Source organism: Natronospira bacteriovora (genome assembly GCF_030848495.1).
In the GTDB taxonomy this organism is placed as follows: domain Bacteria; phylum Pseudomonadota; class Gammaproteobacteria; order Natronospirales; family Natronospiraceae; genus Natronospira; species Natronospira bacteriovora.
The window spans coordinates 285,808-342,746 of sequence record NZ_JAVDDT010000003.1 but is presented as its reverse complement, the minus strand read 5'-3'; the positions used below and the strand labels follow the sequence as shown (position 1 = coordinate 342,746).

General features: G+C 62.5%; 48 protein-coding genes and 1 riboswitch (2 of these 49 only partly in view). Of the genes, 34 read left to right on the top strand and 14 right to left on the bottom strand.

Annotated features, from left to right (window positions below):
- Window positions 1-1,634, bottom strand: partial view of a serine hydrolase domain-containing protein gene (locus tag RBH19_RS07095; protein WP_306728130.1) — the 5' portion only. Its footprint begins 85 nt before the window's first position; only the first 1,634 of its 1,719 coding nucleotides appear in the window; its start codon is at window positions 1,632-1,634; its stop codon lies beyond the left edge, outside the window.
- A gap of 27 nt (window positions 1,635-1,661) precedes the next feature.
- On the opposite strand from RBH19_RS07095, the gene ttcA reads away from it, so the two are divergent.
- From ttcA to RBH19_RS07060, 7 genes are all read left to right on the top strand, one after another.
- Entirely contained in the window at window positions 1,662-2,471 is an 810-nt protein-coding gene (ttcA, locus tag RBH19_RS07090; protein WP_306728129.1) for a tRNA 2-thiocytidine(32) synthetase TtcA, read from the top strand.
- 286 nt (window positions 2,472-2,757) lie between these two features.
- Entirely contained in the window at window positions 2,758-3,048 is a 291-nt protein-coding gene (gene groES, locus RBH19_RS07085; protein ID WP_306728128.1) for a co-chaperone GroES, read from the top strand.
- Window positions 3,049-3,113: 65 nt separating this feature from the next.
- Window positions 3,114-4,766 (top strand): chaperonin GroEL, encoded by a 1,653-nt coding sequence (gene groL, locus RBH19_RS07080; RefSeq protein WP_306728127.1) that lies wholly within the window; start codon window positions 3,114-3,116, stop codon window positions 4,764-4,766.
- A gap of 260 nt (window positions 4,767-5,026) precedes the next feature.
- Window positions 5,027-6,436 (top strand): hypothetical protein, encoded by a 1,410-nt coding sequence (locus RBH19_RS07075; RefSeq protein ID WP_306728126.1) that lies wholly within the window; start codon window positions 5,027-5,029, stop codon window positions 6,434-6,436.
- A 241-nt stretch (window positions 6,437-6,677) separates the two neighbouring features.
- The gene (locus tag RBH19_RS07070; RefSeq protein ID WP_306728125.1) at window positions 6,678-7,856 is read left to right on the top strand and encodes a hypothetical protein; all 1,179 of its coding nucleotides are present in this window, start codon (window positions 6,678-6,680) and stop codon (window positions 7,854-7,856) included.
- Between the two features lie 253 nt (window positions 7,857-8,109).
- Window positions 8,110-9,396, top strand: a complete 1,287-nt coding sequence (locus tag RBH19_RS07065) for a hypothetical protein (protein ID WP_306728124.1) — start codon at window positions 8,110-8,112, stop codon at window positions 9,394-9,396.
- 362 nt (window positions 9,397-9,758) lie between these two features.
- A complete protein-coding gene (locus RBH19_RS07060; protein WP_306728123.1) occupies window positions 9,759-11,570 on the top strand; it encodes a GGDEF domain-containing protein in 1,812 nt (603 codons plus the stop codon).
- A 93-nt stretch (window positions 11,571-11,663) separates the two neighbouring features.
- Here the strand turns inward: RBH19_RS07060 and rlmKL are convergent, their stop codons facing one another.
- Entirely contained in the window at window positions 11,664-13,742 is a 2,079-nt protein-coding gene (gene rlmKL, locus RBH19_RS07055; protein WP_306728122.1) for a bifunctional 23S rRNA (guanine(2069)-N(7))-methyltransferase RlmK/23S rRNA (guanine(2445)-N(2))-methyltransferase RlmL, read from the bottom strand.
- A gap of 225 nt (window positions 13,743-13,967) precedes the next feature.
- Between rlmKL and RBH19_RS07050 the strand changes: the two genes are divergently transcribed.
- The 5 genes from RBH19_RS07050 to RBH19_RS07030 all read left to right on the top strand — a co-directional run bounded on the left by RBH19_RS07050 (window position 13,968) and on the right by RBH19_RS07030 (window position 19,433).
- Complete coding sequence (locus tag RBH19_RS07050; RefSeq protein WP_306728121.1) at window positions 13,968-14,546, top strand: hypothetical protein; 579 nt, start codon at window positions 13,968-13,970, stop codon at window positions 14,544-14,546.
- A 157-nt stretch (window positions 14,547-14,703) separates the two neighbouring features.
- The gene (locus RBH19_RS07045) at window positions 14,704-15,273 is read left to right on the top strand and encodes a hypothetical protein (protein ID WP_306728120.1); all 570 of its coding nucleotides are present in this window, start codon (window positions 14,704-14,706) and stop codon (window positions 15,271-15,273) included.
- Window positions 15,273-18,065, top strand: a complete 2,793-nt coding sequence (glnE, locus tag RBH19_RS07040) for a bifunctional [glutamate--ammonia ligase]-adenylyl-L-tyrosine phosphorylase/[glutamate--ammonia-ligase] adenylyltransferase (protein WP_306728119.1) — start codon at window positions 15,273-15,275, stop codon at window positions 18,063-18,065. Before RBH19_RS07045 ends, glnE begins: the two co-directional genes overlap by 1 nt.
- Window positions 18,066-18,188: 123 nt before the next feature.
- Complete coding sequence (locus RBH19_RS07035; protein WP_306728167.1) at window positions 18,189-18,344, top strand: zinc-finger domain-containing protein; 156 nt, start codon at window positions 18,189-18,191, stop codon at window positions 18,342-18,344.
- A gap of 6 nt (window positions 18,345-18,350) precedes the next feature.
- Entirely contained in the window at window positions 18,351-19,433 is a 1,083-nt protein-coding gene (locus RBH19_RS07030; RefSeq protein WP_306728118.1) for a hypothetical protein, read from the top strand.
- Between the two features lie 115 nt (window positions 19,434-19,548).
- Here the strand turns inward: RBH19_RS07030 and RBH19_RS07025 are convergent, their stop codons facing one another.
- Complete coding sequence (locus RBH19_RS07025; protein WP_306728117.1) at window positions 19,549-20,148, bottom strand: carboxymuconolactone decarboxylase family protein; 600 nt, start codon at window positions 20,146-20,148, stop codon at window positions 19,549-19,551.
- Window positions 20,149-20,359: 211 nt separating this feature from the next.
- A complete protein-coding gene (locus RBH19_RS07020) occupies window positions 20,360-21,430 on the bottom strand; it encodes a glycosyltransferase family 9 protein (RefSeq protein WP_306728116.1) in 1,071 nt (356 codons plus the stop codon).
- Between RBH19_RS07020 and RBH19_RS07015 the strand changes: the two genes are divergently transcribed.
- Together RBH19_RS07015 and yihG are read left to right on the top strand one after the other, a co-directional pair.
- Entirely contained in the window at window positions 21,429-22,172 is a 744-nt protein-coding gene (locus tag RBH19_RS07015; protein ID WP_306728115.1) for a 3-deoxy-D-manno-octulosonic acid kinase, read from the top strand. The genes RBH19_RS07020 and RBH19_RS07015 overlap by 2 nt on opposite strands.
- Before the next feature lie 26 nt (window positions 22,173-22,198).
- Window positions 22,199-23,077, top strand: a complete 879-nt coding sequence (yihG, locus tag RBH19_RS07010; RefSeq protein WP_306728114.1) for a 1-acylglycerol-3-phosphate O-acyltransferase, YihG family — start codon at window positions 22,199-22,201, stop codon at window positions 23,075-23,077.
- 377 nt (window positions 23,078-23,454) lie between these two features.
- On the opposite strand, the gene lpxL is transcribed toward yihG, so the two are convergent.
- Both lpxL and RBH19_RS07000 read right to left on the bottom strand, forming a co-directional pair.
- The gene (lpxL, locus tag RBH19_RS07005) at window positions 23,455-24,384 is read right to left on the bottom strand and encodes an LpxL/LpxP family Kdo(2)-lipid IV(A) lauroyl/palmitoleoyl acyltransferase (protein ID WP_306728113.1); all 930 of its coding nucleotides are present in this window, start codon (window positions 24,382-24,384) and stop codon (window positions 23,455-23,457) included.
- A 199-nt stretch (window positions 24,385-24,583) separates the two neighbouring features.
- Window positions 24,584-25,525, bottom strand: a complete 942-nt coding sequence (locus RBH19_RS07000) for a lysophospholipid acyltransferase family protein (protein ID WP_306728112.1) — start codon at window positions 25,523-25,525, stop codon at window positions 24,584-24,586.
- Between the two features lie 543 nt (window positions 25,526-26,068).
- On the opposite strand from RBH19_RS07000, the gene hldE reads away from it, so the two are divergent.
- Both hldE and waaA read left to right on the top strand, forming a co-directional pair.
- Window positions 26,069-27,490 (top strand): bifunctional D-glycero-beta-D-manno-heptose-7-phosphate kinase/D-glycero-beta-D-manno-heptose 1-phosphate adenylyltransferase HldE, encoded by a 1,422-nt coding sequence (gene hldE / locus RBH19_RS06995; RefSeq protein WP_306728111.1) that lies wholly within the window; start codon window positions 26,069-26,071, stop codon window positions 27,488-27,490.
- 24 nt (window positions 27,491-27,514) lie between these two features.
- Window positions 27,515-28,807 carry a lipid IV(A) 3-deoxy-D-manno-octulosonic acid transferase gene (gene waaA, locus RBH19_RS06990; RefSeq protein ID WP_306728110.1) on the top strand — a complete coding sequence of 431 codons (1,293 nt, stop codon included), beginning with the start codon at window positions 27,515-27,517 and terminating at the stop codon, window positions 28,805-28,807.
- A gap of 158 nt (window positions 28,808-28,965) precedes the next feature.
- On the opposite strand, the gene RBH19_RS06985 is transcribed toward waaA, so the two are convergent.
- The 3 genes from RBH19_RS06985 to RBH19_RS06975 all read right to left on the bottom strand — a co-directional run bounded on the left by RBH19_RS06985 (window position 28,966) and on the right by RBH19_RS06975 (window position 31,538).
- On the bottom strand, window positions 28,966-30,408 hold the full coding sequence (locus tag RBH19_RS06985; protein WP_306728109.1) for a TolC family outer membrane protein: 1,443 nt from the start codon (window positions 30,406-30,408) through the stop codon (window positions 28,966-28,968).
- A 108-nt stretch (window positions 30,409-30,516) separates the two neighbouring features.
- Window positions 30,517-30,828, bottom strand: coding sequence for a rhodanese-like domain-containing protein (locus tag RBH19_RS06980; protein ID WP_306728108.1), 312 nt, complete (start codon window positions 30,826-30,828; stop codon window positions 30,517-30,519).
- A 32-nt stretch (window positions 30,829-30,860) separates the two neighbouring features.
- Complete coding sequence (locus RBH19_RS06975; RefSeq protein ID WP_306728107.1) at window positions 30,861-31,538, bottom strand: protein-L-isoaspartate O-methyltransferase family protein; 678 nt, start codon at window positions 31,536-31,538, stop codon at window positions 30,861-30,863.
- A 110-nt stretch (window positions 31,539-31,648) separates the two neighbouring features.
- Window positions 31,649-31,791, top strand: a riboswitch (TPP riboswitch).
- A gap of 66 nt (window positions 31,792-31,857) precedes the next feature.
- On the opposite strand from RBH19_RS06975, the gene thiC reads away from it, so the two are divergent.
- From thiC to RBH19_RS06935, 8 genes are all read left to right on the top strand, one after another.
- Window positions 31,858-33,738, top strand: a complete 1,881-nt coding sequence (gene thiC, locus RBH19_RS06970) for a phosphomethylpyrimidine synthase ThiC (RefSeq protein ID WP_306728106.1) — start codon at window positions 31,858-31,860, stop codon at window positions 33,736-33,738.
- Between the two features lie 66 nt (window positions 33,739-33,804).
- Window positions 33,805-34,227 carry a DUF2784 domain-containing protein gene (locus RBH19_RS06965; RefSeq protein WP_306728105.1) on the top strand — a complete coding sequence of 141 codons (423 nt, stop codon included), beginning with the start codon at window positions 33,805-33,807 and terminating at the stop codon, window positions 34,225-34,227.
- 103 nt (window positions 34,228-34,330) lie between these two features.
- Window positions 34,331-34,882: a hypothetical protein gene (locus tag RBH19_RS06960; RefSeq protein ID WP_306728104.1), complete on the top strand. Its 552-nt coding sequence runs from the start codon at window positions 34,331-34,333 to the stop codon at window positions 34,880-34,882.
- Between the two features lie 19 nt (window positions 34,883-34,901).
- Entirely contained in the window at window positions 34,902-36,779 is a 1,878-nt protein-coding gene (locus RBH19_RS06955) for a serine protease (RefSeq protein ID WP_306728103.1), read from the top strand.
- Window positions 36,776-37,267, top strand: coding sequence for a GNAT family N-acetyltransferase (locus RBH19_RS06950; RefSeq protein WP_306728102.1), 492 nt, complete (start codon window positions 36,776-36,778; stop codon window positions 37,265-37,267). The genes RBH19_RS06955 and RBH19_RS06950 overlap by 4 nt, the downstream gene beginning before the upstream one ends.
- Window positions 37,268-37,337: 70 nt before the next feature.
- Window positions 37,338-38,666 (top strand): dicarboxylate/amino acid:cation symporter, encoded by a 1,329-nt coding sequence (locus RBH19_RS06945; protein ID WP_306728101.1) that lies wholly within the window; start codon window positions 37,338-37,340, stop codon window positions 38,664-38,666.
- A gap of 82 nt (window positions 38,667-38,748) precedes the next feature.
- Window positions 38,749-40,038, top strand: a complete 1,290-nt coding sequence (locus RBH19_RS06940; RefSeq protein WP_306728100.1) for a hypothetical protein — start codon at window positions 38,749-38,751, stop codon at window positions 40,036-40,038.
- A gap of 323 nt (window positions 40,039-40,361) precedes the next feature.
- Window positions 40,362-40,688, top strand: coding sequence for a DUF3566 domain-containing protein (locus RBH19_RS06935; RefSeq protein ID WP_306728099.1), 327 nt, complete (start codon window positions 40,362-40,364; stop codon window positions 40,686-40,688).
- A 7-nt stretch (window positions 40,689-40,695) separates the two neighbouring features.
- On the opposite strand, the gene RBH19_RS06930 is transcribed toward RBH19_RS06935, so the two are convergent.
- A complete protein-coding gene (locus tag RBH19_RS06930) occupies window positions 40,696-42,486 on the bottom strand; it encodes an ATP-binding protein (protein WP_306728098.1) in 1,791 nt (596 codons plus the stop codon).
- A complete protein-coding gene (locus tag RBH19_RS06925) occupies window positions 42,483-43,298 on the bottom strand; it encodes a response regulator transcription factor (protein WP_306728097.1) in 816 nt (271 codons plus the stop codon). The genes RBH19_RS06930 and RBH19_RS06925 overlap by 4 nt, the downstream gene beginning before the upstream one ends.
- 337 nt (window positions 43,299-43,635) lie before the next feature.
- Between RBH19_RS06925 and RBH19_RS06920 the strand changes: the two genes are divergently transcribed.
- The 4 genes from RBH19_RS06920 to RBH19_RS06905 all read left to right on the top strand — a co-directional run bounded on the left by RBH19_RS06920 (window position 43,636) and on the right by RBH19_RS06905 (window position 48,500).
- Entirely contained in the window at window positions 43,636-45,135 is a 1,500-nt protein-coding gene (locus RBH19_RS06920) for a hypothetical protein (RefSeq protein WP_306728096.1), read from the top strand.
- A 3-nt stretch (window positions 45,136-45,138) separates the two neighbouring features.
- On the top strand, window positions 45,139-45,825 hold the full coding sequence (locus RBH19_RS06915; RefSeq protein WP_306728095.1) for a VWA domain-containing protein: 687 nt from the start codon (window positions 45,139-45,141) through the stop codon (window positions 45,823-45,825).
- 86 nt (window positions 45,826-45,911) lie between these two features.
- A complete protein-coding gene (locus tag RBH19_RS06910; RefSeq protein ID WP_306728094.1) occupies window positions 45,912-46,946 on the top strand; it encodes a T6SS phospholipase effector Tle1-like catalytic domain-containing protein in 1,035 nt (344 codons plus the stop codon).
- Between the two features lie 183 nt (window positions 46,947-47,129).
- A complete protein-coding gene (locus RBH19_RS06905; RefSeq protein ID WP_306728093.1) occupies window positions 47,130-48,500 on the top strand; it encodes a GGDEF domain-containing protein in 1,371 nt (456 codons plus the stop codon).
- On the opposite strand, the gene RBH19_RS06900 is transcribed toward RBH19_RS06905, so the two are convergent.
- From RBH19_RS06900 to RBH19_RS06890, 3 genes are all read right to left on the bottom strand, one after another.
- Entirely contained in the window at window positions 48,492-48,758 is a 267-nt protein-coding gene (locus RBH19_RS06900) for a DksA/TraR family C4-type zinc finger protein (RefSeq protein ID WP_306728092.1), read from the bottom strand. The genes RBH19_RS06905 and RBH19_RS06900 overlap by 9 nt on opposite strands.
- 92 nt (window positions 48,759-48,850) lie before the next feature.
- Window positions 48,851-49,426 carry an LA_2272 family surface repeat-containing protein gene (locus RBH19_RS06895; RefSeq protein WP_306728091.1) on the bottom strand — a complete coding sequence of 192 codons (576 nt, stop codon included), beginning with the start codon at window positions 49,424-49,426 and terminating at the stop codon, window positions 48,851-48,853.
- A gap of 54 nt (window positions 49,427-49,480) precedes the next feature.
- Window positions 49,481-49,903 carry an arginine repressor gene (locus RBH19_RS06890; protein ID WP_306728090.1) on the bottom strand — a complete coding sequence of 141 codons (423 nt, stop codon included), beginning with the start codon at window positions 49,901-49,903 and terminating at the stop codon, window positions 49,481-49,483.
- 173 nt (window positions 49,904-50,076) lie between these two features.
- Between RBH19_RS06890 and RBH19_RS06885 the strand changes: the two genes are divergently transcribed.
- The 6 genes in view from RBH19_RS06885 to RBH19_RS06860 are tightly spaced (at most 56 nt apart) and all read left to right on the top strand, a layout consistent with a single transcriptional unit that may run on beyond the window.
- Window positions 50,077-51,294, top strand: a complete 1,218-nt coding sequence (locus tag RBH19_RS06885; RefSeq protein WP_306728089.1) for an aspartate aminotransferase family protein — start codon at window positions 50,077-50,079, stop codon at window positions 51,292-51,294.
- Window positions 51,282-52,307, top strand: coding sequence for an N-acetylornithine carbamoyltransferase (locus tag RBH19_RS06880; RefSeq protein ID WP_306728088.1), 1,026 nt, complete (start codon window positions 51,282-51,284; stop codon window positions 52,305-52,307). Before RBH19_RS06885 ends, RBH19_RS06880 begins: the two co-directional genes overlap by 13 nt.
- The gene (gene argB / locus RBH19_RS06875; protein ID WP_306728087.1) at window positions 52,304-53,236 is read left to right on the top strand and encodes an acetylglutamate kinase; all 933 of its coding nucleotides are present in this window, start codon (window positions 52,304-52,306) and stop codon (window positions 53,234-53,236) included. Before RBH19_RS06880 ends, argB begins: the two co-directional genes overlap by 4 nt.
- Window positions 53,226-54,626: an argininosuccinate lyase gene (locus RBH19_RS06870; protein ID WP_306728086.1), complete on the top strand. Its 1,401-nt coding sequence runs from the start codon at window positions 53,226-53,228 to the stop codon at window positions 54,624-54,626. Before argB ends, RBH19_RS06870 begins: the two co-directional genes overlap by 11 nt.
- 56 nt (window positions 54,627-54,682) lie before the next feature.
- Window positions 54,683-55,930 carry an argininosuccinate synthase gene (gene argG / locus RBH19_RS06865; RefSeq protein ID WP_306728085.1) on the top strand — a complete coding sequence of 416 codons (1,248 nt, stop codon included), beginning with the start codon at window positions 54,683-54,685 and terminating at the stop codon, window positions 55,928-55,930.
- Window positions 55,927-56,939: the 5' portion of a hypothetical protein gene (locus RBH19_RS06860; protein ID WP_306728084.1), read on the top strand. 52 nt of this gene lie beyond the right edge of the window; only the first 1,013 of its 1,065 coding nucleotides appear in the window; it begins with the start codon at window positions 55,927-55,929; its stop codon lies off the right edge, out of view. Before argG ends, RBH19_RS06860 begins: the two co-directional genes overlap by 4 nt.

The window sequence follows — 56,939 nt, the reverse complement described above, 5'->3', positions numbered from 1 at the left end:
TGGCCGGCGAACTCCAGCTCCAGGGGCTGATTGCGGTGGAAGAAGCGGTTGCCCGGGGCCGGGTAGAGGGGGCGGCTGGGGCCCTTGCCGCTGGACAGCAGCAGGCGGTCGGCATCCGGTTCCAGGTGGAACTCGGTGGTGCCGTTGATGCGGAAGCGGCCGGCGAAACGCGCCAGTTCTTCCGGAGCCAGGCGCTTGACGGTTCTGGGTGCGGGGTTATCGGTGGACTGCATGCGCGTGGCGATCTGCACGCCGCCGTGGGGCGCACGGATTTCCAGGTGGGCGATGCCACCGGCCTCGTTGTCGACAAAGCGCAGTTCACTTTCCACGCCCCGCGTCATGAAACGCTCATCATCCAGGGGGTAGAGGCGCAGTGACGGCCGGCCCGGGGCCCGCAGATAAAGCCCCTGCTCGGTTTGGCGCACTGTCACCACGAAGCCCGGGCTGAGCCGGTAACGGCCGGCATAGAGGGCCCCCAGCTTGGGATCCAGGGGGCGGCTTTCCTGCAGGGGCGGCACGGTGTGGGCGGGGTTCATCAGGGCCAGGCCCAGGTGATCCACTCCGTTGCCGGTGTTGGCCATGATCACCACCCGGCGCTTGCCTTCGGGCTGGAAGGCGGCAAACACCGCGTGTCCGGCGGTGCGGCCGCCGTGCCAGGCGACGCGTTGTTCGTCGCTGCCCAGAAGTTGCCAGCCCAGCCCCATGGCGCGGCCATTGCCGCCGAGACGGAACTGCGGCTGGTGCAGGCGCCAAAGGGCCTGGCCCAGGGGCGTGTCGGGCGGCGACTGCTGGGCCTGCATCCATTGCATCAGGTCATGGCCGGTGGAGCGCAATGACCCGGCGGCCTGAAAGGCCCGCCATGACCAGGGCGGGGCACGGTGGAGGTCGTAGTCGTAACCGGGTGCCTCGCGATCCAGTAGTTCGGGGTCCGGTTTGAGTGCGGTGCTGTCCAGACCCAGGGGAGTGGTGATCCGGGCCATCAGCGCATCGTCGAATGCCTGCGAATAATGCTGTTCGAGCAGGTGGCCGAGCAGGGCATAACCCAGGTTGGAATAACTGAAATGCTGCCCGGGGTGGGCGGCGAGCGGGTGGCGTGACAGGAAAGCCAGCAGCCGATTCCGGTCGTAGTCTTCGAACAGGCGATTGGGGTCGCTCGGGGCGAGGTCGTCCGGGGTGTCCGGCAGGCCGCTCTGGTGGGTGGCCAGCTGGCGCAGGGTCACGGCTTCCTTCAGGCGGTGGTCGAGGGGGGTGTCGTTGCCCAGCATCTCACCCACCGTTGCGTCCAGGGACAGCGTGTCGTGATCGGCGGCCAGGGCCAGCAGGGCGGCCGTGAAGGGCTTGGTGAGCGAGCCGATCTCATAGAGGGTGTGCGGATCCGGCGCCGGGCCGCCCTGGCTGAGCTGCCCGAGGCTCAGCCATTCGGTTGGCCCGCCGTCGCTGACACCGATCAGCAGTGACTGGTAATGGCCCGCGTCGATGCGCGCCTGGGCGGCTTCGCGGACAGAATCGGGAATCAGCGTCTCGGCCAGCAGGCCGGATGGCGGCGCCAGAAGCAGTGCGAGCCCCGCCAGCAGGCCGGCGATTGGTGTCCGGCCGCTCCGGACAGGTAAAATGGGTGGTCTGTCCTGATCCATTTCACCAGCCTACAACAGGCCGAGACCATGTCTGCTACCGCCGAAGATATCAGTGTCACCGCCCGTCGCCTGGGCAAGCGCCTGCGCAACCAGGTGGGCCGCGCCATCCAGGACTTCAACATGATCGAGGATGGCGACCGGGTCATGGTCTGCCTGTCCGGCGGCAAGGACTCCTACACCCTGCTGGATCTGCTGCTGCAGCTGCAGCGGGTGGCGCCCATCCGCTTCGAATTGCGGGCGGTGAACCTGGACCAGAAGCAGCCGGGCTTCCCCGAGCATGTGCTGCCCGAGTATCTGGAGGCCCTGGGCGTGGATTACCACGTGATCGAGCAGGACACCTACAGCGTGGTCAAGCGGGTGGTGCCGGAGAACAAGAGCACCTGCGGCCTGTGTTCGCGCATGCGGCGGGGCGCTTTATATGAGTACGCCCACCAGGAAGGCTTCAACAAGATCGCCCTGGGCCACCACCGGGACGACATCGTCGAGACTCTGTTCCTGAACCTCTTCAATGGCGGGCGGCTCAAGGCCATGCCGCCGAAGCTGAAGTCCGACGACGGCCGCAATGTGGTCATCCGCCCCCTGGCTTACTGCCAGGAGGCCGACATTGCCCGTTTCGCCCGGGCCCGTCAGTACCCCATCATTCCCTGCAACCTGTGCGGCTCTCAGGACAACCTCCAGCGCCAGGCCATCAAGGCCATGCTGGGGGAGTGGGAACGCACCGCCCCGGGCCGCATCGACTCCATCTTCACTGCCATCCAGAACGTCTCGCCGTCCCAGCTGGCGGACCGGGATTTGTTCGATTTCGCCGGTTTGCGGGTGGGAGGAAGTTCCCAGTGAACAGTTCCCAGTGAACAGCAGGCCGTGCCTGCTGCGCGGCCTGCTGTCCACTGCGATGTTGGCACCAGACTGAGCGTTGAGAATGACCGGCGTCGCCGAAGCGGTACGGCATCTCCGCCCGCACGGCCCCACTGTTCACTGGGAACTGGGTACTGGGAACTTTTTTCCCCACCCCCCCTTGACTCTGAAAAGTGCGTCCCTATTATTAGCACTCGAATTCGGCGAGTGCTAACAGAGCCCTCGCCATCCCAAGCCCAAACATGGAACCTGTGGAGGAGAAACTCCCATGAAAATGCGTCCGTTGCATGACCGTGTGGTCGTCAAGCGCGTGGAAGAAGAAACCAAGACCGAAGGCGGGATCGTGATCCCGGATTCCGCGGCCGAGAAGCCCATCCGGGGCGAAGTCGTGGCCGTGGGCAACGGCAAGCCGCTGGACAGCGGTGAGACCCGTGCCCTGGACGTGAAGGTCGGCGACAAGGTTCTGTTCGGCAAGTTTGCCGGCACCGAAGTGAAGGTGGACGGCGAGGAAGTCCTGGTGATGCGCGAAGACGACATCATGGCGGTCTTCGAAGGCTGAATGAACCGCGCACCCGGATTGAAACGAAACATCCACTGAAACAAATTTTGAAGAGGTGAACAGCAATGGCTGCTAAAGAAGTCCGTTTTGGCGAAAGCGCCCGCAACCGCATGGTCCGCGGCGTGAACACCCTGGCCGACGCGGTCAAGGTCACTCTCGGCCCGCGCGGTCGCAACGTGGTGCTGGACAAGAGCTTCGGCGCCCCCACCGTGACCAAGGACGGCGTGTCCGTGGCCAAGGAAATCGAGCTGGACGACAAGTTCGAGAACATGGGCGCCCAGATGGTCAAGGAAGTCGCTTCCCAGACTTCCGACCTGGCCGGCGACGGCACCACCACCGCCACCGTGCTGGCCCAGTCCATCCTGCGTGAAGGCATGAAGGCCATCGCCGCCGGCATGGCCCCGATGGAAGTGAAGCGGGGCATCGACAAGGCCGTGAAGGCCGCCGTCGAGGAAATCCGCAAGCTGTCCAAGCCCTGCGATGACGACAAGTCCATCGCCCAGGTGGGCACCATCTCCGCCAACTCCGACGAGGAAATCGGCCGTCTGATCGCCGACGCCATGAAGCAGGTCGGCAAGGAAGGCGTGATCACCGTCGAGGAAGGCCAGGGTCTGGAAAATGACCTGGACGTGGTCGAGGGCATGCAGTTCGATCGCGGCTACCTGAGCCCCTACTTCGTCAACAACCAGCAGAGCATGAGCGCCGAGCTGGAAGACCCCTACATCCTCATCCACGACAAGAAGATCTCCAACATCCGTGATCTGCTGCCGGTGCTGGAGAGCGTGGCCAAGTCCAACAAGCCGCTGCTGATCGTGGCCGAGGACATCGAAGGCGAAGCCCTGGCCACCCTGGTGGTCAACAACATCCGCGGCATCGTCAAGGTTGCCGCCGTGAAGGCTCCGGGCTTTGGCGACCGTCGCAAGGCCATGCTGGAAGACCTGGCCGTGCTGACCGGTGGCACCGTGATCTCCGAGGAAGTGGGTCTGTCCCTGGAGAAGGCCTCCATCGAGCACTTGGGTACCGCCAAGAAGGTTCAGGTCACCAAGGACGACACCACCGTGGTGGACGGCGGTGGCGAAAACGCCCGCATCAAGGAGCGTGTCGACCAGATCCGTGCCCAGATCGAGGAGTCCAGCTCCGACTACGATCGCGAGAAGCTGCAGGAACGCGTGGCCAAGCTGGCCGGCGGTGTGGCCGTGATCAAGGTGGGTGCCGCCACCGAAGTCGAGATGAAGGAGAAGAAGGCCCGCGTGGAAGATGCCCTGCACGCCACCCGTGCGGCCGTCGAAGAAGGCATCGTGCCTGGCGGCGGCGTGGCCCTGCTGCGCGCCCGCGTCGGCATCGAGAAGCTCAAGGGTGACAATGCCGATCAGGACACCGGCATCAACATCCTGCGTCGCGCCATGGAAGAGCCCCTGCGTCAGATCGTCTACAACGCCGGTGGCAAGCCCGACGTGGTGGTGGCCAAGGTGGCCGAAGGCAAGGACAACTTTGGCTTCAACGCCGCTTCCGGCGAGTTCGGTGACATGGTCGAGTTCGGTATCCTGGATCCGACCAAGGTGACCCGCACCGCGCTGCAGAACGCAGCTTCCGTGGCGGCCCTGATGATCACCACCGAAGCCATGGTGGCCGATATGCCGAAGGACGATGACAACGCCGGTGCCGGCGCCGACATGGGCGGCATGGGCGGAATGGGTGGCATGGGCGGCATGATGTAAGATGCCCGGCCATCCGGCCATCATCCTTCGCGATGATCAGGCCCTGCCTCGCAAGAGGCAGGGCCTTTTTTGTGTCTCCCGCAGGAAAAATCAAAAGCATTCCGAGCGGTGATGTAGGTGAATGCTGATTCGCCCTGTAAGCGCCCATATTGGGCTTGATTCCACAAAAACAGCTTTGCTAGGATTTTTCCCGGAACAGCTTTGGGGGCTGTTTCGTTTTACAAACATGGTCTCTCGGATCGACAAAAAAAGGGGGGGGTATGACGAGGAAACCTTTCTTCATCGTCACCATGGTTCTGGTCTCTGGTGGCTTTCTTTCAAACACGGGTTCTGTCGCGAGCAGCGCTGGTGATTGGCCCCACTACGACATAACCGCCAATTACATTTGTGACCACTGTACCGACTGGCGTTCCGCAACGACGTTTGTCCAGCAACAAGTGACGGGAAATCGCTGTGAGAACCCGGATGACTGGGGTGACGATTGGTGGCGTGATGGCCACGATGACGGTGGTTCCGATGGTGGCTCCGACGGTGGCTCCGGTGGTGATGACGGGGATGGTGATTCCGGAGGTGGTGACTCCGGAGGGGGCTCAAGTCCTATTGACCCAGGGGATGGTGGCGGTGCCTTCATGCCCCTGAACTCCACCAGCAATGTCATTGGGTGTGTTGGCCCCGACGAACGAGCCAATGTGGCCAGTCCCAGAACCGGCCAGATCTATACCTTTATCATCGAGCGTCGCAGCCAGGCCCGCGACGGTATGCCGCCCATGGTCTATGCAAGGCCCGCAGCGCTGGATGCCGAAGAAAAAGCACAGCTGGAATGGGCGCTGGAGAGATATGTCCGTTACCGCAGCCTTGCGAATGATTTGACGGAGTATCTGGCCGAGTGGCTGAAGGAAAAGTATCCAGAGCCATTTTCCGAGCCGCAAAGCACGAACGCTTGTGTGAAGGCCAGGTCGGGTGACTCTGAAGAAATGCTATGTCCGGCAGGTACAGTCCTGGATACATTATCAGACCCTGACAAGGTAACGGAATTGGAGGCCGAGGCGATCGATTGGCTCGCGGAAAAGTATTCTCACCGTCTGCCTGAAGGGACTCGAATTCGGGTGTCTGGAGGTGAGATCAGGATTTCCGCGGGACCGTTCTCACACGCTACCATTTATGAGCATTTCAGCCCGGATGAGGTGAGCCAGTTCCGGGCGCCTTTCAACTTCAGGAACTGTTCCGACTGCATCCGAGGCTGGGAGCATGTTGCTGACGATCCCGATTCATTGGTCTTCGATTTTGATATTGACCTTCATTGGCAGTCCAATGGGGACCTTGTGATTGGCCCCACTGTTGATATCTCGCCCCAGGCAAGCCGGATAAATGGCGTCGTTGGCTGGCTGGTAAAAGGCATCGAAAGCCCGGATCAAATGAACGAATGCGATTTGTCTCAGCTTTCAACCGCTTTTGAAACGGGCACCGTTGGTGGCACGGGTGGAGGCTATTTCGGCAGTAACGGTGGCGGCTGGTTCGGTGGATACTATTGGGGAAGAGGTCGTGGTGGTGGTTCCAGGGTCACCACTTGGACCTGCGGCGGGGTGATTTGCTGTACTGGCTCTGGAACCTGCTTGCCTCGGGAGGAGGTAGAGGGGATGCCAAGTCCCGGTGAGGACGATGAGAGCTAAGCAGCCGCCGAAATCTTGTGTGTAAATCAGGCCCTGCCTCGCAAGAGGCAGGGCTTTTTTTGTGTCTCCCACAGGAAAATTCGGAAGCATTCCGAGCGGTGATGTAGGTGAATGCTGATTCGCCCTGTAAGCGCCCATATTGGGCTTGATTCCACAAAAACAGCTTTGCTAGGATTTTTCCCGGAACAGCTTTGGGGGCTGTTTCGAATCTCAATCTACGGTATCAATCAAAGGGGGGATCATGACGAAGCTGCCTTTCGTTCCGGCTGCCCTGGCGGCAGCCTCATCCATTCTTCTTCTCAGTAGCAGCGCACCTGCCCAGTCGAGCAGCGACTGGCCCAGCTACGACATCACCGCTCACTATCTCTGCGATCAGTGCACGGACTGGCAATCCGCGACCGAATTCGCCCAGGGCTATATCACCGCCAAGCACTGTGATCCAGATGATGTGGATTGGGGGCGGGTGGAAGTCCATGAAGATGACGGTGACTCTGACGGTGATTCCGATGGTGGTGGCGGTGACGACGGTGGCGGCGGCTCGACGCCGATCGATCCGGATAACGGTGGAGGATTCATCCCGTTCAGCAACACGTCAAGTACCACCGCCCACTGCGCCGGCCCTGACGAGCGCGCCAATGTTTTGAACCCGGAAACTGGCAGTATCTTCACGTTCATTGTGGAACGACGCAGCCAGGCTCGCGATGGCATGCCTCCTTTGGCGTATCCTCGACCTGCCGCGCTGGATGCCTTTGAAAAGTCTGAGCTGGAATTTGTTCTTGAACAATACATTCGATATCGCGATATGCGCGATGAATTGAGCGAATTCATGTCCAGCCAGGCGGGCAGTGGTGGAGAACTGGGCGGTTATTCCTGCAGTGCCAATCAGGATGACGGCTCTGATTGTCCGGAAACGACAGCGTTGGCTGCCTTATCAGATCCCGAGGCCTATGGAGAGCTGATTCAGCTTGCAATTGACTGGATTGCGGATGAGTATGCCGGGCGTTTCTCCGATGATACTCAGGTGTTGATAAGTAGTGGATACTTTGGGGTTACGGCAGGTCCACTATCAGCGGGGATCAATGTCGACGTCCATAACGCTGATTCGGTCGAAGCATTTTCCCATTATTTTATGTTCAGAAATTCAGATTCCGGGCAAGAGTTGCTTGATCGAATGGACGCATTGGTTTTCCAGTTTCGAGCCGTCCGTGCCAGCTCAGCCTCCGGACACAGAGAAGTCTTTGCATCGGTTGCTCTGGATCCATACCTAAGTCGAATCAATGGTCGTTCTGGTTGGCTTCGAAACGCCTGGACTTCCCCCGAAGATCTGAATGAGTGTGATTTCAAGCAACTCATGTCGGCGTTTCGTAGCGGCATAATTGGCAATCCTGGCGGTGGTGCCGGTGGTGCCTCGTCCAGCTAGGGGGGGTTCACATTTATACGCGGTGGCGGTGGCAGTGGTCGAACCGGAGGGCCCACTGATTGGATATGTGGTGGTGATACCTGTTGCACGTCATCCGGAACTTGCCTGCCAAGAGGGGAGGTCGAGAGAGAGTAGGACTCTGTCATTCCACCTTGATGCCTCAGGGTATGATGGGTTCAAGGCCCTGCCTCGACGTGGGCAGGGTCTTTCCTTTTCTGAAATACTAGTGTCTCTTATCGGCAAAGGGGGAGTCATGACGAAACTGCCTTTCTTTCCAGCTGCCCTGGCGGCCGCCTCGTTTATGCTGCTGTTTATCGGCAGCTCCAATGCTCAGGTCAGAGCTAGCGGGCTCAACTACGACATCACCGCTCACTACATTTGTGACCGGTGCACGGACTGGCAGTCAGCGACCGCGTTCGCTCAAAAATACATCGCTGCCAAACATTGTGATCTGAACGATGTGGATGGGGAGTGGGTGGAGCTTCGTGAGGATGGCCGCGGTTCAATGCCAGGCGAAACCAAGATTGGCGGTGAATTCGTATTGTCCGGCACCCGTGATGGCTCCCCTGCTTACTGCACCGGGCCGGACGAACGCGCCAATGTTCTGAATCCCAATAGCCGAACAATCTATACTTTCATCGTCGAACGTCGCAGCCAGGGTCGTGACGGGATGCCTCCACTGGCTTACCCTTGGCCTTCTGCTTTGAGTCAGGAGGAGCGGCTTCAGCACGAAAAAGCGATGAATGTTGTCAGAAATTATCGTGAAGCGATAAAAAAGGCAGGTGATCGGATAAACGAATGGATTTCTGCGCATTACTCTGGGCCGGCAGGGTCCCGACAGATGGCGGATTATGAGAATGAATTACTTTGCCCCTCTTATACTGTACTTGGGGTGCTGGGTGATAGTGAGCGCCTTGCTGAATTGCGTTCGGAGTTGCACGCTTCTTTTCAAGATAGCCTGGCGGAATATATAGATGAAAGCTCAGGCTCGATCCGCTTTAGTGGTGGAACGTTCTCTGTGGATCTTGAGATATTCGAAGAGCAAATCAATTACGATGTTCGTCGTTCTCAAGAAGGTTTCGACAGCAGGATTCGGATTTTCTTTCCTTTTATGGAAGGCTCAGATGATCAGGGAAATTCGCAGGCAGTCCAGCTTGAGCGGGCTGACTATCTTTCCTTTACTTTCGAGGTGTTAACATTCCACCAGGCTGTGTCGCGTGTCAGAGGTTTGGCTCTCGACCTAAATAACAGCCGAATTCACGGAAAATTCGGATACTTGACTCGGCCTGAATTGCGACAGCATGTTGAAGGGCTTGATGACTGTTCACGCAAACATATGATCTCCATGGGCGAGCGCGGCTTACTCCCTGGGTATGTGGTTGGTACTGGTAGTGGTGGCGGTAGACCCATCAATGGTGGCTATAAATACATTCGAGTCACTTGGGACGATAGAACGCGTAGTCAGATGAGTTTTATCTGTGACTCCTACATGTGCTGCACCAGCTCGGGCCGTTGCGTTCCGAAAGGCTCCGTGAGGTGAGCGTTCAGAGACATAGTCTCCGCTTTTCTGCCAGCCCTCGCGGGATGCGTTCTCCTGGGGGTGATTCAGGCAGATTTGAACGGGACCGGTGATTGTTCGAGCTCAATTTCGGGTTCTTGAGGCATCCGTTTGCGAGGGGTTTCGTGGCCGCTCTGACTGTTCTGGTCAGAGCGGCCATTTTCCTTTCCGGTCCGGTGGGGGAGGTGACGGTTGTTCTCTGTAGGCCAAATGGGGGATAAGGGCGACAGGCTGTTCCGCCGGATTATTCCATGCCAGACTGGTGATTCGTGGCCGGATGCTGCCAAGTGGGGATTGGCATGCTATCTTAGGGAAAGAAAGACCATAATGACGAAGGATTCGCGATGGCAGATGATGCCGAAAGGGGGTGGAAGGGTCGCTATGAGAAGGCCCTGAAACAAATGTCCGAGCAGGCCCGTGCCGCGGGTCGGCTGGAAGACTCCCTGCGTTCGGCCATCAGCCGCCTGGCCGTGCTTGGTCTTGGCAGTGATCGTGAGCTGGACCGGCGCCTGGAGAGCCTGCGCCGGGTCATCCACGATGGCGCCGATACCAAAGCCATTCTCGAATGTGTGGACGCCATCAGTACGCGGGTGCGCCTGCTTTCGGAAGCGGCCGAGCGTCAGCCCGGACAGCCCAGCGGCGATCCCCTGCGCCATCTGCTTCTGAATCTCCTGAATCTCATCCGCCGACTGGACGCCGAGGACAACCGTGTCCCGGGCTTGCTGGTGCGTATTCATCGGGCCGAGGCCCGGGATCTGCCCGCCCTGTCCATGGCCGTGGAAAACATGCTGACCCAGAAGCTGACGCGGGCAGTGGAAGAGGCGGATCGCCCCCGCTTGCTGCGAATGTTTGGCGGCAGTCGTCGTCGGGCGCCGGGTGGCACCGAGGCCATGCAGTTATTGCTGGATCGTCTCGTCAGCCGCTGGCCGGCCCGTGATCTGGAACCTTTGGCCGCACGCCTTCAGCGAGAGGGAGGTGACGCCCTGATTCCGGTTGCTGTCGAGCTGAGCGAGTTGCTGGAACGTGTTTCGATTCCGGCTGAAACCGGGGTAGGCGATGGGTCAGCGGGATCGGCTTCCCTGGCGATGAATGATGGGCGGGCACTGAAGCAGTTGCTCTCGGCGCTTCGCCTTCCGGATGAGTTCGCGGATTCCGCCGAGGCACTGACCCGCCAGGCGGATGAGGCATTCACCGACCCTGATCGACTGAGCGGCTGGTTGACCGAGCTGGCCGGCCTGGTGCGTCATTTCCGCACCCAGATGGAGCAGGAAAGAAAAGCCCTTCAGCGCTACCTGGAACGGACGCTGGATCGTCTGGCGGAGCTGGATGGTCACCTGGATGCCGGCGAGGAAGAAAGTCGCCGCAATGAGGAGCAGCTGCACGAGGTCAGCCATCATCTGGATGGTGAGCTGAATGCAGTTCGCCGCAGCATGACTTCCGCGGCGGACATTGCCAGCGTGCAGAAGCAGATTGATCGTCACCTGGACGCCCTGGGCAAGGGTCTGAAGCTGCGCCGCCGTCTGGACGAGGAGCGGGAGCGCTCCATGGAACGGCGTTTCGGAGAGATGCGTGAACGGGTAGCGGAGCTGGAGCGGGAAAGCGATCAGCTGCGTGACAGCCTCAAGAGGGAAAGCCGCCGCTCGGTGCTGGATCCGCTGACCCGCTTGCCCAATCGGCGCGCCTTCCAGGAACGCATTGCCTATGAGAAGGCACGTTACCAGCGCCGGGAAAAGCCGCTTTCCCTGCTGATCTGCTCACTGGAAGACGTCAGTCTGGTCAATGAGCGTCTGGGCCATGAGGCTGGTGACGTGGCCATTGCGGACTTTGCCGAGAAGCTGGCCGAGTCCGTTCGTCCTGGCGACTTTGCCGCCCGCCTGGACGGTGTGGAATTCGTGGTGGTTCTGCCGGATCTGGACGGTGAGAGTGCCACCCACAGCGCTCGTGACCTGGGCCTGAAACTGGCGGATGGCAGTTTCGAATACGATGAGGTGCCCTTCTCCATCTCCGCTGTCTTCGGCGTGGCAGAATTCACTCCCGACGAGACCCCGGAGTCCGTCCTGCGCCGCGCCCGCAAGGCCATGGGCGAAGCCCGTCAGAATGGACACCGCCTTTCCCTGGCTCCGCCGCCGGCCAGTCAGGCTGGCGGCCAGGGCTGATTACCGTCCCCTGGCTGTCAGGCTGCCTGTCCTTTAACGATTTTCTGCTTCATTTCCCGCCCATTTTGCGTCCATGTCGCGGCGCTTTGACTTTCAAACTTTCTCAGCCTTCGAAATGAACCAGCAATGGTGGATGCGCTGGTTACGCTTGAAGTCTTCCGGAATGCTGCGGGCCGTCATGTCTTGAACTTGCAGGCCGTCGTCGTCCAATTGCAGGCGGAAGTCGCGGCGGTTGCAGGAGAAGATCAGCAGGCCACCGGGTGCGAGCACCTGCAGGGCGTGACGGATCAGCGCCGGGTGGTCGCGCTGGATGTCCAGGGTGTCGTCCATGCGGCTGGAGTTGGAGAAGGTGGGCGGATCCAGCAGGATCAGATCCCATTGCTGCTTCTGCTGCTTCAGCCATTCCAGGCAGTCGGCACGCACGAAGGCGTGGTTGTCGCCGTCGAAGCCGTTCAGCGCCAGATTGCGCTGACCCCAGGCCAGGTAGTTGCGGTTGAGATCGACGCTGGTGGTGTGAGCGGCACCGCCGAGGGCGGCGTGCACCGTGGCGGTGGCGGTGTAGGCAAAGAGGTTCAGGAAACGCTGGCCCTCGGCACGCTCCCGTATCCAGCGGCGCACCGGGCGGTGATCCAGAAACAGGCCACTATCGGTGTAGTCACTGAGGTTGACGATGAAGCGGGCCGGGCCTTCCTGCACGGTCAGCTCGAGGCCGCGGTTGCCCAGTCGGGTGTACTGCTCGCGGCCTTTTTGTGGACGCCGGGTACGCAGGTGGATGTTCTCGCCAGGGATTTCCAGCGCCCGCGCCACGGCCGCCACGCCGGCGGCCAGGCGGCGTTCGGCCTTGTCGGCGGGAATCTCCCGCGGCGGGGCGTATTCCTGCACCAGGGCATGCTCGCCATAGCAGTCCACGGCCAGGGCGAACTCCGGGATGTCAGCGTCATAGACCCGGAAGGCGTCGGTTTCTTCGCGTCGCGCCCAGCGCCGCAGGTGTTTGAGGTTCTTCAGCAGGCGGTTTTCCATGTCCCGCCCTTCCCGCGGCGGTGGCGGCCACAGCTCCACCAGCTTGCAGTCCAGGGGGCCATTGCGGAAGCGGTATTCCCGGCGACGATCCAGGCCGGTGTGGCGCAGCAGATCCGGCTCGGTGGCGAGCAGGGCATAGCGCCAGCCCTTCAGGGGGCCGCGCAGGCGTTCGCCCAGCAGGGTAAACAGGGCGGGCAGATCCTCCCGTTCTTCCAGTCGCTCCCCATAGGGCGGGTTGCTGATCACCAGGCCGGATTCGGTGCCGGGCGGCGCCTTCAGTTCGGCCATTTCGCGACGGGTGAAGATCAGCCAGTCTTCCAGGCCGGCCGCGGCGGCGTTGGCGCGGGCAGCGGTGATGGCTGCCGGGTCGTGGTCATAGCCGGCCAGGCGGCAGTCGGAAAGATCCAGCTGTTCCAGCTCACTGCGGGCGTGGCTCTTCTGGCGCTGCCACTCGGCGGCTTCATGGGCCGGCCAGCCGCGAAAACCCCAGCGGCGACGGTACAGGCCGGGGGCAATGCCGCCCTTCATCAGGGCCGCCTCGATGACCAGAGTGCCGCTGCCACAGAAGGGGTCAAGCAGGTGCTCGTGTTCCGGCCAGCCAGCGGCCATCAGCAGCGCCGCAGCCAGATTCTCCTTGATGGGGGCGCCCCCGGCCTGCTTGCGATAACCCCGCTGGTGCAGGGGGCCCGCACCCAGGTCGCGATAGAGCCGGATGCGCTGGCCATCGAAATGAGCGAAGACCAGCAGATCCGGCGCCTCGGGTTTCAGGGGCGGGTGCTCGCGCCCGGCGGCCCGCAGACTGTCCACAATGCCGTCCTTGACCCGCTGGCGGCCGAAGCGGCTGTGATTGATCCAGCCGCCGGTGCCGCGAAAGTCGATGGCAAGTGAGTCGCCATCGATCATCTGCCCGGCCCAGTCGATGTCGGTGAGGGTCTGCATCAGGGTCTCGTCGCTGTGGGCCGGGCCCTCGGCGATGGGCACCAGGATGCGGGCGGCCACCCGTGAATACAGGCAGGCACGGTAAATGGCCGCCAGTTCACCCTCGCCCGCAATCAGGCGGCCGGCACGCTGGCTGACCGTGATGCCCAGTGCGGCCAGTTCCTTCTCAAGCCAGGGACCACAATGCGGGGGACAGAGAAAATTGACTTCCAATTCAGACTCCTGGGGCTTGTTCACACCCCCCGTATGGGGGGGCGATATCGCTTGCTCAGGGCGCTTCGTGGGACTAAAGTCCATATTGGCAGCGGGCAGGCGGAGCGAGTGTACCGCAGTCCCGGCGAGTGGTCAGCCATGACCGGTTCAGGCCTGGAACTCCTCTGCCTTGATTGCCTTGGTCACGGATGTGACAAGCGAACGTCAATTTCAAGGAGTAATAAAATGCATTACAGCAAAAAACTGATTGGTTCTACGGCGGCGGCCCTCGTGCTGGCCTCGGGTAACGCCCTGGCATCCGGCAGTGCCGGCGTCTACTACGCCGATTTTGGTGATGGCGGGGACGGTTTCGGTATCGAAGGCAGCTTCATGCTGGGTGACAGCTTCCGCCTGTTTGGTGATGTCACCATGGTGGATGAAGAGGGTTTCGAGACGGACATCGTCCGTATCGGTGGTAGCTTCGTTCTGCCCATGAGCGAGCAGATGTCCATTGAGGTGGGGGGGTCCTTTCAGAACTGGGAAATGACCTTCAGCGATCCCTTCTTCGGCACCATGTCTGCCGACGATGATGCCATCGGCCTGCACGGTATCCTGAACTTCGCGGTCACTCCCGAGTTTCACCTTCGTGCCAGTGCTGAATATCTGATGTTCGATGATTTGGACGATGAAGACTTTGTTCTTGGTTTCCGTGGCACCTACTTCGTGACGCCGGAGATCTCTGTGTTCGGCGGGGTTGAAATCTATACCAATGATGACCTGTTCGATGAGAACCTGCTGAAGATCGGTGCCAGCTTCAACTTCTGATGGGTACCTGGTTCCGGAAGTGACGCTGTCTGGCGTCGAAACGGGGAGGTTTGACCTCCCCGTTTTTTTTTTGCCCGTTTTTGGGGCGGGTTCATGCGCTGGTAGACTGGCGAGGTCGGCGTATGGGGCGCCTTCTGCGATTCAAAAGGAGACAGTCATGTCCTCTGCTCATTCTTTCCGCTGGCTGCTTGCCGGCCTGCTTTGCCTGCCTTTCGGCACCACTGCAGCCACCGGCAACGTGGGTGTTCACTACACGGATTTCGGTGACGGTTTTGGTGATGGTTTTACCCTGTCCGGCGAGTTCGGTCTGGGGGACAGCTTTCTGCTGCATGGTGATTTCAGCAGCCTGGAAAGCGATGTGCTGGAGACCGACATCCTGCGGATCGGTGCTGACTGGCTGATGCCGCTCAACGAGGAAATGCGCCTTCGGGTGGGCGGCCGCTTTCAGAACTGGGATGTCACGGTGCCCGGCCCCTTCGGTGGCGGCTACGATGACAACGCCATCGCCGTCGGTGCGGGCCTTGATTATTTCCTCTCCGAAACCTTTCGTCTGGAAGCCCGTGGTGAGTACCTGACTTTTCTGGATGATGACGTGGACGATTTCGTGCTGAGCTTCGGTGCGGCCTGGCGTTCCGGTCTGATCGGTCTGTCCGGGCAGGTGGAAGCCTATACGGGGGATGTGGACGAGACCCGTATCCAACTTGGCCTGCACTTTCACTTCGATTGATGAACGATACGCCGAGGCTGCCAGACTGGCTGAGCGACGCCCAGCGCACGCAGCTGGGCAGCCTCGGTCTCGAATCCCTGCTGTCCTGCAGCCCCTATGTGCAATCCGTGCTTCGGCGGGATGAGGGGCTGCTGGACTGGCTCGAGCAGGCACAGGGTGCCCGGACGGCGGACGGCATTCGCGCTCGCTGGCAACACCTGCTCGAGTCCGAGGACGAAGCCGCGGTCATGGCGGGCTTGCGCGTTGCCCGCAATCGGGAAATGGTGCTGACGCTCTGGCGGGACATCAGCGGCCAGGATTCACTCTCCGACACGCTCGGCGCACTGACCGCGCTGGCGGATGCCCTGATCGGCCTGGCGCATGACTGGAGCCGGGCCCGGCTGCTGGCTCGTCACGGCTGTCCGCGCAATGGCGCGGGCAAGGAACAGTCACTGATCGTGCTGGGCCTGGGCAAGCTGGGCGGTGGCGAGCTCAATTTCTCTTCCGACGTGGACCTGATCTTCGCCTTTCCGGAAGGCGGGGAAACGGATGGTGAGCGCGCTCTGGACAATGAAACCTTCTTCACCCGCCTGGGCCGCCAGATCATCCGCCTGCTGGATGAAGTCACCGCCGATGGCCAGGTCTATCGGGTGGACATGCGACTGAGGCCTTTCGGCGCCAGTGGCCCCCTGGTCATGAACTTCAGCGGCATCGAGACCTACTACCAGCTGCATGGGCGGGAGTGGGAGCGCTATGCCCTGATCAAGGCTCGCCCGGTGGCGGGCGATATCCAGGCGGGCGAGTCCCTGCTGCGGGAGCTCCAGCCCTTCGTCTATCGCCGTTATCTGGATTATTCCGTGTTCGGCTCCCTGCGCGACATGAAGCAGGGTATTCGGCGCGAAGTCAGGCGCAAGGGCCTGGAAGACAATATCAAGCTGGGGCGGGGCGGCATTCGCGAGATCGAATTCATCGTCCAGCTGTTCCAGCTCATCCGCGGCGGCCGCGAAGCCGAGCTGCGCCAGCGCAGCCTTCGCTCTGCCCTGGAAGGGGCGGTGCAAAACGGCCACATTGCTGCTGCCGATGGCGAGCGCCTGCAGGCCCATTACGACTTTCTTCGCCGCCTGGAGAATCGCATTCAGGGCCTTCACGATGCCCAGACCCATGATCTGCCGGATGACGCAGCGGACCGGGAACGGCTGCTGGCCATGATGGGCATGCGATCCTGGCCCGAACTGGAGAATCAAGTCGCCGAAGTCCGGCGTGAGGTGGGCGAGGCCTTCGATGACGTGTTTGTCGGTCCTGCTCTGCCGGAAGAGCAGGCAGCCGGCAATGCCTTTGACGATCTCTGGCGGGATCGACTGGACGAGGCTGCCGCGGAGAAACTGCTGCGGCGCACCGGCTTTGCGGATGCGGCGCGGGTTCGCGATCTGTTGAGCAAGCTGCGCGAAAGCCGGCCCGTGCAGCGCATGGGCGAGCGGGGCCGGAAGCGCATCGACCGCCTGATGCCTTCGGTGCTGCTTCTGGCCGCGAGCAAGGACAATGCCGAGGCCACTCTGCAGCGCATGGCCTCCGTGGTGGAGGCCATTGCCACACGCACGGCCTATCTCGCCTTGCTGGTGGAAAACCCGCGAGCCCTGGAACACCTGGGTCGCCTGTGTGCGGCGAGCCCCTGGGCGGCGGAACGCATTGCCCGCCATCCCCTGTTGCTGGACGAGCTGATTGACCCGCGCATCTTCCAGGAAAGCCCCGAGCCCGAGGCCTACGCCCGTGAACTGGACGAGCTGCTGAACGGCTGCGGCGATGACCTGGAACGGCTGATGGATGCCCTGCGGGAATTCCAGCAGGCCACGGTGCTGCGAGTGGTGGCGGCGGATATTGCCGGCGCGCTCGAGGTGGGCGAAGTGAGCGACCGCCTGACCCTGCTGGCCGAGCTGATTCTGCAGCGGGTACTCGGGATCGCCCGCCGGGCCCTGGTGGAACGCCACGGCCATCCCCGCTGTGAAGACCCCGACGCGAGAGAGCCCGGCTTCATCATCGTGGCCTACGGCAAGCTGGGCAGCATCGAACTGGCCTATGGCTCGGATCTGGATCTGGTTTTCCTCCATGACAGCCGCGGCGAGGCCCAGCAGACCGATGGCGAGCGCAGCGTGGATAACGGGCTCTTCTTCGCCCGTCTCGCCCAGCGCATCATTCATCAACTGGCCACCCCCACGCCGGCCGGGCGCCTGTACGAAGTGGATACCCGACTGCGCCCCAGTGGTGCCTCCGGCCTGCTGGTCAGTGGCCTGGAGGCCTTCGTGGACTACCAGCGTGAGAAGGCCTGGACCTGGGAGCACCAGGCCCTGATGCGTGCCCGCCCCGTGGCGGGGGATGAAGCCCTGCAGGCGGCATTCCGCGAGGCGCGCCAGGCGATCCTGTGCCGGGCGCGTGATCACGCCGGCCTGAAGAAGGACATCGTGGCCATGCGCGAGCGCATGCTGGCCGAGCAGACGTCCGGTGACGGGGCGGACCTCAAGCGCAGCAGCGGCGGCCTGGTGGATGCCGAATTCCTTGTCCAGTACTGGGCCCTGGCGCATGCCGCCGAGCATCCGGCGGTGGTGGCGGGAACCGGCATGGTGGAGCACCTGCGGGCCCTGAAGGAGGCCGGCTGCATCGAGGCCGATGTGGCACAACAGCTGGAGAAAGCCGCCTATACCCTGCGCGGGGAGCTGCATGCCCGTACCCTGGCCGGCAACAGGGAGCGGCCGTTGCCCCACGCCGTGCAAGCGGCCATGTCGACGGTGGCGGGAATCTGGCATGCCACCTTCGACTGAGGGGGCGTCCGAGTTGTTATAATGCGCCCCGTTGTTTCCTTGCGATCCTCACAGGAGTCTTTCATCGTGGCGCAGAATGAAGCCGTGGGCACCGCCCGAAACCAGGCCACCCCCAATGACCGCATGCTCTACGAGGTCAGCCGTGCCGACCTGCCGGTGCATTGCCCCATGCCGAACATGAGCCTGTGGAACTCCCATCCCCGGGTCTATATTCCGGTGGCGGAGCAGGGTGAAGCCCGTTGTCCCTATTGCGGTGCCCTCTACGTCCTCAAGGACTGACCTCTCTTGGCGGAATCGCCTGACAGCGTCCTGTTCGTTCCCGTCAGCGGGCCAGGCGGCTCGGGTGAGTATTACCGCTGCCTGGCCATTGCGCGTGCCCTGCGGGCACATCGGCCGGGGCTGGTGATTCATTTCCTGGTCAACCGCCATGCCCGCCTGGAGCGGGATGCCCGTTTTCACTATCACGAACTGAATGACAGCCCGACGCGGGATCGGCTGGCGGCGCGGGAATACATCGAGCAGCTGCGCCCGGCGCTGGTGCTGTTCGATTCCGCCGGGCGCATGATGCATTTTCGGGCCGCCCGCGCCGTGGGAGCCAGGGTCGCCTGGCTGAGTGACCGCCCCAACAAGCGGCGCAAGGCCTTTCGCTGGCGCATGCTGCCCCTGCTGGACCTGCATCTGATGGCCGCACCCGGAGAGGCGGCGCCTCGCCTATCCTTCCTGCATCGATTCAAGCAACGCTGCTTCCCCGGACTGAAAACCGTTTTCTTCAGTGGCATCGCGCCCCCCGCCGATGCCAGCCGGCGCCAGGCCCTGTGTGACGCCCTGGGCCTGCCGGATTCGGACTACCTGCTCTTCGCCCCCGGTGGTGGCGGCTATGAAAGGGGCGGTCGCCCCGTGCCGGAGATCATGCTGGAGGCGGCAGCGATCAGCGCCACCGAAACCGGCCTGCCCGCCATCATGCTGATGGGGCCCCAGTACAAGGGGGCAGTGGAATCTCATGAGACGGTGCGCGTGGTAAAGAGCCTGCCCACGGAAGACCTCAGCCAGCTACTGGGCGGTGCCCGCCTGGCCGTGATTGGTGCCGGCAGCATGATGACCACCCAGACCCTGTCACTGGGCGTGCCGGCCGTGCTGGTACCCGCCGGTGGTGATGATCAGCCGCCGCGCATCAACGATTTCAGTCGCCGGGGTCTGGTCAGCGCCGCGCCCATGGAGGCCGGGCCGATGGCCGAGGCGGCGATTGCCCTGGCTCGAGATGCGGATCGCCGTGCGGCGCAGCAGGCCGCGGTGCGGGATGCGGGGATTCGCAATGATGTGGAGTTGGTGGCGGCTGGGTTACTTGAGTTGCTGAGTGCTGAGTGCTGAGTGCTGAGGGGGCAGTGCCGTTCGTTGTCGTGATCGTTGTCGTAGTCGTTGTCGGCATTTTCTGATTTTGTGAAAAGCTCGATTACGACAACGACAACGACAACGATTTTACGGTTTATTCATTCTTTACGTGTTTTCCGCCGGTCCAGCCACCCTGCGACAGCACCGCCTTACCCAGCTGCTTCGGGCTGTCCTCAAGATCGGTGGCCATGGAATCGTTCCAGCGGTTGAGGAAGCCATAAAGGCAGACCGCGCCGAGGATCTCCACGATCTGCTCTTCGCTCCAGTGTTCCCGCAGGCGGGCGAACAGTTCCCCGTCCACGGCATTGGGCACCGAGCCGGCGGCCAGGGCGAAGTCCAGGGCCACGCGTTCGGCGTCGCTGTAGTGTGGACTCGTCTGATACTCCCAGACGGCGGCGACCTTGTCCTCGCTCACGCCCTTGATCTGGGCGGCGATCAACGAGTGCGCCTCGCAGTACTGACAGCCGGCGGCGCGGCTGGCGAAATGGGCGATCAGACGCTTGAAGCCCGGATCCACCGCGCCGGCCGGATCCATCACGGCATTGGTCAGTGCCCCGAAACCCTTCACCATCGCCGGCCGCCGCTGCATGGTCAGCAGGCTGTTGGGCACAAAGCCGAGAATGTCTTCGAAAATGGCAAAGTCATCCGCCAGCTCGGGCGTGGTTTCTTTTGGCAGGGGTTTCATGTGGGCCATAAAAAAAACATCTCCATCAGCAACGAAAGTCGTAATCGTAATCGTAGTCGTAATCGTAATCGGCTTTTCTAGGGAGCAAGGAGCAAGGAGCAAAAAGCGAAAACCGCGCCGTGCCTGTTCTTTATGTTTTACTCGTAGCTCGTCGCTCGAAAAAGCCGATTACGACTACGATTACGACTACGAACGGCACTGCCTACTCAGCACTCACCACTCACCACTCACCACTCACCACCCCATCCAACTTCTCAACCACATCCTCAACCTCAATCCGATCCATTACTTCCGGGTTACGCACCCTCGTCCCCCAACGTACTTCCTCCACCGTCTTGCCCGTTTCAGCCAGCAGGGCCTCGGGGTAGCGGTTTACGCACCACTGGCGGCTGAAGTAGGGGCCGGTGCGGTCGGGATTGGAGCTGGCATACAGGCCGATCACGGGGGTGCCGGCGGCCGTGCCCATGTGGGCGGGGCCGGAATCGGGGCAGAGTACGGCAGTGGCCCGCCGGATCAGGGCAAAGAGCTGCTTGAGACTGGTTTCGCCCACAAGGCTGGTCACCGGGCATTCGGCCTCTTCCTCAATGGCCGCGGCCATGGCCCGTTCGCGTTCCGTGGGGCCACCCGTGATCAGGGTGGCCATGCCGTGTTCGCGGGCGGCGTGCTCGATCACGCGGGCGTAACGCTCTGCCCGCCAGTCGCGGAAGTTGCGTGCGCGCTGGCTGGAGCAGGGGCTGATCAGCAGGGTGGGCCGGCCCTCGGGGATGTGCCGGCGGGCGAAGGCCTCGTCCGTATCGGGGACGGGTATATCCCAGCGTGGTCGGCTGATATCGGCATCCAGCTCGGCCGCGAAGGCGAGCAGACCGTCCATGACGTGAGCGCGGGGGGCGGGGGGAATGCGTTCACGGGTGAACAGCCACTGGTAATCCCGGGCGCGCTCCCGGTCGAAACCGATCCGGCGGTGAGCGGGAATGAGCAGACTGGCGGCACTGGCTCGCAGGGCCACCTGCATGTGCAGCAGGGCATCAAAGCGTCGGCGCGCCAGGCTGTGGCGGAGCGCCCGGTAGGCGCCCAGTCCGGCTTTCTTGTCGAAGCTGATAAACTCCACCCCATCAATGTCTCCCACCAGGCTGGCTTCCAGGCGGCCGATCACCCAGGTGATCGCTGTCTCCGGCCAGCGGTCCTGGAGGGCGCGTAACACCGGCACGGTATGGCACACATCGCCAATGGCGGACAGACGCAGCATGGCGATGGCATCCGGCGCCTGGATGGAAGGATGGTTGTCCGTCATGAATTCCGATTCCCTGTTCCCGAGTCGGCAGGAAGGCTGCCTCATGCTAGCGGATGCCCGGCGCATGGGCCAGCCAAAGCCCGAGCACTTCGAGCCCGATTGGTGGCGGGCGGCCGGTCGCATCATCGGTGAGGCCACGGGCCGGGGTAGCGCCTGGTTCATCGACGTGGACAATGAACAGTGGGTGCTGCGTCACTACCGGCGCGGTGGTGTCGTTGGCCGCTTCAACCAGGATGCCTATCTGTTTACCGGCGAAGCGCGCAGTCGCCCGGTGCGGGAGCTGCGTCTGCTCGCCGAGATGGAAGGCAGGGGCCTGCCGGTTCCCGCGCCGGTGGCCATGCGGCTTCAGCGCCACGGACTGTTCTATCGCGCTGACCTGCTGACGGTGCGCGTTCCCGGTCGTCCACTTTCTGCGCTGCTCGCGGACGGGGCGGCCGATCCCGCCCTGTTTGCCGTGATTGGTGAGGTCATTGGCCGCTTCCATCGTGAAGGCGTCTTCCATGCCGATCTCAATGCCCACAATATCCTGGTGGATGGTCACAGCGTTCATCTGATTGATTTTGATCGCGGCGAGTGGCGCTCTCCGGGGCGTTGGCAGCGGGCCAATCTGGATCGTCTGCAGCGTTCGCTGCGAAAACTGCTCGCTGATCAGTGGCGGGGTAATGCGCACTGGCTCCAGTGCTGGCTGGCACTGGAGCAGGCCTGGCAGGAGGCCTTGAGTCCGGAAACCCCGATTGAATGATTCCCGCACGGAGAGACAGCAAGGCAATGAACTTCCTTCGAGGCGTACTCACACAACTCATCATCATCCCCACCACCGTGATTCTCATCGTGCCGATGATGATCACCGCCCTGATCAAGGTGCTGGTGCCCGTTCGCCCGTTCCGCCGTTTCTGCACCCGGATCGTCATCGGCATTGCCGAGATCTGGGCCTGGGTGGTACCGCGCACCTTCCGTGCCCTGCATCACACCCGTTACGAGATCAGCGGCGACCTGGATGTAGATTGCCAGCACAGCTACATGCTGATCTGCAATCACCAGACCTGGGTGGACATCCCCGTCCTGCTTGAAGTCTTTGATGGGCGCATGCCCTTCTATCGCTTCTTCCTGAAGAAGGAACTGATCTGGCTGCCCCTGCTGGGCATGGCCTTCTGGGCGCTGGAATATCCCTTCATGAAACGGTATTCCAGGGCTTATCTGGAAAAGCACCCGGAGAAGCGGGGCGAGGACCTCAAGGCCACCAAGATCGCCTGTGACCGCATGCGGGGCCTGCCGGCCACCATCATCAACTATCCGGAAGGTACACGCTTCACCCGCGCCAAGCATGAAAAGCAGGGCTCACCCCATCGCAACCTGCTGCGCCCCCGGGCCGGCGGCATCAGCTTCGTGCTCACCTCCATGAACGATCAGCTGGACAGCCTGATCGATGTCACCATCCGCTATCCCGACGGCATTCCCGGCTTCTGGCACTTCCTCGCCAATGGGGTCTCACGCATTCAGGTGCATGTCAGAAAGCTGCCCATCCCCGTGGAGATGACCCAGGGGGATTACCAGAACGATCCCGAATTCCGCGAACGCTTCCAGGAATGGGTCAACCGTCTGTGGGAAGAGAAGGACCAGCTGCTGGAGGAAATGAAAAAAAGCTGATTGGCCACGGATGAACACAGATGAACGCAGATGTGGGCCGTGCTGTCGGGAATGCCGTGCGGTTTCTGAGAGCTTGTGCCTGGGGAAGGCAGGGGAAAATCGGGCATGAAGATCACGAAGAAAAGCAGAAGATGTTGAAGGTAGGATAATGGCCAATACCCTGTGGAAAGGCTTCAGCCTCGATCATTGCCATCCTGAGGCACCCATCGAGGCTAAAGCCTCTCCCACATTACCCAAGCACACGCTTTGCCTGGCCTTATTTCGTGTTCATTTCGTGTGCATCTCGTGGTCCAATCCTTAAAGCCTTTCTATTCCGAAGCCGCACGGCATCTCTCACAGCACGGCCCACATCTGCGTTCATCTGTGTCCATCTGTGGCTAATCTTTCTTTCTCTTCCTTGGCTTTTCGTGCTTGCGATGCTCGGTGGTCTTGAAGCGGTTGTGGGTCCACAGATACTGCTCGGGCACCTTTCTGGCCTCGGCTTCGATCAGACAGTTGACGGTGGCACCGTCTTCTTCCGGTGACATGTCCGCCATGCCCTCAATGGGCGGGTCGATGCGCAGCTTGTAGCCGGCCTTGCCGGGCAGGCGCTCCACCCAGAAGGGCATGACCGTGGCGCCGCTGATGCGGGCCAGGCGATGGGTGGCCGGGTTGGTGGGAGCCGGCACACCGAAGAAGGGTACGGTGACCGAGTTGGCACCCTGATAGCCCTGATCCGGGGCATACCAGACCGTCCTGTTCTGCTTCAGGCTTTTCAACAGCTCGCGCACCGCATCCCGCGGAATGGCCTTCTCGAAGTGGGCCTCACGGCGGTTCTTGCTGATGTATTCCAGCAGTTCATTGCGATTGGGTCGATACATCAGGTGGAAGGGTCGGTAGAGAGAGAGCAGGCGGCCACCGATTTCCAGCGTGGTGAAATGAGCCGAGAGCAGAATCGCTCCCTTGCCCTTTTCCAGCGCCGCGTCCAGATGCTCCAGGCCCTCGATCTGCACCAGCTTGCGCAGGCGCCGATCCGATGCCCACCAGCACATGCCGATCTCGAACATGGCAATGCCCAGGGCCTCGAAGTGCTCCCGAATCAGCTGCTGCCGCTTCTCTTCAGACCATTCCGGAAAGCAGGTGCGCAGATTGTATTCCGCCACTCGCTGACGCCGCCCGGCCAGCTTCTGCATCAGCCGCCCGAGACCGCGGCCGACCCGAAGCTGGGCGGAATAGGGCAGCAGAATGGCCAGCCGCAACAGCCCGAAGGCCAGCCAGCCCGCCCAGTAACGCGGGTGAAGCAGTGATGTTTTCTTGGGTGTGCTCATGGTTGTTGATCTTGCCATAGCTTGTTTGTGAAAAAACATGGGAACCACCGAAGACACCGAGCGCACCGAAGTTCAGGTGGGCGGGGAATCCCCGGAATCTTCTGCTGACCGCCCCGGAATCCAGCTGCTCAGCGGAAACAATCATTCATTACAGCGTATTTTTTCGGTGTGTTCGGCGTCTTCGGTGGTTTCAATGTTTTCAACGCCTGCCAGCGAGGAAGCGCGCGCGCCGCCAGCGCTTGTGCAGTCGCGTCTTGAAGCGGTCGAAAGACCAGAAGTACTGTTCCGGCACCTTGCGGATCTGTTCTTCCAGTACGGCGTTGGTGCGAACGGTGTCGGCTTCCGGATCGTCACTGGGGAAGTCTTCCAGAGCCGGCAGCAGGTGCAGGCAATAGCCACGGCCACCCGGCAGGCGCTCCGGGTAGAAGGGCACCACGGGCGAGTCGGTGGCGCGGGCGATACGGGAGGTGGCGGTATTGGTGGGTGCCGGCCGGCCGAAGAAGGGCACCCAGACGTGGTTCTGCTTGGTGTAGGCCAGGTCCGGTGCGTACCAGACGCAATGGCCTTCCCGGAGTCGCCGCATCAGGGTGCGGATATTGTTGCTGGGGATGATGCCGTCAAAGTGACGACGGCGAGAGCGCTGCACCACATACTCGAGCACCGGATTCCTGTTGGGCCGGTACATGAGATGGAAGGGTGTAAACAGGCCCAGCAGCCGCCCGCCGATTTCGAAACTGGTGAAGTGGGCGCTCATGATCAGCACGCCCTTGCCTTGCGCCTGCGCGGCTTCAAGATGCTCGAGGCCCTCCACCGTGACCAGGCGCCGAAGCCGACGGTCACTGGCCCACCAGCCAAGGCCCAGCTCGAAAATGCCGATCCCGACCGCCTCGAAGTGTGCCTTGGCCAGCCGCCCATGTTCCCGGCGCGGCTTGTCCGGAAAACAGCGGCGCAGGTTGAGGTAGGTGTAAAAGCGCCAGCGCCAGGCCAGGTAGTAGATGCCCCGCCCAAGGCCGCGTCCGATCAGCACCAGTAGCGGGAAGGGCAGCAGCAGCATCAGACGCAACAACCCCAGGCCCAGCCAGGCGGGCCAGTGGAGCGGTGAGAGAGGTGGGCGTGGGATGTTCTCGCTTGTTTTTGCCATGGGGGGATTATAGCGAGTTGGGGGGCTGAGTACTGAGTACTGAGTACTGAGTACTGAGTGCTGAGTGGGCAGTGCCCTCGTTGTCGTAATCGTAGTCGTAATCGGCATTTCGATTGAAACGTGAATCGGAGGGCGGCGTTAGAGGGTGCCGGGGTGCTTGGAGTGTTGCGGCCTCGAGAGTGAGGCGTGAGGTGTGAGGTGTGAGGGGAAAGGCGGGGCGCCTTTGGCGCCCAACGGCCGGCCGGCGGCCTGCCTGGTTCGCGCGTAGCGCGGAAGCCGAAGGCTTCGGGGTTTCACCTCACGCCTTACACCTTACACCTCACGTTCGGAGCCGGAAAGCCGGCGGTGCCTCCTCGCCCGCTAACGGCTCCGACAAACGCCAATCGCGGCAAGAATGCCGCTCCCACAGTAGGTGGCAAGGCTCCGTCTAACGCTCCCTTCGATTCACGATTCACTCGTCATCCCAAGCCCAATGCCACGCCCCGTGCTCCATGCCCAGCCGTGCTATCATTTCGGCCCAGTATTTCCCGCCAACACAGGGGTTTGCGCGTGCAGCTTCCGGATTTTTCCAAGGCCCGGGTTCTGGTCCTGGGTGATGTCATGCTTGATCGCTACTGGCAGGGGCCAACGGGGCGCATTTCTCCGGAGGCGCCGGTGCCGGTGGTGCGTGTGGAGAACGAGGACACCCGCCCCGGTGGCGCCGGCAATGTGGCGCTCAATCTGGCCTCCCTGTCCGTGAACAGCCGCCTTATGGGTTGCGTGGGCGATGACGAAGCCGCTGCCTTGCTGCGTGCGGCCCTGGATGATGCCGGCATCGAGCACCAGCTGATCGATTGGGGCCTGCCCACCATCACCAAACTGCGGGTCATCAGCCGCAATCAACAACTCATTCGCCTGGATTTTGAACAGCCGGGTGGCACGGCACCACCCGAGGCCCTGGCTTCCGGTTTTGATCGGCAGCTGGATGGACACCAGGTTGTCGTCCTGTCCGATTACGCCAAGGGCTGCCTGAGCGGGATCCGGGCGCTGATTGCCGAGGCCCGCGAGCGGGGCCTGCCGGTGCTGGTTGACCCCAAGGGCCATGATTTCAGCCGCTATCGAGGAGCCAGCCTGCTGACGCCCAATCTGGGCGAGTTCGAGGCCGTGGTCGGTCCCTGTCCGGATGACGCCACCCTGGTGGAGAAGGCCGAAGCCCTGGCAAAGGAGCTGTCCCTGGAGGCGCTGCTGGTGACCCGCAGCGAGAAGGGCATGAGCCTGATTCGTCCCGGCCAGCCGCCGTTGCACCTGCCGGCTCGTGCCCGGGAAGTATTCGATGTCACCGGCGCCGGCGATACCGTTATCGCCGTGTTTGCCGCCATGCTGGCGGCCGGTGAAGGCATGGACAACGCGGCCCGCCTGGCCAATCTGGCCGCCGGTCTGGTGGTGGGCAAGCTGGGGGCGGCCACGGTCAGCCCCTCCGAGCTGCGTCTGGCCATGCATGACGCCGGTGCGCCGGAAGCGGCGGTGATGGATCAGGCCACTCTGGTGCATGCGGTTCGTCACGCCCGCGAGCGGGGCGAGAAGGTGGTCATGACCAATGGCTGTTTCGACATTCTTCACGCCGGTCACGTCAGTTATCTGCGCGCCGCCCGAGCCCTGGGTGATCGGCTGATCGTGGCGGTGAATGATGATGATTCCGTGCGTCGCCTCAAAGGTGACGGCCGCCCGGTCAATCCGCTCATGAACCGCATGAGTGTGCTGGCGGGGCTGGAAGCGGTGGACTGGGTCGTTCCATTCTCGGAAGACACCCCTGAACGCATCATCTGCGAACTCCTGCCTGATCTTCTGGTCAAGGGTGGTGACTACCGCCCGGCGGAGATTGCCGGGCATGACTGTGTGGTGGCCAATGGCGGTGAAGTCCGGGTGCTGGATTTCGTCGATGGCCTGTCCACCAGCGACATCCTGGCTCGCGTTCGCGGCCAATAACCGTCAGGCAGGAATCCAGTTTCCATGTCGCGCACTCTGTATAACCTTGCCCTTGCCGCCTTGATGCCGGTGGCCTTGCCCCTGATGGAATGGCGCGCCCGTCGCCAGACCCGCGCGGGTGATGCCTGGGCCCAGCGTCTCGGTTTCATTGACCAACAACCGGCGGGGGAAGGCCCCATTTGGGTTCACGCGGCCAGCGTGGGTGAAGTGCAGGCCGCACTGCCCCTGTTGCGGGCCCTGGACAATGCCATGCCGCACCGGCGGATCGTTGTCACGACCTTCACCGCCGCTGGTGCCCGTCGTCTGGCGGAAGCCGCGGGGGATCGTGTGGTGCGGCTGATGCTGCCCTACGACCTGCCCCGGCCGGTCAATCGTTTTCTGGATCGCCTGCGTCCCGCCGCCCTGCTGGTGACCGAAACCGAACTCTGGCCCAACCTGTTTCGTGCCGTTCGGGCACGGGGCATTCCCCTGATGATCGGCAGTGCCCGCCTGAGCGAAAAGGCACATCGGCGCTATCGCCGCATTCCCGGCCTGGTGCACGAGGCCCTTTCCTGCGTGGACATGGTGGCGGCCCAGAGTGATGCCGACGCCGAGCGTTTCCGTGACCTGGGCGCGCCGGTGGAAAGGGTGGAGACCTTCGGCAACGTGAAGTTCGATCTGCACGCCTCCAGTTCGGTGGCGGAACAGGGTGCGGGCCTGCGACGCAGCCTCTTCGGCGAGCGACCGGTCTGGGTGGCCGGCAGTACCCGCCAGGGTGAAGAGGAAAAACTGCTGGATGCCCTGGAACAGATTCGCATCCAGAAGCCCGACATCCTGCTGGTGTTGGCCCCCCGCCATCCCGAGCGGGCGGGACATCTGAAACAGTTGATCAAGGCCCGCGGCCTGAGCTCGGTCAGTCGCAGTGACGGTGCCAGCGCCGAGGGCGCGGACGTTTTCATTGTCGACACCCTGGGTGAGCTGATGACCTTCTACGCCACCGCGGACGTGGCCTTCGTCGGCGGCAGCCTGGTGCCGGTGGGGGGGCACAACCTGCTTGAACCGGTGGTTCTTGGTATCCCCGTGCTGACCGGCCCCTACTATGACAATGCCCGGGACGTGGCCGAAATGCTGATCGCGGCCGGCGCCGTCAAGCAGGTCAATGACAGCACGGCCCTGGCCGAGCGGGTTCTGACCCTGATCAATGATGGCTCGGCCAGAGCCGAACAGGCCGCAGCCGGCTGGGCCGTGATCGAACGCAACCGCGGCGCGGTCAATCGATTGGTGGAACGGCTTGCCCGGTTGATGGGTGAGGAGTTGTTGGGGGGTGGTGAGTTCTGAGTGCTGAGTGCTGAGTGCTGAGTGCTGAGGGGCGCTGTGCCATCCTCGTAATCGTAGTCGTAATCGTAATCGTAATCGTAATCGGCTTTGATCAAGGCTGGAAAAAGCCGATTACGACTACGACTACGAGAAAGGCTCGGCGCGGCCTTGCCTTCGGGTCATTGCCCCGGTCTGGCGCCCTCAAGATCCATGTCGTCGGTATCCACTTCCAGATCTTCCACCGCTTCGCCGGGGTCGGCGCCCAGCAGGGCGTTGAGCTGGCGGATGTCGTCCATGCCCAGTTCGCCGGTGGCCTGGCGCAGCCGCAGGGTATTGATCAGAAAGTCGTAGCGGGAGCGGGCGTAGCTGGTCTGGGCGTTGAACAGGGCCTGGCGGGCATCCAGGATATCCACCGTGGTGCGGGTGCCCACCTCGAAGCCGGCTTCGGTGGCCTGCAGGGCGGTCTGGTTGGATTCCACGGCCTGGCGCAGGGCGCGTACGCGGGAACGCTCGGACAGCACGCCAAGGTAGGCGTCCCGGGTCATGCGCTCGGCTTCCCGCAGTGTGCGCTCGAGGCGGTTCTCGTCCCGCTCCAGTTCGGCGCGTGCCTGACGGGTCTGGGACATGCGCTGACCACCGGAATACAGCGGCAGGTTGAACTGCAGTTGGATCGAGCGGCTGTCCACATCCTGCTGATCGAAAAGATCTTCCCCACGCTGCTCCGTCCGGCCCACGTTGGCGACCAGGTCGAGGGTGGGGTAATGCTGGGCGCGGGCCCGGCGAACAGCACTCTCAGCCGCTTCCATCGCAAAGCGGGATGCCAGCACGCTGTAGTTACCTTCGCGGGCTCGGGTCACCCAGGCTTCCGGATCGGCCGGGTCGGGCAGGGACAGAGGCATGTTTTCTTCGGGAGCGAGAATCTCACCCGGATACTGTCCGATGATTTCCCGCATCTGTTCACGCCGCAGGCTGACCTGGCGATCGGCGGCAATGCGGTCGGCCACGGCATTGTCGTAGGCGGCCTTGGCTTCCTGCACGTCGGTGATGGCGATCAGACCCACCTCGAACCGTCGTTCTGCGCGCTCCCGCTGTCGCAGAATCGCTTCCTCATTGGCCCTGGCCGAGGCCTGCTCGTCCAGTGCAGCGAGCAGATCGAAATAGGCCTCGGCCACGCGGATGGCCAGATTCTGCATTTCCGCCTCGAACAGGGCATCGGCTTCGGCCACCGCTGCTTCGGCTTGCCCCAGTTCCTGGAACTGGCCCCAGTTAAACAGGGTCTGGCGAAGCTGAAGACCGATCTGGGTGGTGTCCGTGTCACGTCGAAAATCCTGCAAACCAATCTGACCGGTATCCGGGTCGGCACCGATGCTGGCGCCTTCACGAACAGCATCCTGGTAACTGGCGCTGAGCGAAATCTGGGGCAACAGTTGGCCGCGCGCCTGCGGATAGCGCTCCCGGGCCGCATCGCGGTTGGCGCGCGCTTCACGGATTGCTGGATCGTTGTTGACCGCCAGCTCGTAAATTTCCAGCAGACTGGTGCGTTCGCCGGTATTGGCGCTGGCAAGCGGGGTCGCCAGAATGATGGTCAGAAACACACTGACAAGTACAGGCCGCAGTGACATGGTCACGACTCCTTTGCGGTTTGGTGTTGTATCAGACTATATCAGCTAATCCGGGAAATGCAAACCGATTTTCGCCTCGGCCGGACAGTGCGTGGCGGAGGCGGTGGGTCAGTAACGGGGAATGCGCTCGTCCACGGTCTGCGACCAGGCATCAATGCCGCCCTCCAGGTTGCTGACATCGGTGAAGCCACTGCGTTCCAGGAAATCAGCCGCCATGGCGCTGCGCACACCATGGTGGCACATGACGATCAGGGGGCGGTCGCGGGGAAGGTCATCCAGGTGTTGGGGCAGGCGGGCCAGGGGAATGTGCAAGGCATCCGGCAGACTGGCAAGTTCGAGTTCCACGGGCTCACGCACATCCAGGAGGACGGCACCGTCCGCCAATCTGTCTCTGGCCTGACCGGGTGTCAGATGTCGCATACCCCCTCCGGCCTCCTGGCGTGCTGGGGCGTTCAGAAATCGAAGGTGTGTTCGTCCCAGGCGTCGATCAACGGTGGCAGATTGGTCTCGAAGAGGTATTCGCAGGACCAGTCATCTTCGCTCACACGGGTGATCAGCTGGGCCTCCATGGCGGGCGCGCGCCCCGTGACCACGAACAGGCGCCCACCGACACCCAGGCGGTCGCGGAAGCTGGGGTGCAGATCCGGCATGGAGCCGGTGACCACGATGACGTCGAAGCGCTCGTCGGTCCAGTCCAGGGTGCTGGATTCCTGAACCTGCCCGCGAACACCCTTGATGTCCAGCGACTTCCAGACCTTCTCGGCGGTGTCGACGAAATCCGCGAAGCAGTCCACCGACATCACCTGTCCACCCAGACGGGCCAGGCAGGCGGCCAGATAGCCGCTACCGGTCCCCACTTCGAGCACACGCTCGCCTTCCTGGACGTTGACCGCCTGCAGCACCCGGCCTTCCAGCTTGGGCTGCATCATCATCTGGCCATGATCCAGCGGAATATTGGCCTCGGAAAAGGCAAGGCTCTTGTAGCGGGCCGGCACGAAATCCTCGCGCGGCAGTTTCTCCATGACCTCCAGCACGCGCGGATCAAGCACGTCCCAGGCGCGAACCTGGGCCTCCACCATCTGGCGGCGGGCGAAATCATTGGTCTGAAGGGCAAAGGGTGTCTGTTCCATGGCTGAGTGCAGTCTTCGCGGGGGTTTCGGGGCCGCCAAGGATACGGCGGTGGCCCCCGCAAGGCAAGTGCGGGAAGGCTTGATTCCGGAGCCGCCTGGTGCCACTCTGGCGCCGTCCATGGGGGTGTCCCAGCCGAGACCGAGGGTCTCGCCGGGGCTGAGAGACCGCAGGGGCCGCTGCCCGCGGCCAGCGCGGAAACCCCACGAACCTGATCCGGGTCATGCCGGCGCAGGGAATGGGAATGCCCGACACCCGGGCGAACAAGCCATTTCTGAGCCCCACCCGGATCTCCAATGCCGAATGACTGGAGGTCCGATCATGAGTGCCATTCCGAAAGATCTGAAAACCCGCACCGCCGAGCTGAAGGCGGAATCCACCCGACCCTTCCCCGGTTCCCGCAAGGTCTATATCCAGGGCAGTCGCGAGGACATCCGCGTGCCCATGCGGGCCATTTCCCAGGCCGACACACCCGCCCTGTTCGGGGTGGAAAAGAACCCGGACATCTTCGTCTACGACACCTCCGGCCCCTACACCGATCCCGAGGCCAGCATTGACCTGACCCGTGGCCTGCCGGCCCTGCGGGCCGCCTGGATCGAGGAGCGCGGGGACACCGAAGTGCTGGACAGGCTCAGCTCCGAGTACGGACGCAAGCGCCTGGAAGACGAACGCCTGGAAGGCCTGCGTTTCGACCACCGCCGGGCACCGCGTCGTGCAAAGGCCGGGGCCAATGTGACCCAGATGCATTACGCCCGGCGCGGCATCATCACGCCGGAGATGGAGTACGTGGCCATCCGAGAGAACATGAAACGGGCCGAGCTGGCGGAATCCGGCCTCGGCCAGCAGCACCCTGGCCAGAGCTTCGGCGCTGCCATCCCGGCGGAGATCACGCCGGAGTTCGTGCGTGAGGAGATTGCCCGCGGCCGGGCCATCATTCCCAACAACATCAATCACCCCGAATCCGAGCCCATGGCCATTGGCCGCAATTTCCTGGTCAAGATCAACGCCAACATGGGGACCTCGGCCGTGACTTCTTCCATCGCCGAGGAAGTGGAAAAGATGGTCTGGTCGGCCCGATGGGGGGCGGACACCATCATGGACCTGTCCACCGGCAAGAACATCCATGAAACCCGCGAGTGGATCATTCGCAATTCACCGGTACCGGTGGGCACGGTGCCTATCTATCAGGCACTGGAAAAGGTCAATGGCGAGGCCGAGGCCCTGACCTGGGAAATCTTCCGCGACACCCTGATTGAACAGGCCGAGCAGGGGGTGGATTACTTCACCATCCATGCCGGCGTGCGTCTGCCCTACGTGCCCATGACCGCCAAGCGGCGCACCGGCATCGTCAGCCGGGGTGGTTCCATCATGGCCAAGTGGTGTCTGGCTCATCACCGGGAGAGTTTCCTCTACGAGCACTTCGAGGAAATCTGCGACATCATGAAGGCCTATGACGTGGCTTTCTCCCTGGGTGACGGCCTGCGTCCGGGCTCCATCGAGGACGCCAATGACGAGGCCCAGTTCGCCGAGCTGGAGACCCTGGGTGAGCTGACCAGGATTGCCTGGGAGCATGATTGCCAGGTGATGATCGAGGGGCCGGGGCATGTGCCCATGCAGCTGATCAAGGAGAACATGGACAAGCAGCTGGAGCACTGTGGCGAGGCCCCCTTCTACACTCTGGGGCCGCTGACCACCGACATTGCCCCGGGCTACGATCACATCACCTCCGGCATCGGTGCGGCCATGATCGGCTGGTATGGCACCGCCATGCTCTGCTATGTCACGCCCAAGGAACACCTGGGCCTGCCCAATCGGGAAGACGTGCGCGAAGGCATCATCACCTATCGCATCGCTGCCCATGCGGCGGACCTGGCCAAGGGCCATCCCGGTGCCCAGGTGCGTGACAATGCCCTGTCCAAGGCGCGCTTCGAGTTCCGTTGGGAAGACCAGTTCAATCTGGGCCTGGATCCGGAAAAGGCGCGGGAGTATCACGACGAAACCCTGCCCAAGGATTCCGCCAAGGTGGCTCATTTCTGTTCCATGTGCGGGCCGAAGTTCTGCTCCATGCGCATCAGTCAGGAAGTGCGTGAATACGCCGACGAAAAGGGCCTCAACGACGCCGGCAGCGCCCTGGAAGAGGGCATGAAGGAAAAGGCCGAGGAATTCCGCCAGACCGGTGGTGATCTTTACCGCAAGGCCTGAGGAACCTCTGATTGATCAGAGCTTCCCTGACTTGACCCCCGTTCATGGCCCCGGCAGATTGGGGCCATGAGCGGGAGCGTCTACCAGCAAATTCCGGCCCCGGCCCTGGTGGCCGACGGTATCCTGCTGCTGCATGCCCTGATCGTCGCCTTCGTGATCGTCGGCCAGCTGTTGTTCATGATTGGCGGCTGGCGGGGCTGGGACTGGGTGCGGCGTTTCTGGCTGCGCCTGACCCACCTGGGCCTGATCGCCTATGTGACCCTGCAGGCCTGGCTGGGTGAGCTCTGCCCCCTGACCGTCTGGGAGCATGAGCTGCGGCGGGTGGCCGGGCAGTCCCCCCATGGTCAGGCCTTCCTCGAATACTGGCTGGGCCGCCTGATCTATTACGATTTGCCGGCCTGGGTGTTTCTCCTTGCTTACACGGTATTTGCCCTGCTGGTGCTGGTGACCTGGTGGTGGATTCCGCCTTATCGACGCGGTTCAGTCTGAGAGCCCGCCTTGTGAGCCTGGCCTTCCGCAGCTATTCTCAATCATTGGGGGCCGGGTATTCGATTCCCGCCTGGCCGGTTTATCGTGATTGAGGGAAACCACTGTGAATTCACGCCTGCTTTTCCCCGCCTTCCTGTTGTTGCTCATTTTGCTGAACGCTGCCTGTAACGGGACACGTGTCGCGGAATCGCCACCCGCTGCCACAAGCCCTCATTTGATCGAGCTGCCCCCCTTGACGGCGGAAGAGCGCGAGGCGTTGACGGCCGGTGACAAGCTGGAAGCAGAGCCACCGCTGGCGGGTATTGGCCGCAAGGTGCCGGAGGGGCAACAGCTGATCGATCTGGCTACTCTTGAATGGACCCGGAAAGGCGATCACCGAACGAGCCGTTTCGCGGTGCGTTCGCCCGGCGCTTCGGGGCTCCGTCTCGGGCTGAAGTTGCTGAATGGTCGGGACTGCGGATTGCAACTTCGTTTTGCCGGCGAGGGCGAGCAGCCCGGAGAAGCCATCAGCGCCTACATGTTGAGGAATGAACAGAATATCTGGTGGTCGCCAGTGACACAGGGGGAAGTCAGTCAGGTATGGCTGACTCATGCAGGGAAGTTCAGTCTGGAAGGCTGCGCAATCCGTGTTGAAATGATCTCTCACCTTTATTGATTTTTTGGGGGTATGAATAATGAAAACCTTGCCCGTCCTTCCCAGGCTTTCCCTGACCGCGACACTGGTGCTTACGTTGCTAATGTCCACGGCCTTTGCCGGTATCAATGTGGACAGTCATCGACCGTCTTCCACCGGAGCCCCGGAGCAAACCCATGATTTGCGAAAGACGCCGGAGCCTGATTTGATCCAGCACCTACGTCTGGATCCAGTGGCAGACGATGAAATTCGGGCCCTCCTGGAGCGAAACCAGCAGCAGAAACGGCTGGAAATCGGTCTTTCCAGAGAACTCGCTCACGGCACCTTCGACCTGCCAAGTCTGCATTGGTCACGTCTGGAGGACGGCGGTCGCGTTGCCCATGTTGTTCTGCATTCGCCCCAGGCCAGTGCCTTGCGGGCAGGTCTTCGGCCTCGAGGCCTCCCCAAGGGCAGCGAAATCCGTTTCTTTGCCGCCGATCGCAGCGACCAGGTCAGTGAGACGTATGGTGCGAATCGGATGAGCATGCTCGCCAATCAGGAGACCGAGCTCTACTGGTCGCCGGTAATGCATGGGGAGCGATTGGGCATGGAACTGTATCTGCCGGCGGAGGCACCGTTGGCCGGACACTCATTGATGATTCCTCGTCTCTCCCATTTGCTGACGTCCGCCGAAAAAGGGTTTCAGCTGAAAAACCTCGGTCAGCTTGGCAATTCCGGTGCCTGCAATGTCGATGTGAACTGTGAAGAGGATGCGGACTGGCGGGAGACGGGTGAAAGTGTGGCCAAGTATTTTTTCACCACTTCAAGCGGTTCCACGTCCATGTGCACCGGAACCCTGCTCAATGACACCGATAGCAGCGAGACGCCCTGGTTTCTGACGGCAAACCATTGCGTGGACAACCAGAATGCGGCTTCCAGCATGGTGACCTATTGGTTTTTCCAGCGAGAAGAGTGCGGCGGTGCGGATCCCACTTCGGTGATTTCCCGCAATAATGGTGCCAATCTGCTCGCCACCGGCACGAATACCGACTTTACCCTGGTTCAGTTGAATGACACACCGCCTGATGGTGTGGTGTTCGCCGGATGGTCCACCACCATGCCGCCGCTGGGCGACATCGTCACAGCCATTCATCATCCGAGTGGTGATATCAAGAAGATCAGCTTTGGGGACGTGCAGGGGTATAGCGGCTATGGGGGTTCCGGCAATGATCCGGAGGCGGATTATCTTCGCGTGATCTGGTCTTTGAGTGGTACCACGGAGCCGGGCAGCAGTGGTTCGGCCCTTTTCGCGGATGACTATCGGGTAATCGGCAATCTCCATGGTGGTGCCGCCGCCTGCAGTGGCGATCAGGATAATGGGCTGCCGGACTGGTACGGGCGTTTCGACTACAGCCATAACTGTCTGGCCGACTGGCTGGGCGGTGAGCCGGGTGGTGAGTGTGAGGAGGATGACCTGGTAGAGCCACCGGAGCGTGGCGAGGTAAGGTCCCTTGAAAGTGGTGTCAGCCGTTCCGGCAGTGTGGTTCAGGGTGAATGGTCGGATTACAGTATCGAGGTGTCTTCCGGTACGTCCAGGCTGACGGTCCGCCTCAATGAACTGACGGCGGATGGTGACCTGTACGTGCGCCGTGGCAACCTGCCCCAGTCGTCCAGTTTTGATTGCCGTCCCTTCCTTGGAGGAACCAGCGAAGAGACCTGCGAATTCGATAACCCGCAGTCCGGCACCTGGTACGTCAGCGTGCACGGCTATGAAGCCACTAGCTATACAGTACGTGCAACAGTGAGCAGCGGCGGTGGTGGCAGCAGTAGCGGCTGCAGTCTGGCGCAAACGACTCGACCCGACCCCTTGCTCTGGCTGCTGTTGGGCCTGGCCGGCCTGGCCGTGTTGGCCCGGCGGCGTCACTCGGGAGGCGCATGAGGCTGCGGGATGCCAGACTGGATGATCTTGGTGCCATTCTCAGCCTCAACCGGGAATGGGAGCACTTCCTCAGCCCGCTGGACTCCGAGCGCCTGGCGCGGCTTCACGGCATGGCCGCCTATCATCGTGTGATCACGGAAGCGGAGGGGAAGGCGGTACTCGCCTTCCTCCTCGCCTTCCGTGAGGGGGCGGACTATGACAGCAGCAACTACGCCTGGTTTACCCGCCGCTATGATCATTTCCTCTATGTGGATCGCCTGGTGGTGGCTACGGCGGCCCAGGGAACAGGGCTTGGCAGCCAGCTTTACGAAGATCTCTTTTCCCAGGCACTGAATCGCGGCATTGATCATGTCTGCTGCGAATTCGACCTCAATCCGCCCAACCCCCGTTCCCGCGCCTTTCATGAGAGCTTCGGCTTCGAGGAAGTGGGCAGCCGTCAGGACAGTCGCACCGGCAAGCGCGTGTCCATGCGCCTGCTGAGGCTTTGAGCCCGGTTTTCCAGATCGCCGCCACAATGTCTATGCTGATAGGCAGGCTTTCCTTCGGAATCGTGACAGTATGAGCGAAACCATCAGCGGCGCTTCACTCAGTCCGGTACATCGTCTTGCCGGCCGCCTCAAGGGCCTGCTTCGCAGTCATCTCTGGGCCAAGGTGATGCTGGCCATGTTTCTCGGCATCGCCACGGGCCTGGTTCTGGGTCCGGATGCCGGGCTGGTCGATCCTGGCATGGCCGCCTTGATCACCAACTGGCTGGCACTGCCCGGTTATGTCTTCCTGGCACTGATCCAGATGATCGTGATTCCGCTGGTGGTGGCCTCCATCATTCTCGGCATGGCCTCCAGCGAGAGCATGGAGTCCCTGCGCAGTGTGGGGCTGCGGGCCGCTGCCTTCTTCGTCGTCACCACCTTGGCGGCGGTGCTGATCGGCATGGCGGTGGCGCTCAGCATTCAGCCCGGCCTCTACATGGATGCTGCCAGCATCCAGGCGGAACTGCGTCCCGTGCCGGAGAATGCCGAAACCATTCCGGCGCCAGGCCTGGCACGCCAGGATCTGCCCTCTCGCCTGAGCGAAATGATTCCGGCCAACCCGCTCAAGGCGGGTCTGGAACAGAACATGATGCAGGTGGTGGTGTTCGCCATTCTCATTGGCGTGGCCCTGGTCAGCCTGCCCCCGAAGCACCAGCGCCCGCTGCTGGAACTGCTGGCTTCGGTGCAGGAAATCACCATGGTGGTGGTGCGCTGGGCCATGATCATCGTGCCCTTTGCCGTTTTCGGTTTGCTGGCTCAGATCACCACGCGGCTGGGCCTGGATGCCCTGTTCGGCATGGGGCTTTATGTCCTGACCGTCATCGTCGGTCTCCTGCTGGTGCTGTTGATGTATCTGGCCATCTATCGCATCCGCACCGGCCGTTCATCGCGCCTGTTCCTGAGAAACATTCGCGACGCCCAGTTGCTTGCCTTCTCCACTTCCAGCTCGGCGGCGGTCATGCCATTGACCATGCAGACGGCCGAAGCGCGCCTGGGGGTCAGCGCGGCGACGACCCGTTTCGTCATTCCCCTGGGCACCACCATCAACATGGCCGGTACCGCCCTTTACCAGATGGTGGCCACCCTGTTCCTGGCCCAGGTATTCGGTGTCGACATCGGTCTGGCCGGCCTGCTGCTGGTGGTATTCCTCGCCGTGGGTGCCTCCATCGGTTCACCGGGCACCCCCGGCATCGGCATCGTCATCCTCGCCATGCTGCTGGGCAGCGTGGGTATTCCGGCGTCGGGCATCGCCCTCATCATCGGTGTGGACCGCATACTGGACATGTGCCGCACCACGGTGAATGTCACCGGCGACCTGGTGGCGGCCAGCGTCCTTGATAATCCCCCGCCACCGGCGTAGGTTTACAGTTACAAGCAGCCTCATTGCCGGCCAGGCGGCTAGGCCAGGGGTGAAAACAACGAATAAGTGACAGGGATCCGTTATGAAGAAACCTTTCTTGTGCACCCCCGTACTCGCCAGCCTCCTTCTGCTTGCCGCTTGTTTCAGCGACGATGATGCCAGTCATTTCACCGAAGTCGCTTCGGATGAGGCATCCATAACCTTCGGCAGCGATGGCGGTGACCGGGTCTATCATCTGGCTGCGCGCCCGGATGGCGGCTTCGTGGTGGCTGGAACCAGTGAACCGCGTCAACACCACTATAATTTCGGAGCCCCGGGGCTTCAGTTTCTCCGGGCTTACGATGATCGCATGCAACCCCTGTGGACCCGCTTTCCCTTTTCCCAAGTGGATGAGGATATCCACAGATCCATGGCAGGCCTGGAAGTACTGGCGAACGGGCAGGTCATTACTCTCTATCACGATGTGGACGTACGCACTGACTATCTTGAGCAAGGCAACAGCCGGGGGCGGGTGCTTCACTTCGATGCCAACGGCGATTTGTTGAGGGAATGGGATGTCGCCTCGGAGAACGCTGACTTTCAGCCGATCGGCATGGCCGTTGCCCACGATGACCGTTTGTATATTGCCGGTGCGGACGGAGTGAATTCCCTTGAGCGTGGGTCGGAATTCTATGGGCAGAACTCGCGCCACTATCATGGGACTGTGCCGATCCTGACAGCCTATCAGCTTGATGGTGAGCGGCTCTGGTATCGACGATTCATCGACGAAGACAGCGAAGAACCCTTCATGACCTGGGACACTGCGGCCTTGACTGTGTTGCCTTCAGGCGATGTGGCCGTCAATGTGCGCCAGGTGCTGGTTGAAGACTGGGATGGGGAAGAGTTGGCGCTGTCAGAGTTCGATCGTCTCAGTATTGTGGGATCCGACAACGAACTCCGGGAGCAGATGATTTTCGAATCAGGCGAGTTGTTTCGTTCCATTACCAGCGATGCGGCCGGAAACATTCTTATCGGTGTGCAGACGCAGCGTTACGCCAAGACCTATGAGCTTCGAAAGTTCACTTCTGGCGGCGATGTTCTCCGTGAGAACGCTTTTGATGACGGCGGCTTTATGGAATGGATCATGAAGAATGATCCTCTGGGTGAGGGCTACGCGATTGCTGCCCAGGGCGGCTCAAGCAGTGAGTGGCGGGGAGTAATCAAGGAGCTGGACAGGGATCTGCTTCTGTTCAGGGAAACGGAGCTGCCATTGGACATCGACTCAATGGATGTGAACGCTGACGGTGTCGCCTTTGTTGTCGGCATTTACTGGGGCCGGGAGAGGGGCTGGATCCGCGTGATTCGTCATGAACTGGGTCAAAGGGATCACTAGAGGAGCGGTTGCCTGGCCGAGGGGGAGCTGAAACGCTCCCCCGTTCCTCCGTTTCCACGTTCAGATTCTCGTCCAGACCAGCCTGACCACTGTCGATGCGTCGTTGCGCCGTCGGCTGTTGTACCTCCAATTCCACGATGTTGATGCCCTTTGCTTGAAGAGCGGCATCGTCATCCTGGTTATGTGGCTGATCTTTCGCTTCACGCGCCGCCCCGGCCTGGAATCCATCTTCAGACTTTTGCATAATAAAACAATGCCCGAACGGGTAATTGGGGATCGTACCACCACTCAATCAAGCTACCGGATTAAAGGGGGGGGGAAGCATGCGTGTAGCCATTGATCGAATTTCGCCACTGTCGCTGGGCGTTCTGTTGTCGGTCTTGCATTTCTTGTTCAGTTTTTTTGCCGCAATCGGAATCATCGTCAGTGCGTACTGGGTGGAGATGTCAACGACCGCAAATACGCAGGTTCACTTCGAAGCCTATTTTTTGGAAACCAGCTCCATGCTGATCGGCGTCTTCATTATGCCCTTGCTGGCTGCCGTGATTGGGTTTCTTGTCGGCGCGGTGATCGCTTTTGTCTACAACCTGGTTGCCGGCATCGTCGGGGGTCTGGAAATCGACATGCGTCGGGTTGACCCGCGGCCCTAATAGGGGCTTATCGCAAGGGGTGGCCAAAGCGCTGTTCCAGGCGCTCCACTTCGGCATCCATGTCTTCTTCCAGAGCCGTTTCTCCGCTGTCCAGACGATGTTGGGCGGTGGGGATCCGAACTTCGAATTCCACGCCGTTGATGTTCAGCGGCTCGAAGGTCAGTCGCGGGTTTCGGCGTCGTGCCTGGTAGCTGATGCGCCAATGGGGTCTTTCCGGGTGGGCAGGGTCCGGGAAATCCTGCTTGCCCTTGCCCTCGAAGCCACTCAGGCGCCGGGGCTGGGGGCTGTGATCCGCGCTGACGTCGATGTGCCGGGCCGGGCCGGGCAGCGTCCAGCCCTGGCTGTCCCGTGTTGTCGGATCGCCAGTTTCTGCCCGGCATTCCACTTTCTCGTCATCGGCCTCATCCACAAGGCAGACGGGTCGCCCATCCTGCACCATCACTTCCGCCGTATGGGTCAGGGTCTGGCCATTCTCCAGTTCGATGTCCAGCTGGTAACGGGCATCCACGTTGTGAATGTTGCGAACATGGATGTGACCTTCGTAGGCCTTGACGATTTCGTTGACGAAATACAAGCCCAGCCCCCGACCATGATGGTCACGACTGCGCCGTGTCGAGTAGCCCAGCTGGAAGAGTCGTTCCCGATCATCTTCCTGAATATGGGGGCCACGGTTATAGACACGGAAGACGGTCTGACCCTGTGTCTCTTCCAGGCTGAAGCTGATGTTGGGGATGCCCCGCTTGCTGCTGTGCTTGCGAGAAAAGAACTGGGCATTCTTGAGCAGATTGTCCAGTAGCAGCACCAGATGATTTTCATTGCCCAGAAGTTCGCCCGCAGCGCCGAGCCGGACGTGCCATTGCTCATCGTCGAGTGCATAGACAGAGGATAAGGCCGGCGGCCGATCCGTTGCCCCATCACCGTCGTCCGGGTGTTGGCGAGTCGCCGTATCCTCGCTGTCCGCGGCGGGTGGTGTCGTGGTGGTCAGTGGCGGTGGGTCGGGGCGAACCAGGCCAAGGGCCCGCCAGGCGGCATGCCGTGGATCGAAGGTTGGTTCATAGGGCAGTTCATTGTCCGAATCCGGGTTGAGCAGGCGCTGGCAGTAATGTTCTTCGCATTCACACAGAAGGTTGCCGATGTGCAAGGCAAGATTGTCTGCCGTGGACAGATCCAGCAGATCCCAGAGATAGCGCATGGCCGCCAGGGCGTTGTCGAAGTCGTTCAGCGAGTCATCCCGCATTTTCCCTTGCTCATTGGCCGTGCCTGCCGTTTCGACTGACTGGCCGCGGGCCTGTTCGGCCGCTCGAAGCAGGGCAGTTTGTACCTTGTCGAAACTGATCACCCCGTTATGACGGACCTCGGCCGCAATGCCTTTGAAGTGCAGGAATTTCTCGTCGTACTCGATGTACTCCAGCAGTTTGTCGCTGATGAACAGTTTGAGTTTGTCGGCATGGCCCGAGTAGGTGTGGGCCTTGATCTGCAGATCCCGATTGCGGTTCCAGAGTTCATCCATCTGCTCATTGACTCGTTTGAGATCCCGCTTCTGGAGTGAGGCGCGATGCTGAAAGCGGCGCAAATCGAACAGCATGAGCAGGATGAAGATTGCGAGCAGGCTGAACATGGCTTCCTGACTGAACAGGATCCCGGGTACCTGGTAGAAGGACTGCAGTTCCGGATCCGTGAAGAACAGAAACCAGGTGGCTACTGCCAGCGCCGCCAATGCGCTGGGCCATGGGAAGCGGGGATGCCTTACACGGATGCGAGGGGCGCGTTCATGCCCGCGTGGCCCGAGGGGATTCATGCCGTGCCTCCCTTTGTGTTCACCGGCTTCCAGCAGTAGGCCCCCTCGTCACCGAAGGTCACGATCCCTTGCCCCTCGCGGCACAGGCGCTGGAAGTGGCCCTCGTCGCCCATGGCCTGGTCGAAGGCCCGGCGCAGCGTGCGGATGTGCTGGCGATAGCTGGCGTAGGAAAAGCGTTCGGGGTCGGCATCAAGCCAGTCGGCCATCTGTCCGGTGGAAACCGGGCGTGGCGAGGCCTCCACCAGGAAGCGGAGAATCTTGCGGGGCATGGGGGCGAGAGGGCGTCTGGGGTTGGCCGGGTTCATGAGTTTGACGCCCCGCCAGTAGATGTCCCAGGTGGCGGTATCGATGGTGAGCTCACCGCTTTCCAGGCGGTCGCTGCCCTGCTCGCCGCCGGTCTGGCGCATGGCCTCCTCACGCAGCACGGAGCGGATGCGCCAGCACAGTACCTGTTCCACATTGCGCTGATGCTTGGCGATGAAATCCCGGGCGCCGGTGCCCTCGAAAGCTTCCTGCTCGATGCCCGTGCCGGCATGTTCGGAGAGGTAAATGATGGGCAGGCCGGGCCATTTGCGATTCAGGGTCCGGGAGACGGAAAAGCCGGCCGCATCATTGCCGTTCATGTGGGCATCGATCAGGGCGATGTCGGGACGGTCCGCTTCGGCGGCCAGCTTGATGTGCTGACAGGCCGCCTCGGCAAACTTGAAGATCTGCATTTCGGTGGGGGAGGCGTCAAAAGCCTCCCCTTCCAGTACGGGCTGGAATTTCTCGACCCAGTGCGTCTGGTCTTCGACCCAGAAAATGCGCGCCATGCATGGAGTCTAGCACGCCGGCGGTGGCCCTCCCGCCGAATCACCGCTCTGGAAAGGGTCTTGGTGGCCCTGACCAGAACCGTGGGAAACAGGGATGTTTCCCACGAGCCTACAGGGACGTATTCACGGCGTGTTCTGGTCAGGGCCACCAAGACCCGCCCCGGCACCCACGCCCGAATTCCCTCCCCGCTTTTCCGCGAACAACCTTTTTTGCACTCCACTGTTTCTGTTCACAGATTTTTCACCACCGTTGCCGACACTGCATGACAGGCGGGCAGCTGCTCCCTGGGCCTGGCTGCCAGACCCTTCAAGGACACCGGACAACGAGGTGAACACAATGATGACTGACATGCTGTATATCTGGTCAGACTCGCCGGCCGTCTCGGTCGCGGTCTGGCTGCTGATTGCCATCGTACTCCTGTACTTTGGCCGTCCCCACGCCCATCAGCTGCTGCGCAGCACCGGACGTGCCATCAACCACAGCCTGCGCCTGGGCGCGGCCAGCATCCGCCAACTGGAAGAGCGGGTGAGCCGGCGCAACCGGGACGTGCTTCTGGCCATGGGCCGGGAGGAGGCCGAGAAGACCATCGAGCGGGAGTTCGAACGGGTGGGCGCCATCGTTGCCCGTGACCTGGGCGAATACCCGGCCCTGCACCGAAAGCTCAGCGATGTGCTGGAGAAAGTGGAGGCCGATTACCGCAAGACCACGGCCGAAGCCCCCCTGCCACCGGAGTGGTCGGAAGTGGTCTCCACCATTTCCTCTCTGCCGAAATCCGGCGATCCGGCGGTCACCAAGGTGCTGGAAAACCTCAAGAGCGTGGTGGAGAAATCCCACCAGCAGAGCCTGAAGGCCTACCAGAAAACCATGGCCGACCGGCACAAGCTGCTGCACGGCATGCAGGGTGACTGGCGCAAGCTCAGCCAGTCAATGGAAAAGGTGGAAAAGTCGGTTACCGGTCTGGAAGAACAGACCAAAACCATCGACCGCCACATGGCCAATTACGAAAGCATGCGCAAGGGCGAGGACAAGGCCGTCAATGCCCTGATGGCTTCATCCATTACCCAGTTCTTCATTGCCGCGCTGGTGCTGGTGATCGCCGCTTTCGGTGGCCTGATCAACTTTCATCTGATTGCCCTGCCCATGTCCGAAATGGTGGGCGGTGCCAGTTATGTGGGCACCGTGCGTATCTCCGATGTGGCGGCGCTGGTGATCATCCTGCTGGAAATCTCCATGGGGATATTTCTGCTGGAGTCACTTCGCATCACCCGGCTGTTTCCCATCATCGGGCGTCTCGATGACCGCATGCGCAAGCGCATGGCCATTGCAGCTTTCACCCTGCTGGTCATCTTCGCCAGCATCGAGGCCTCCCTGGCCTATATGCGCGATCTGCTGGCGCTGGATCGGGAAGCCCTGACGCAGACCCTGGCGGGGGCCGAGGTGGCCGAGGCGCAGTTCCGCTGGATTCCCTCCCTTGCGCAGCTGTTCCTGGGTTTCTTCCTGCCCTTTGCCCTGGCCTTCGTGGCCATTCCCCTGGAAGCCTTCGTGCATTCCGCGCGCACGGTGCTGGGATTGCTGGTGCTGGGCCTGCTGCGGGCGGTTCGCGTGGCCGTGCGTATCAGCGGCGCCGCGGCCAATCATCTCTCCAAGATGCTGGTCAGCCTGTATGACCTGTTCATCATGGTGCCGCTCGGCATTGAACGCCTGGTGCGACAACACCGGGATGACAGCGCCCGCCATCGTGCCCACTACGGCGATTCCACGTCGAAGAAGAAGGGCAAGTCGGCGCGTCGCGATGATGACAACGCCGATGTGGCGCTCAAACCCAAGGAGGCCTGAACCATGTGGCACATCAATTCAATCCAGTCCGGCCGGCGCGTCTTCGCGCTGGCCGTGGCCATGACGCTGCTCGCCGTGATGGTGGGCTGCGGCGAACCGCGTAACAACAGTCGGGCCGTGGTGGTGTTGATCGACATACATGGAGACTACGCCTCGGAGATGGAGCAGGCTCGCAGCCTGACCAACTTCCTGCTGGCAACGCTCAACAGTGGAGACTCCATCGCCATCGCCTTCATCGACAATTCCAGCTTTACCGAGCGCAACTACATCGTTCGGGCGGATTTCGATCATCGGCCCAGTGTCACCACGGCGCAGAAGCGCCAGGTGCGCAAGGAGCTGGATGCATTCCTGGAGCGATTCCGCGTCCCCAGTGCCCACAGTGACATTACAGGCGGCATCCTGCTGGCCAGTGATTATCTTCGGGAGAGCGACGCCGGGCATCGCACCCTGTTCATCCTGTCGGACCTGCAGGAAGACCTGATGCCCGGCATGAAGCGTGATCTGCCCCTGGGGCTCGACGACGTGCAGGTCGTGGCGGTGAATGTCACCCGACTGCGAGGCGACAACTACGATCCGGCGGCCTATCAGGCCCGTCTCCTGCACTGGCAGGAACGGGTGGAGTCCAGCGGCGGTCGCTGGCGGGTGGCCAATGATCTCTCCCGCCTGGAGCAGATGGCCCTGATGCAGTAACGCCTTCGAAACCGGCAGCCGCCTGCTAGAATCAGTGGCAGGCGGCTGCCTTGCCGTTTCGGTCTGCTGTGCAGGGAGGGGAGGGCATGACGAAAAGGATCGTGGTCTGCTGTGACGGGACGTGGAACCGGCCGGAAGAGGACGTGGAAACCGATGTGCCCAGCAATGTGCTGCGCATGGCCCGGGCGATTCAGCCGAGGGATGAGGCCGGCGATGATCAGCAGGTGTTCTATGACTGGGGCGTGGGTTCCTACTACGCCCGGGTCAGCGGTGGTGCCACCGGCCGGGGCATTCACAAGAACATCATGGATGCCTACCGCTACATTGTTCAGAACTACAGCCCCGGTGCCCGAATCTACCTCTTTGGCTTCAGCCGTGGCGCCTATACGGTGCGCAGCCTTTGCGGTCTGATCAATAACTGCGGCATCCTCAAGCGTCCGGATGCACCCTTGATCGAGGCCGCCTTTCGCCACTACAAGAAGACCAGCCCGAAATTTTCACCGGGCGGTGAGGCTTCCCTGGAATTCCGCTCACGCCATTCCCATGAATCACGGGAAATCCATTTCGTCGGTGTCTGGGATACCGTGGGTGCCCTGGGTGTACCTTTCTCCGTCCTGGGCCTGTTCGACCGCACGGATGAGTTCTACGACACCAAACTGGGCAGCAATGTGCGGGTTGCACGCCATGCCCTCGCCATCGACGAAACTCGCGAAGATTTTGAACCCACCTTGTGGGAACCACGGCAAGGTCTCGATCTGCGACAGGTCTGGTTTGCCGGTGTGCATGCGGATGTGGGTGGCGGTTATGCGCCGGACGGAAAAGGTCGCCTGGCCTCGGATTATCCCTTGCAATGGATGATGGATGAGGCCGGCCAGGCCGGGCTGCAACTGGAACCGCATCTGTCCGACAGCCTGAGGCCCTCCGTCGATGCGCCCCTGCACCGTTCCCGGCGTCATATCTATCGACTGCGTCGTCGCTATCAGCGCCCCATCCAGATGGAAGGCAAGCCGTTGATGATTCACCGCTCGGTGAGGGAACGGTGGGAAGCCGACTCCGATTATCGACCGCCGAAGCTGAAAGCCTATCTCGACGCATATGGCTGGCCTGCCCACCTGGCCTGATGGCATGACTTGGGAGGAATGTCCCGTTCCCTGTTGTCCCGTTTTTCCGTTTCCTCCAGACGGTGACCCTTTGTGGATCAATGGCAGGTAATCCGAGTTCGTTCGAATTGCGGCACCCGTCAGGCTGGGTTAGATTGCCAGTTGTCCCCAAGGGTGTAGGGAAGAGGAGGGCAGGGAACGGTGGTGGAATCGAAGCGAAACTGGCTGGATGCCCGCCTAGTCCTGCTCGAGCGGCTGCTCAGCCGTCACGGCCTTCCGGTCTATCCGATTTATTCCCTTGCTCTTTTCATCCTGGCGCTTGCGCTTGTCTACCGGCAGCGTGATGGCTTGCTGTTGGCTGTGCAATCTCTGGGCGGGCTGGACAGCGTTCTGGCCATCATGCTGTGCGTGGGCATTCTCCTGCTCGGCTTTCCCTGGTCACGCCTTGGCTATGCCTCCTTTGATCGCATTACCCAGGCCGGCCTGCTCTGGTTTGTCGGGCCGGCGGCATCGGCTGTTTTCAATGGCATTGCCTCGCTGGTCTTTCCCTTCTTCATTCGTCGCCGTACCGGTTTCAGTGTTCGTGCGGCGCTGATTCGCGCCATTCACAATGTGGGCATGATCATGCTCATGATCCTGGCAGGCGGGCTGGCCTTCTCCCTGGCAGGGGGCTCCTATCCCGTCACGGGCCTGAGGTCGGATGTGGTCTTTCCGGTGGCCTGCACCATTCTGGCCATGCAGCTCAGCAACGGATTTCTGTTGCGGGTGCGCCTGGCCCTGGAAGAGGGTCGCCTCCGTCTGCCGGTGGATGTCTTCTCCAATGCCCTGGAGACGGCGGCTTCTCTGATCGGGCTTCTGACGGCCGTCATCGTCACTACCACGGAGCGCCCGGTCTCATTGTCTTACCTGTTCGTCATGCTGGCCATGATCTACCTGGTAAAACGCTTGAGTGACAGCCGTTACAGGCTTGAGGAAAAGGTGCGTGAGCGCACGGCCCATATCCAGGCCCAGAACCAGCGCCTGGAAGAGGCGCAGACCAAGCAACGAGCGCTGGTCCGGCGGCTGGAGAAGCTCAGCCGCGAGGATGAACTGACCGGCTTGAGCAATCGGCGGGAACTGAACCAGCTCATGAGGCAGGAGCGGGATCGGGCCTTGCGATATCAGGGTGAGCTGAGTCTGGCGCTCATCGATGTGGATCATTTCAAGCGTGTCAATGACGCTCATTCCCACCAGGTGGGTGATGAGGTGTTGTGCACGATCGCACGCCTGCTGGAAGCGGAAGTGCGGGGTACGGATCACCTGGGCCGATGGGGTGGGGAGGAGTTTCTGGTGGTGCTGCCCAATACGGGGCTGACAGGCGCCATGCGTGTGGTGGAGCGCATGCGCAAGGTGATCGACCGTCACGACTGGCAGGACGTGGTGCCGGATCTGGCCCTGAGCATCAGTGCGGGCGTGGCGGAAATGGATGCAGACGGCGATCTGGAACGGCTGTTCCGGTCAGCGGATACCCGCCTGTATATTGCGAAACGGCAGGGAAGGAACCAGGTAGTTGCCGGTGACGAGACCTCAGCGTAGCTGACTGTCCTTGCTGCCACGACGATTGAACAGGGCCGCGCCCCGCTCATCGTCGTCACGCTCGCTCTGGCAGGGTACGCAGAGTCGAACCCCGGGAATGGCTTCACGGCGGGCCTGGGGAATCGGATCCCCGCATTCCTCGCAATGGCTCAGGCTTTCTCCCCTGGGCAGACGGCTCCGGACCCGGCGCACGGCATCCTCGACCGTATCGTCGATCTGTTCCTGTACCGCATCGTCTCTGGCCCAGCCACCCGCCATGGTTACTCCCTCCGTTCTGCCGTATCCATTTTACGCCCTTTTCGACATCGGCCCTACCCACTGTGCTCCCCCCGCCGCATCCTGTGACCCGGCTAGAAAGCCCAGGCCACGATCGGAAACACCACCGGTGAGGCGTCCGGCATGGACATGGACGGTTCACTGCGGATGTTCAGCAGCCCTATCTGCAGGCCCTGCAAGCGCTGGGCGTAGTTCACGATGCCGAGCTGGAAACCGCGGTGATGGCCTTGATTCACATTGACCATGCCCCATTGGCCGAGGAAATGCCCGGTTCCGCCGCTGATGTTGATCAATCCGCCCTGGAAGCCATTGCTGTTGTTGCCGCCGCGGTTGAGCAGGGCGAACTGGGCGCCGTAGACATCCCCCTCGACCCAGTTCACCAGCCCGAACTGGGCGCCACGCAGCTCGCCCGTCAGGTGGTTGATGCTGATGGGCGAAATGAGATTGCCCAGATCGGCGCCCTTGAGATCGTGATGTCGGCCATAGATCAGCGACAACCGTACCCCGGTGATGGACTGATGGCTGTCCGGGAACTGAATGGGCGTGAAAAGACTGATGCCGATGGGTGAATCGTCGGCGTGAGAGGCTGGCGCGGCCAGTAGCAGCATGAGCAGCAGGCCGGCCGGCAGTCGCAGTTTTCCCTGTCTCATAAGGCGCTCCTGCATTCAGGATGCCCCCCGCAGGGAATGGGAAATCGCGGACGCTCAGGAGTTCCCTGAATCACCGCCCCCGAACACCGCCAGTACCCGCTCGCGCAGGGTATCCAGCTCGGTGCCGGGTTCACAGGCAATGAAAATCGTGTCGTCCCCGGCCACGGTGCCCGCCATGCCGTCGGGCTGGCGCTTGTCCAGATGCAGGCCCAGCATCTGGGCATGGCCGGGATCGGTCTTGAGCACCAGCAGATTGGGTGGCACCGCGGTGATCTCCATGCGCGGCAGCATCGCCACCGGCTCGCGGTTGACCCGGTAGCGGCCGTCCTGCTTGCGGATGGACAGCTTGCGAAGGTGGCGCGACAGGGTGGGCTGGGTCAGGTGGATACCCCGGGACGCCAGTCGATCCAGCAGGGTGGACTGGTCCGGGATGGCTTCATTGTCGATCAGATCAAGGATGTGCTGGTCCGTGTTCATGGGCGGCCTGTGTGAATGATATGTGCATATTCAGCTGAATAAGCGCATAATATATACCTAAACCCCAGTAAAGTGCATTAAATACGGCAATGGTATTGCATATTATTCATACCCCGTGCATTCTATGCTGCGTGGCCCGGAGGGGCCGATTCGCGTGAGTGCCGAGGTGTGTGATGTCGATGTCCAATCAGGGTTCTGCCTTGCTGGAAACCTATGCGCCGTACCCCTTTGCCATCCACCGGGGGGCGGGCAGCCATGTCTTCGACGAGCACGGGCAGGCCTGGCTGGATCTTTACGGTGGTCATTGTGTGGCCCTGACCGGTCATTGTCATCCCCGGCTTGCCACCGCCGTGGCCGAGCAGGCCTCCACCCTGGGCTTCTACTCCATGGCCGCCCGGCTGCCGGTACGGGAGCGGGCCGCCCGTGCCCTGGTGGATTTTGCACCGGAAGGCCTGGACCAGGTCTTTTTCTGCAACAGCGGGGCGGAAGCCAACGAGAACGCCCTGCGCGTGGCCGCCATGGTCACCGGGCGCAGTCGTTTTGTGGCCTTCGAGGGTGGTTTCCACGGTCGTTCCCAGCTGGCCCTGTCGGTCTCCGATACGCCGGCCCTGCATGCGCGGGCCCCCGGGCTGCAAAACGATGTCAGCCTGCTGCCCTTTGGCGATGAAGACGCCCTGGCGGCAGAGGATCTGTCGGGGGTGGCGGCGGTCATCGTCGAGCCCATCCAGTCCATGGCCGGTGTGCGCGAAGCCCCGGAAAACTGGCTTGCCCGGCTGCGGGCCCAATGCGATGCCGCCGGCACCCTGCTGATCTTCGACGAAATCCAGACCGGCATGGGGCGTCTTGGCCGGCCCTTTGCGGCTGACCAGTACCGCGTCACGCCGGACCTGATGAGCTGCGCCAAGGGACTGGCCTCGGGCCTGCCCATGGGCGCCCTGATCATGAGCAATGCCGTGGCCGCCGCCCTGGGGCCGGGTGACCTGGGCAGCACCTTCGGTGGCGGCCCGGTGGCCTGTGCCGCCCTGCTGGCCACCCTGGGCGTGATCGAGGAGGAGGATCTGCCCGGCCGGGCCCGGCTCGCCGAAGCCGCCATCCGCCGGGGACTGTCCGGCAGCGTGGTTCGTCGGGTTCGTGGCCGGGGCCTGCTGCTCGGGCTGGAGCTGACCGGCGCGGCGGCCCCCCTCAAGGACTGGCTGGCCCGTCAGCACATTCTGGTGGGTGCCTCCGCCGACCCGTCGGTACTGCGCCTGATGCCGCCCCTGAGCCTGGAGCCATCGGCCATCCGTGCCCTGACCGTGGCAGTGCACGCCTTTTCCCATGAAACGAATCTCGAAACACAGCCTTCAGTGAATGCCGACGGCATTCAGGAGACGCAGCCATGCAGCATATGACCCATATCGAAGACCTCGGGATGGAGGGCGTTCACGCCGTGGTGGAGCAGGCCATGACCTGGAAGCGCCAGCACCCGGGCCGGCATCTCGAGGATGTCCTGCTGGGCATGCTGTTCTTCAATCCCTCCCTGCGGACCCGCGCTTCCTTCGAGGCGGTCATGGCCCGTGCTGGCGGTCAGTCCATGGTGCTGGAAGCCGGCAAGGGCGCCTGGGCCATGGAACACCGGGACGGTGTCGCCATGGATGGCGAACGGCCGGAGCATGTGCGCGAAGCGGCCGCCGTCCTGTCCCGTTACGTGGATGTGCTGGCCGTGCGGGCCTTTGCCGGCCTGATGGACGATGCCGAGGATGAAGCCGACCCGGTCATGCGTGCCTTTCGCGCCCACGCCACCGTGCCGGTGATCAGCATGGAATCGGCCCGGGAGCATCTATGCCAGGGCCTGGCCGATGTACTGACCCTGCGTGAGCGCCTGGGTCCGCTCCAGGGGCAGCCGGTAACCCTGAGCTGGGCGCCGCACATCAAACCCCTGCCCAAGGCGGTGCCCAATTCCTTCCTTCTCAGTGCCGCCGCCGCTGGCTGTCAGGTGCGCGTGGCTCATCCGCCGGGCTTCGAGCTGCCGGCGGGCGTCCGTCGGCAGGCCGAGGCCCTGGCCGCGCAGAGTGGTGGCGAGGTGCAGTACGGGCATGAGCAGCTCGAGGCCATGGCCGGCAGTCGGGCCGTGTATGCCAAGGCCTGGGGACCGGTCCTGCCCCTGGCCGATGAGCAGGCGGCCGCTGCCATGATGAAGGCGCATCCGGACTGGCGGGTGGGCGCCGGGCAGCTCGCCCCGGCGAGCGCGGACGCGTTCCTGATGCATTGCCTGCCGGTGCGCCGCGATCTGGAGGTGGAAGCCGCGCTGCTGGATTCCGGTGCCAGCGCCGTGGTCGACCAGGCCGAGAACCGTTTCCACGTCCAGCGGGTGCTGCTGGACATGGCCATGCAGTCCATCGCCGGCCGGCGGGAGGTGGCATGAATCCGCATACCAGTCCCTGGCGCATCCTGCGGTCCGCTGCCCGCTACGTGGCCCGCTTCCGTGACCGGATCTTTGTCATCAAGCTGGGCGGTGAGCTGCTTGCCGATACAGGCGCCCGGCGTCAGATCGCCGAACAGCTGGCGGTGCTGTGGCGCTTCTCCATTCCCGTGGTGCTGGTGCATGGCGGCGGTGGCGAGCTGGATCGCTTCTGCGGCCGGGCCGGCATTGCGGTGGAAAAGGCCGCCGGGCGGCGGATCACCTCGCCGGCGGTACTGGATGCCGCCAAGATGAGTTTCATCGGCCGCCTGCAGACCGATCTGCTGGCCGAGCTGCGGGCCGCCGGTCTCTCCCCGGTGGGCCTGTCGGGCGTGGATGCGGGCCTGGTCGGCGCCCGCCGCCGTGGGCCGACGACGGTGGATGGCCGGCGGGTGGATTTCGGCGAGGTGGGGGACATTGAATCCGTGAACCCGGACATCCTCCATCAGCTCCTGGCCGCTGGCCACCTGCCGGTGGTGACGTCGCTCACCGGTAACGATGCCGGCGAGATCTTCAATACCAATGCCGACACCCTGGCGGCGGAACTGGCCGCCGCGATGGGGGCGGAGAAGCTGTTCTATCTGCTGGATCAGCCCGGCCTGCTGAATGATCCCGCGGATCCGGCCAGCCTGATCACTGAAATTCACCCCGAGGCCCTGACGGCACGCATCAAGGACGGGCGCGTGGCCGGAGGCATGCGTCCCAAGTGCGAGGCCCTGATGCGGGCACTGGAGCAGGGCGTGAAGCGGGTCCACCTGATCTCCGGGCTGCGGGCGGATGCCCTGCTGGAAGAAGTGTTCACCAACGAGGGCAGTGGCACCCTGGTGCACGCCGATGCGGCCCTGGCGATGCCCGGGTCGCCGAACGGCGGGGAGGTGGCCCATGCCGGTTGAACCCATGCGGACACGCGAAGGCGAGGAGACGAAGGCGGCGGATCTGCTGTGGGCCAAGGGTCTGCCACTGGATGCGGAAATCCACCGCTTCACCGTGGATGAAGACCCCCTGCTGGACAGCCGCATCCTGCCCTGGGACATCGTCGGCAGCGCCGGGCATGTGCGCATGCTCGCCGCCACCGGACTGATGCCGGGCGAGGACGCCGCGGCCCTGCTGGCGGCCCTGGAGACACTGCACGGCGAGGCTCTGTCCGGGGAGCTTGTCATTCAGCCCACGCAGGAGGACGGGCATACCGCTCTTGAGCAGGCGCTGATCCAGCGCGCCGGACCGGCCGGCCGGCGCGTGCACCTGGGCCGTTCGCGCAACGATCAGGTGATCCTGGCCGTGCGCCTCTATCTGCGTGACGCCCTGCTTGGTACCGGCCAGCAACTGGCAACCCTGGCCGGGCATTTCAGCCAGTTCGCCGGTTCCCACCTGTCGGTTTTCCTGCCCGGCTATACCCATATGCGCCGGGCCATGCCCTCCAGCCTGGCCCAGTGGGCCCTGGCCTTTGCCGAAGGCCTGAACGAGGAGCTGGAGACCCTGGAGGGTCTGTACCGGCGGCTGGATCGCTGCCCCCTGGGTGCCGCGGCCGGCTTCGGCGTGCCCCTGGCCATTGACCGGGAGTACAGCGCCCGGGTACTCGGTTTCCGCCGGCTGCAGCGTAACCCGGTGGACGTGAACAACAGCCGTGGCCGGCATGAACTGGCGGTCCTGCAGTGGCTGGCCTCGGTGGCCGGCATCCTGGAGAAGTATCTCTGGGACCTTGCCCTGTTCAGCACCGAGGAGTACGGATTTCTGCGTCTTCCGGATGCCTTCACCACGGGATCCTCGATCATGCCGCAGAAGCGCAATCCGGATGTGGTGGAGCTGGCCCGTGGCCGTTGCGGGGAACTGCGGGGCCTGGCAGGCCAGCTGGAGCACATCGCCGCCGGGCTGCCCTCCAGCTACCACCGGGACAGCCAGTTGCTCAAGGCACCGCTGCTGCGCGGCATCAGCCGGGCGGGGGAGCTATTCCAGGTCATGAACCGCCTGGTGCCGTCCGTGCGCCCCTGTCCCGATCGCCTTGCGGCGGCCGATGTGAATGAGCTGTACGCGGCCCATGAGGCCTGTCACCGGGCAGCCGATGGCATGGCCTTCCGCGACGCCTATGGCGAGGTGGCGAGCGAGCTGCTGGCGGGCGACTTCAATCCCGATCGCGGAACCCTGGGCGGTGCCCACACGGGCAGTCTCCAACAGCTCGGCATCTCCGCCCTGGAGGCCGAGCTGGCCGGCCGACGGGAATGGCTTGGGCATCAGCAGCGTCGCCAGCAGCGCACGCTGTCGGCCCTGTGGCAGATCCCGCGCTGAGGGCAGGCGCACCCGGCGCAAACGAATTCAGGCAAACCATTGTGAGGACGCCTTTCATGCAATCCAGAGGCAAGATCGTGCTCGCCTATTCCGGCGGGCTGGACACCACCTACTGCGCCCTGTGGCTGAAGGAGCAGGGCTGGGAAGTGCACACCGTCACCGTGGATACCGGCGGCTTCGATGCAGCCGAACTGGCGCGTATCGAGGCGGCCGCCCGGCATGCCGACGTGGCCGGGCATTCGGTGATCGACGCCCGCCGGCCGCTCTTCGATCGCTTTCTGCGCTACCTGATCTACGGCAATGTGCTGCGGGGCGCCAGCTACCCCCTGTGTGTTTCCGCCGAGCGGGCCTGCCAGGCGGAGGCGGTTGCCCGTCACGCCCTGGCCATCGGTGCCGACGCCTTGGCCCATGGTTCCACCGGGGCCGGCAACGACCAGATCCGTTTCGATGTGGCCTTCCAGGTACTGGCCCCGGGGCTGGCGGTGATTACCCCCATTCGCGATCAGGGCCTTTCCCGTGAACAGGAAGTGGCCTACCTGGCCCGCCACGGCGTGGTGATTCCCCCGGCCACCGGCCGCTACTCGGTCAATGCCGGTCTCTGGGGCACCACCGTGGGCGGGGCCGAAACCCTGGACGGCTGGAGCGAACTGCCGGAATCGGCCTTTCCCTCCGGACCCCCGGCGGCCGCCAGCGATGAAAGCCGTGAACTGTGTATTACCTTCGAACAGGGCATCCCCGTGATGCTGGATGGCGAGTCGCTTGAGCCGGTGCCGCTGATCGAGCGTCTCAATGATCTGGCCGCCCATTTCGGTATCGGCCGAGGCGTGCATCTGGGTGACACCATACTCGGCATCAAGGGCCGGGTCGGCTTCGAGGCCGGCGCCGCCCAGCTGCTGATCACCGGGCATCGGGAGCTGGAAAAGCTGCTGTTGTCCGGACGCCAGCTGTTCTGGAAGGCTCAGCTGGGGGATCTCTACGGCAGCCTCATTCACGAGGGGCAGGCCTTCGACCCATTGGTCGGGAATCTGGAGGCCTTTCTCGAGGCCAGCCAGAAAACGGTCAGCGGCGAGGTCCGCCTGCGCCTGTATCCGAGGGCACTGTCGGTGCTCGGTGTTCGCTCACCCCATTCCCTGATGGACAGCCGTGCGGCCGCCTATGGCGAGGCCAACCATCTCTGGGATGGCGCCGATGCCCGCGGATTTGCCCGCGTGTTCGCGGTGGGCCAGCGCCTGTCCGGGCAGGTGCACCGGGAAGGCAGGAACGATTCGGCCCCTGCGGCCGCGACTGTCGGGGGTGGTTCATGAGAATTCAGGTGGACAAGATTGCCTCGGTCACCCGGCAGATCCCCCTTGACCGGGCACTGACCCTGTCACCCGACATGGAGGTGGTGCCAGGCTCGGTGATCGCGGCCCGGGTGCTGAATGACAAGAACGCCTATAACACTCTGGAGGACGTTTTCGGCCGGCTCAACCGGGTCAACAGCGGTGACCTCATCGTGGGGGCCCTTGGTCATCGCAAAGCCCTGCACGGCTACGAAGGGGTCATGCCCGAAAAGGTGGCAGTGGGTGACCGCCTGCAGCTGCTGAACCTGGGTGGTGTGATCGGCCATTGCCTGTCACACAATCCGGAAGTGGGCCCACCCTTCGAACTGGAAGTGCTGGGTCAGGTGATGGTCTACCCGGAGTTCGGTTCCCGCCGGGGCGTGGCGGCCCGGGTTCAGGATCACGCCGTCGCCAGCGGAACCTCGCTGCCCCGTTGCCCGGTGGTGTTCGTGGCCGGTACCTGCATGAACTCGGGCAAGACCGCGGCGGCCACCCGCCTGATCAAGGGGCTGCGGCAATCCGGTCTGCGTGTGGCCGGTTGCAAGCTCACCGGCATCTCGGCCCTGCGCGACATCCTGGAGATGCGTGACTACGGTGCGGAGTGGGTGAGCGATTTCACCGATGCCGGTGCCACCGGGACAACACCGGCCAATGCGGCCGCGCTCAGCCACCGCATCTTTGCCGCCCTGGGCCGGCATTCGCCCGATGTCATCGTGGCGGAGACCGGCGACGGGGTCATGGGCGAATACGGAGTGCAGGCGATTCTGGAAGACCCGGAACTGCAGTCCCTGTGTGCCGCCTTCGTGTTCTGTGCCAATGACCCGGTGGGTGTGGCCGGCGGGGTTCACTATCTCAAGGCGCGTTTCGGTCTGGCGGTGGACGTGATCACCGGGCCGGCCACCGACAACGCGGTGGGCCTGCGTTTCATCCGCGATGAAGTCGGCGTGGCGGCGCACAATGCGCGCCGGGATGCGCCTGGCCTGATTGAACG

Excerpts from the sequence above, each read along its gene's own strand:
- ttcA (WP_306728129.1), top strand. The coding sequence starts at position 1,662 with ATGTCTGCTACCGCCGAAGATATCAGTGTCACCGCCCGTCGCCTGGGC.
- groES (WP_306728128.1), top strand. The coding sequence starts at position 2,758 with ATGAAAATGCGTCCGTTGCATGACCGTGTGGTCGTCAAGCGCGTGGAA.
- groL (WP_306728127.1), top strand. The coding sequence starts at position 3,114 with ATGGCTGCTAAAGAAGTCCGTTTTGGCGAAAGCGCCCGCAACCGCATG.
- RBH19_RS07075 (WP_306728126.1), top strand. The coding sequence starts at position 5,027 with ATGACGAGGAAACCTTTCTTCATCGTCACCATGGTTCTGGTCTCTGGT.
- RBH19_RS07070 (WP_306728125.1), top strand. The coding sequence starts at position 6,678 with ATGACGAAGCTGCCTTTCGTTCCGGCTGCCCTGGCGGCAGCCTCATCC.
- RBH19_RS07065 (WP_306728124.1), top strand. The coding sequence starts at position 8,110 with ATGACGAAACTGCCTTTCTTTCCAGCTGCCCTGGCGGCCGCCTCGTTT.
- RBH19_RS07060 (WP_306728123.1), top strand. The coding sequence starts at position 9,759 with ATGGCAGATGATGCCGAAAGGGGGTGGAAGGGTCGCTATGAGAAGGCC.
- RBH19_RS07050 (WP_306728121.1), top strand. The coding sequence starts at position 13,968 with ATGCATTACAGCAAAAAACTGATTGGTTCTACGGCGGCGGCCCTCGTG.
- RBH19_RS07045 (WP_306728120.1), top strand. The coding sequence starts at position 14,704 with ATGTCCTCTGCTCATTCTTTCCGCTGGCTGCTTGCCGGCCTGCTTTGC.
- glnE (WP_306728119.1), top strand. The coding sequence starts at position 15,273 with ATGAACGATACGCCGAGGCTGCCAGACTGGCTGAGCGACGCCCAGCGC.
- RBH19_RS07035 (WP_306728167.1), top strand. The coding sequence starts at position 18,189 with ATGCTCTACGAGGTCAGCCGTGCCGACCTGCCGGTGCATTGCCCCATG.
- RBH19_RS07025 (WP_306728117.1), bottom strand. The coding sequence starts at position 20,148 with ATGGCCCACATGAAACCCCTGCCAAAAGAAACCACGCCCGAGCTGGCG.
- RBH19_RS07015 (WP_306728115.1), top strand. The coding sequence starts at position 21,429 with ATGAATTCCGATTCCCTGTTCCCGAGTCGGCAGGAAGGCTGCCTCATG.
- RBH19_RS07020 (WP_306728116.1), bottom strand. The coding sequence starts at position 21,430 with ATGACGGACAACCATCCTTCCATCCAGGCGCCGGATGCCATCGCCATG.
- yihG (WP_306728114.1), top strand. The coding sequence starts at position 22,199 with ATGAACTTCCTTCGAGGCGTACTCACACAACTCATCATCATCCCCACC.
- lpxL (WP_306728113.1), bottom strand. The coding sequence starts at position 24,384 with ATGAGCACACCCAAGAAAACATCACTGCTTCACCCGCGTTACTGGGCG.
- RBH19_RS07000 (WP_306728112.1), bottom strand. The coding sequence starts at position 25,525 with ATGGCAAAAACAAGCGAGAACATCCCACGCCCACCTCTCTCACCGCTC.
- waaA (WP_306728110.1), top strand. The coding sequence starts at position 27,515 with ATGTCGCGCACTCTGTATAACCTTGCCCTTGCCGCCTTGATGCCGGTG.
- RBH19_RS06985 (WP_306728109.1), bottom strand. The coding sequence starts at position 30,408 with ATGTCACTGCGGCCTGTACTTGTCAGTGTGTTTCTGACCATCATTCTG.
- RBH19_RS06980 (WP_306728108.1), bottom strand. The coding sequence starts at position 30,828 with ATGCGACATCTGACACCCGGTCAGGCCAGAGACAGATTGGCGGACGGT.
- RBH19_RS06975 (WP_306728107.1), bottom strand. The coding sequence starts at position 31,538 with ATGGAACAGACACCCTTTGCCCTTCAGACCAATGATTTCGCCCGCCGC.
- thiC (WP_306728106.1), top strand. The coding sequence starts at position 31,858 with ATGAGTGCCATTCCGAAAGATCTGAAAACCCGCACCGCCGAGCTGAAG.
- RBH19_RS06965 (WP_306728105.1), top strand. The coding sequence starts at position 33,805 with ATGAGCGGGAGCGTCTACCAGCAAATTCCGGCCCCGGCCCTGGTGGCC.
- RBH19_RS06955 (WP_306728103.1), top strand. The coding sequence starts at position 34,902 with ATGAAAACCTTGCCCGTCCTTCCCAGGCTTTCCCTGACCGCGACACTG.
- RBH19_RS06950 (WP_306728102.1), top strand. The coding sequence starts at position 36,776 with ATGAGGCTGCGGGATGCCAGACTGGATGATCTTGGTGCCATTCTCAGC.
- RBH19_RS06945 (WP_306728101.1), top strand. The coding sequence starts at position 37,338 with ATGAGCGAAACCATCAGCGGCGCTTCACTCAGTCCGGTACATCGTCTT.
- RBH19_RS06940 (WP_306728100.1), top strand. The coding sequence starts at position 38,749 with ATGAAGAAACCTTTCTTGTGCACCCCCGTACTCGCCAGCCTCCTTCTG.
- RBH19_RS06935 (WP_306728099.1), top strand. The coding sequence starts at position 40,362 with ATGCGTGTAGCCATTGATCGAATTTCGCCACTGTCGCTGGGCGTTCTG.
- RBH19_RS06930 (WP_306728098.1), bottom strand. The coding sequence starts at position 42,486 with ATGAATCCCCTCGGGCCACGCGGGCATGAACGCGCCCCTCGCATCCGT.
- RBH19_RS06925 (WP_306728097.1), bottom strand. The coding sequence starts at position 43,298 with ATGGCGCGCATTTTCTGGGTCGAAGACCAGACGCACTGGGTCGAGAAA.
- RBH19_RS06920 (WP_306728096.1), top strand. The coding sequence starts at position 43,636 with ATGATGACTGACATGCTGTATATCTGGTCAGACTCGCCGGCCGTCTCG.
- RBH19_RS06915 (WP_306728095.1), top strand. The coding sequence starts at position 45,139 with ATGTGGCACATCAATTCAATCCAGTCCGGCCGGCGCGTCTTCGCGCTG.
- RBH19_RS06910 (WP_306728094.1), top strand. The coding sequence starts at position 45,912 with ATGACGAAAAGGATCGTGGTCTGCTGTGACGGGACGTGGAACCGGCCG.
- RBH19_RS06900 (WP_306728092.1), bottom strand. The coding sequence starts at position 48,758 with ATGGCGGGTGGCTGGGCCAGAGACGATGCGGTACAGGAACAGATCGAC.
- RBH19_RS06895 (WP_306728091.1), bottom strand. The coding sequence starts at position 49,426 with ATGAGACAGGGAAAACTGCGACTGCCGGCCGGCCTGCTGCTCATGCTG.
- RBH19_RS06890 (WP_306728090.1), bottom strand. The coding sequence starts at position 49,903 with ATGAACACGGACCAGCACATCCTTGATCTGATCGACAATGAAGCCATC.
- RBH19_RS06885 (WP_306728089.1), top strand. The coding sequence starts at position 50,077 with ATGTCGATGTCCAATCAGGGTTCTGCCTTGCTGGAAACCTATGCGCCG.
- RBH19_RS06880 (WP_306728088.1), top strand. The coding sequence starts at position 51,282 with ATGCAGCATATGACCCATATCGAAGACCTCGGGATGGAGGGCGTTCAC.
- argB (WP_306728087.1), top strand. The coding sequence starts at position 52,304 with ATGAATCCGCATACCAGTCCCTGGCGCATCCTGCGGTCCGCTGCCCGC.
- RBH19_RS06870 (WP_306728086.1), top strand. The coding sequence starts at position 53,226 with ATGCCGGTTGAACCCATGCGGACACGCGAAGGCGAGGAGACGAAGGCG.
- argG (WP_306728085.1), top strand. The coding sequence starts at position 54,683 with ATGCAATCCAGAGGCAAGATCGTGCTCGCCTATTCCGGCGGGCTGGAC.